Origin of the sequence: Enterococcus sp. AZ101 (assembly GCF_050499005.1) — a bacterium.
Taxonomy (GTDB): Bacteria; Bacillota; Bacilli; order Lactobacillales; family Enterococcaceae; genus Enterococcus_L; species Enterococcus_L ureilyticus.
This window is the reverse complement of the sequence record NZ_JBMHEZ010000002.1, coordinates 692,057-749,727: the sequence shown is the minus strand read 5'-3', so window position 1 is coordinate 749,727 and position 57,671 is coordinate 692,057. Positions and strand designations below refer to the sequence as shown.

49 protein-coding genes, 1 pseudogene, 1 riboswitch and 1 other annotated feature (2 of these 52 running past the window's edge) are annotated in these 57,671 nt (G+C 37.1%); of the genes and pseudogenes, 12 read left to right on the top strand and 38 right to left on the bottom strand.

Annotated elements, in window-relative coordinates:
- The 11 genes from acnA to IGJ50_RS12815 form a co-directional block, all read right to left on the bottom strand.
- On the bottom strand, window positions 1-67 hold the beginning of the coding sequence (gene acnA / locus IGJ50_RS12865; protein WP_429950766.1) for an aconitate hydratase AcnA. The gene continues 2,642 nt to the left of window position 1, outside the view; 67 of the gene's 2,709 nt are visible here — the first part of the coding sequence; the start codon lies at window positions 65-67; its stop codon lies beyond the left edge, outside the window.
- Window positions 68-662: 595 nt separating this feature from the next.
- Entirely contained in the window at window positions 663-2,054 is a 1,392-nt protein-coding gene (locus IGJ50_RS12860) for an oxaloacetate decarboxylase subunit alpha (RefSeq protein WP_429950765.1), read from the bottom strand.
- Between the two features lies 1 nt (window position 2,055).
- Window positions 2,056-2,592 carry a citrate lyase holo-[acyl-carrier protein] synthase gene (citX, locus tag IGJ50_RS12855; RefSeq protein WP_429950763.1) on the bottom strand — a complete coding sequence of 179 codons (537 nt, stop codon included), beginning with the start codon at window positions 2,590-2,592 and terminating at the stop codon, window positions 2,056-2,058.
- Window positions 2,585-4,114 (bottom strand): citrate lyase subunit alpha, encoded by a 1,530-nt coding sequence (gene citF, locus IGJ50_RS12850; protein ID WP_429950761.1) that lies wholly within the window; start codon window positions 4,112-4,114, stop codon window positions 2,585-2,587. The genes citX and citF overlap by 8 nt, the downstream gene beginning before the upstream one ends.
- Window position 4,115: 1 nt before the next feature.
- Window positions 4,116-5,003, bottom strand: coding sequence for a citrate (pro-3S)-lyase subunit beta (gene citE, locus IGJ50_RS12845; RefSeq protein WP_069638692.1), 888 nt, complete (start codon window positions 5,001-5,003; stop codon window positions 4,116-4,118).
- Complete coding sequence (gene citD, locus IGJ50_RS12840) at window positions 4,991-5,299, bottom strand: citrate lyase acyl carrier protein (protein WP_069638693.1); 309 nt, start codon at window positions 5,297-5,299, stop codon at window positions 4,991-4,993. Before citD ends, citE begins: the two co-directional genes overlap by 13 nt.
- 13 nt (window positions 5,300-5,312) lie before the next feature.
- A complete protein-coding gene (gene citC / locus IGJ50_RS12835) occupies window positions 5,313-6,308 on the bottom strand; it encodes a [citrate (pro-3S)-lyase] ligase (protein WP_429950759.1) in 996 nt (331 codons plus the stop codon).
- A 13-nt stretch (window positions 6,309-6,321) separates the two neighbouring features.
- Window positions 6,322-6,447: an OadG-related small transporter subunit gene (locus tag IGJ50_RS12830; RefSeq protein ID WP_429950757.1), complete on the bottom strand. Its 126-nt coding sequence runs from the start codon at window positions 6,445-6,447 to the stop codon at window positions 6,322-6,324.
- 35 nt (window positions 6,448-6,482) lie between these two features.
- The gene (locus IGJ50_RS12825) at window positions 6,483-7,598 is read right to left on the bottom strand and encodes a sodium ion-translocating decarboxylase subunit beta (protein ID WP_010764492.1); all 1,116 of its coding nucleotides are present in this window, start codon (window positions 7,596-7,598) and stop codon (window positions 6,483-6,485) included.
- 43 nt (window positions 7,599-7,641) lie between these two features.
- Window positions 7,642-8,046, bottom strand: coding sequence for an acetyl-CoA carboxylase biotin carboxyl carrier protein subunit (locus IGJ50_RS12820; RefSeq protein WP_429950755.1), 405 nt, complete (start codon window positions 8,044-8,046; stop codon window positions 7,642-7,644).
- A gap of 385 nt (window positions 8,047-8,431) precedes the next feature.
- The gene (locus IGJ50_RS12815) at window positions 8,432-8,761 is read right to left on the bottom strand and encodes a hypothetical protein (protein ID WP_429950753.1); all 330 of its coding nucleotides are present in this window, start codon (window positions 8,759-8,761) and stop codon (window positions 8,432-8,434) included.
- 401 nt (window positions 8,762-9,162) lie between these two features.
- On the opposite strand from IGJ50_RS12815, the gene IGJ50_RS12810 reads away from it, so the two are divergent.
- From IGJ50_RS12810 to citG, 3 genes are all read left to right on the top strand, one after another.
- Window positions 9,163-10,506: a CitMHS family transporter gene (locus IGJ50_RS12810; RefSeq protein ID WP_069638697.1), complete on the top strand. Its 1,344-nt coding sequence runs from the start codon at window positions 9,163-9,165 to the stop codon at window positions 10,504-10,506.
- A gap of 156 nt (window positions 10,507-10,662) precedes the next feature.
- Window positions 10,663-11,367 (top strand): GntR family transcriptional regulator, encoded by a 705-nt coding sequence (locus IGJ50_RS12805; RefSeq protein WP_069638698.1) that lies wholly within the window; start codon window positions 10,663-10,665, stop codon window positions 11,365-11,367.
- Window positions 11,351-12,238, top strand: coding sequence for a triphosphoribosyl-dephospho-CoA synthase CitG (gene citG, locus IGJ50_RS12800; protein ID WP_429950751.1), 888 nt, complete (start codon window positions 11,351-11,353; stop codon window positions 12,236-12,238). The genes IGJ50_RS12805 and citG overlap by 17 nt, the downstream gene beginning before the upstream one ends.
- An 18-nt stretch (window positions 12,239-12,256) precedes the next feature.
- On the opposite strand, the gene IGJ50_RS12795 is transcribed toward citG, so the two are convergent.
- Window positions 12,257-12,985, bottom strand: coding sequence for a response regulator transcription factor (locus tag IGJ50_RS12795; protein WP_069638700.1), 729 nt, complete (start codon window positions 12,983-12,985; stop codon window positions 12,257-12,259).
- A 111-nt stretch (window positions 12,986-13,096) separates the two neighbouring features.
- Between IGJ50_RS12795 and IGJ50_RS12790 the strand changes: the two genes are divergently transcribed.
- Window positions 13,097-14,947, top strand: coding sequence for a sensor histidine kinase (locus IGJ50_RS12790; RefSeq protein ID WP_429950749.1), 1,851 nt, complete (start codon window positions 13,097-13,099; stop codon window positions 14,945-14,947).
- A 151-nt stretch (window positions 14,948-15,098) separates the two neighbouring features.
- Window positions 15,099-16,307, top strand: a complete 1,209-nt coding sequence (locus IGJ50_RS12785) for a YdcF family protein (RefSeq protein WP_429950748.1) — start codon at window positions 15,099-15,101, stop codon at window positions 16,305-16,307.
- A 63-nt stretch (window positions 16,308-16,370) separates the two neighbouring features.
- Here IGJ50_RS12785 and IGJ50_RS12780 read toward each other — a convergent pair whose 3' ends face one another.
- Complete coding sequence (locus tag IGJ50_RS12780) at window positions 16,371-16,712, bottom strand: hypothetical protein (RefSeq protein WP_207120750.1); 342 nt, start codon at window positions 16,710-16,712, stop codon at window positions 16,371-16,373.
- On the bottom strand, window positions 16,709-18,007 hold the full coding sequence (locus IGJ50_RS12775; protein WP_429950746.1) for a Y-family DNA polymerase: 1,299 nt from the start codon (window positions 18,005-18,007) through the stop codon (window positions 16,709-16,711). The genes IGJ50_RS12780 and IGJ50_RS12775 overlap by 4 nt, the downstream gene beginning before the upstream one ends.
- Window positions 18,008-18,203: 196 nt before the next feature.
- Between IGJ50_RS12775 and IGJ50_RS12770 the strand changes: the two genes are divergently transcribed.
- Window positions 18,204-19,250, top strand: a complete 1,047-nt coding sequence (locus tag IGJ50_RS12770; protein WP_069638705.1) for an AI-2E family transporter — start codon at window positions 18,204-18,206, stop codon at window positions 19,248-19,250.
- 272 nt (window positions 19,251-19,522) lie between these two features.
- Here the strand turns inward: IGJ50_RS12770 and IGJ50_RS12765 are convergent, their stop codons facing one another.
- Both IGJ50_RS12765 and IGJ50_RS12760 read right to left on the bottom strand, forming a co-directional pair.
- Window positions 19,523-20,038: a DUF5067 domain-containing protein gene (locus tag IGJ50_RS12765; RefSeq protein ID WP_069638706.1), complete on the bottom strand. Its 516-nt coding sequence runs from the start codon at window positions 20,036-20,038 to the stop codon at window positions 19,523-19,525.
- 150 nt (window positions 20,039-20,188) lie between these two features.
- Window positions 20,189-21,415, bottom strand: a complete 1,227-nt coding sequence (locus IGJ50_RS12760) for a serine/threonine protein kinase (protein ID WP_429950744.1) — start codon at window positions 21,413-21,415, stop codon at window positions 20,189-20,191.
- A gap of 130 nt (window positions 21,416-21,545) precedes the next feature.
- Here IGJ50_RS12760 and IGJ50_RS12755 point away from each other — a divergent pair, with 130 nt between their 5' ends.
- Window positions 21,546-21,974: a helix-turn-helix domain-containing protein gene (locus IGJ50_RS12755; RefSeq protein WP_429950742.1), complete on the top strand. Its 429-nt coding sequence runs from the start codon at window positions 21,546-21,548 to the stop codon at window positions 21,972-21,974.
- A gap of 60 nt (window positions 21,975-22,034) precedes the next feature.
- Here IGJ50_RS12755 and nhaC read toward each other — a convergent pair whose 3' ends face one another.
- The 3 genes from nhaC to tyrP all read right to left on the bottom strand — a co-directional run bounded on the left by nhaC (window position 22,035) and on the right by tyrP (window position 26,870).
- On the bottom strand, window positions 22,035-23,408 hold the full coding sequence (gene nhaC, locus IGJ50_RS12750; protein WP_429950740.1) for a Na+/H+ antiporter NhaC: 1,374 nt from the start codon (window positions 23,406-23,408) through the stop codon (window positions 22,035-22,037).
- A gap of 147 nt (window positions 23,409-23,555) precedes the next feature.
- A complete protein-coding gene (gene tdc, locus IGJ50_RS12745) occupies window positions 23,556-25,412 on the bottom strand; it encodes a tyrosine decarboxylase (RefSeq protein WP_429950737.1) in 1,857 nt (618 codons plus the stop codon).
- A 51-nt stretch (window positions 25,413-25,463) separates the two neighbouring features.
- On the bottom strand, window positions 25,464-26,870 hold the full coding sequence (gene tyrP / locus IGJ50_RS12740) for a tyrosine-tyramine antiporter (RefSeq protein WP_069638711.1): 1,407 nt from the start codon (window positions 26,868-26,870) through the stop codon (window positions 25,464-25,466).
- Between the two features lie 383 nt (window positions 26,871-27,253).
- Window positions 27,254-27,456, top strand: a binding site (T-box leader).
- 52 nt (window positions 27,457-27,508) lie between these two features.
- On the opposite strand from tyrP, the gene tyrS reads away from it, so the two are divergent.
- Window positions 27,509-28,777, top strand: coding sequence for a tyrosine--tRNA ligase (gene tyrS / locus IGJ50_RS12735; protein WP_429950735.1), 1,269 nt, complete (start codon window positions 27,509-27,511; stop codon window positions 28,775-28,777).
- Window positions 28,778-29,323: 546 nt separating this feature from the next.
- A complete protein-coding gene (locus IGJ50_RS12730) occupies window positions 29,324-29,638 on the top strand; it encodes a YerC/YecD family TrpR-related protein (protein ID WP_069638713.1) in 315 nt (104 codons plus the stop codon).
- A gap of 146 nt (window positions 29,639-29,784) precedes the next feature.
- On the opposite strand, the gene lpdA is transcribed toward IGJ50_RS12730, so the two are convergent.
- From lpdA to IGJ50_RS12670, 12 genes and pseudogenes are all read right to left on the bottom strand, one after another.
- Complete coding sequence (lpdA, locus tag IGJ50_RS12725) at window positions 29,785-31,191, bottom strand: dihydrolipoyl dehydrogenase (protein ID WP_010764470.1); 1,407 nt, start codon at window positions 31,189-31,191, stop codon at window positions 29,785-29,787.
- Window positions 31,192-31,198: 7 nt separating this feature from the next.
- Window positions 31,199-32,836, bottom strand: a complete 1,638-nt coding sequence (locus IGJ50_RS12720; protein ID WP_429950732.1) for a dihydrolipoyllysine-residue acetyltransferase — start codon at window positions 32,834-32,836, stop codon at window positions 31,199-31,201.
- A 137-nt stretch (window positions 32,837-32,973) separates the two neighbouring features.
- Window positions 32,974-33,951, bottom strand: coding sequence for an alpha-ketoacid dehydrogenase subunit beta (locus IGJ50_RS12715; RefSeq protein ID WP_010760821.1), 978 nt, complete (start codon window positions 33,949-33,951; stop codon window positions 32,974-32,976).
- A 2-nt stretch (window positions 33,952-33,953) separates the two neighbouring features.
- Entirely contained in the window at window positions 33,954-35,069 is a 1,116-nt protein-coding gene (gene pdhA / locus IGJ50_RS12710) for a pyruvate dehydrogenase (acetyl-transferring) E1 component subunit alpha (RefSeq protein WP_025869280.1), read from the bottom strand.
- Window positions 35,070-35,638: 569 nt separating this feature from the next.
- Window positions 35,639-38,263: pseudogene (gene mgtA, locus IGJ50_RS12705) on the bottom strand (magnesium-translocating P-type ATPase); the annotation flags it as partial.
- 617 nt (window positions 38,264-38,880) lie between these two features.
- Window positions 38,881-39,049, bottom strand: a riboswitch (M-box (ykoK) riboswitch).
- Between the two features lie 461 nt (window positions 39,050-39,510).
- Window positions 39,511-40,434, bottom strand: a complete 924-nt coding sequence (gene trxB / locus IGJ50_RS12700) for a thioredoxin-disulfide reductase (protein ID WP_429950729.1) — start codon at window positions 40,432-40,434, stop codon at window positions 39,511-39,513.
- Between the two features lie 214 nt (window positions 40,435-40,648).
- Window positions 40,649-42,433 carry an ABC transporter ATP-binding protein gene (locus IGJ50_RS12695; RefSeq protein ID WP_429950727.1) on the bottom strand — a complete coding sequence of 595 codons (1,785 nt, stop codon included), beginning with the start codon at window positions 42,431-42,433 and terminating at the stop codon, window positions 40,649-40,651.
- Window positions 42,433-44,184, bottom strand: a complete 1,752-nt coding sequence (locus IGJ50_RS12690; protein WP_069638721.1) for an ABC transporter ATP-binding protein — start codon at window positions 44,182-44,184, stop codon at window positions 42,433-42,435. The genes IGJ50_RS12695 and IGJ50_RS12690 overlap by 1 nt, the downstream gene beginning before the upstream one ends.
- A 163-nt stretch (window positions 44,185-44,347) precedes the next feature.
- Window positions 44,348-44,569, bottom strand: coding sequence for a YneF family protein (locus IGJ50_RS12685; protein WP_010764461.1), 222 nt, complete (start codon window positions 44,567-44,569; stop codon window positions 44,348-44,350).
- Between the two features lie 259 nt (window positions 44,570-44,828).
- Window positions 44,829-45,722 (bottom strand): deoxyribonuclease IV, encoded by an 894-nt coding sequence (locus tag IGJ50_RS12680; protein WP_207120742.1) that lies wholly within the window; start codon window positions 45,720-45,722, stop codon window positions 44,829-44,831.
- Window positions 45,723-46,123: 401 nt separating this feature from the next.
- A complete protein-coding gene (locus IGJ50_RS12675) occupies window positions 46,124-46,576 on the bottom strand; it encodes a DUF1801 domain-containing protein (protein ID WP_429950725.1) in 453 nt (150 codons plus the stop codon).
- A 79-nt stretch (window positions 46,577-46,655) separates the two neighbouring features.
- The gene (locus IGJ50_RS12670; RefSeq protein ID WP_429950980.1) at window positions 46,656-46,817 is read right to left on the bottom strand and encodes a YdeI/OmpD-associated family protein; all 162 of its coding nucleotides are present in this window, start codon (window positions 46,815-46,817) and stop codon (window positions 46,656-46,658) included.
- A gap of 99 nt (window positions 46,818-46,916) precedes the next feature.
- On the opposite strand from IGJ50_RS12670, the gene IGJ50_RS12665 reads away from it, so the two are divergent.
- Window positions 46,917-47,258, top strand: coding sequence for an iron chaperone (locus IGJ50_RS12665; RefSeq protein ID WP_429950724.1), 342 nt, complete (start codon window positions 46,917-46,919; stop codon window positions 47,256-47,258).
- A gap of 136 nt (window positions 47,259-47,394) precedes the next feature.
- On the top strand, window positions 47,395-49,872 hold the full coding sequence (locus tag IGJ50_RS12660) for a transglycosylase domain-containing protein (RefSeq protein WP_429950722.1): 2,478 nt from the start codon (window positions 47,395-47,397) through the stop codon (window positions 49,870-49,872).
- Window positions 49,873-49,968: 96 nt separating this feature from the next.
- Here the strand turns inward: IGJ50_RS12660 and ccpA are convergent, their stop codons facing one another.
- The gene (ccpA, locus tag IGJ50_RS12655; RefSeq protein WP_069638726.1) at window positions 49,969-50,970 is read right to left on the bottom strand and encodes a catabolite control protein A; all 1,002 of its coding nucleotides are present in this window, start codon (window positions 50,968-50,970) and stop codon (window positions 49,969-49,971) included.
- A 212-nt stretch (window positions 50,971-51,182) separates the two neighbouring features.
- On the opposite strand from ccpA, the gene IGJ50_RS12650 reads away from it, so the two are divergent.
- A complete protein-coding gene (locus IGJ50_RS12650) occupies window positions 51,183-52,283 on the top strand; it encodes an aminopeptidase P family protein (RefSeq protein ID WP_069638727.1) in 1,101 nt (366 codons plus the stop codon).
- A gap of 44 nt (window positions 52,284-52,327) precedes the next feature.
- Here the strand turns inward: IGJ50_RS12650 and IGJ50_RS12645 are convergent, their stop codons facing one another.
- The 6 genes from IGJ50_RS12645 to hprK all read right to left on the bottom strand — a co-directional run.
- Entirely contained in the window at window positions 52,328-52,918 is a 591-nt protein-coding gene (locus IGJ50_RS12645; protein WP_207120737.1) for a YtxH domain-containing protein, read from the bottom strand.
- 23 nt (window positions 52,919-52,941) lie between these two features.
- The gene (locus IGJ50_RS12640) at window positions 52,942-53,385 is read right to left on the bottom strand and encodes a DUF948 domain-containing protein (protein ID WP_429950720.1); all 444 of its coding nucleotides are present in this window, start codon (window positions 53,383-53,385) and stop codon (window positions 52,942-52,944) included.
- A 305-nt stretch (window positions 53,386-53,690) separates the two neighbouring features.
- Window positions 53,691-54,587: a UTP--glucose-1-phosphate uridylyltransferase GalU gene (galU, locus tag IGJ50_RS12635; RefSeq protein WP_069638730.1), complete on the bottom strand. Its 897-nt coding sequence runs from the start codon at window positions 54,585-54,587 to the stop codon at window positions 53,691-53,693.
- Window positions 54,588-54,607: 20 nt separating this feature from the next.
- Window positions 54,608-55,624 (bottom strand): NAD(P)H-dependent glycerol-3-phosphate dehydrogenase, encoded by a 1,017-nt coding sequence (locus IGJ50_RS12630; protein WP_429950718.1) that lies wholly within the window; start codon window positions 55,622-55,624, stop codon window positions 54,608-54,610.
- A gap of 409 nt (window positions 55,625-56,033) precedes the next feature.
- Window positions 56,034-56,864, bottom strand: coding sequence for a prolipoprotein diacylglyceryl transferase (lgt, locus tag IGJ50_RS12625; RefSeq protein WP_069638732.1), 831 nt, complete (start codon window positions 56,862-56,864; stop codon window positions 56,034-56,036).
- A 172-nt stretch (window positions 56,865-57,036) separates the two neighbouring features.
- On the bottom strand, window positions 57,037-57,671 hold the 3' portion of the coding sequence (gene hprK / locus IGJ50_RS12620) for an HPr(Ser) kinase/phosphatase (RefSeq protein WP_429950716.1). It continues 304 nt past the right edge of the window; only the last 635 of its 939 coding nucleotides appear in the window; the start codon falls outside the window, past its right edge; its stop codon occupies window positions 57,037-57,039.

Genomic DNA, 57,671 nt, shown 5'->3' with positions numbered 1-57,671 from the left:
AATAATATCGGTACTTTTGATGATTCATTTCAAAAAAATTTTCTGATGATTGCTTAGTTGTAATCAAAAACATCCCTCCTAAATATAAATGCTGAACTAGCCTGTGAAGCTAGCTAATATAAAAGCTATACTGATTCTTCCAGCTCCATTTGAAAAATATATGTGTGATGTTTTTTGACGCGAATATATTTTTCCTTGTAATGTTAAGCATTTCAAATTCATATCAATTGTATACACTTCCAAAAAGAAAAAAATTGATCTCTAGCTTAAATATAAACTTGATTTTAGTCATTATAATCGTATTGTAAATAATTGTAAACCTTTTAAAAAATGAGAAAAGTTATATTAACTAACATAATAGCGTAATATTTGTGTAATGAATGAAATCATTGAATTTAAAGCTTTCAATCGATATTACCTAAGGTTTCTACAAACAAAATTAGCTAAAACACACAATTAACACACTGTTTTCTAATTTTATACACATTTATTTTCAAGCTATTTTATAATTGAACAACTGACATTTTCTAAGTCATATTTCAGCTATTTCAAGTAATTTTTACCGCTTTCATGTCAGCCAAAATTTTTTTATTTTTATGATGAATTCTTTCCAAAGTAAAATAAAAGCGTTACAAAATCAATTGATTTTGTAACGCTTTTACTTAAAGGTCGAACGTAACTTTCACTTCTTGTGTTGGTACATCATAGAAGCGATCTTCTCTTCTGCCTAAGAAATCTTTTCCTTGTTGTGGGAACAATGCATACATCAAAACATCTTCAGTTGATCTTGCATATTGCTTGATTTCTTTTTCGTATTTGGCAAGCTCTGGTGTTAATAGATCAGCCGGTCGAATCGTAATGACTTCTTCCTCTCCAATAATTAATTTCGTCATCTCTTCTGAAATCGCAACTGGCGGTTTTCCATATAGTCCTTTGACGTAATCCTTGATTTCTTTTGGCACCATTTTGTAGCGTTCTCCGCTGATCACATTCATTACAGCTTGTGTGCCGACCATTTGTGATAAAGGGGTGACAAGTGGAGGATAGCCTAGATCAGCACGAACTTTCGGTACTTCTTTTAAAACTTCTTCATATTTACCGGCTAATCCTTGCTCTGTTAATTGACTCAATAAATTCGATAGCATTCCACCAGGTACTTTATAGATCAAGGTCTTTGGTTCGGTATCTTTAACTTTAGGATTCAAGACTCCTGCTTCTCTAAATTTATCCCGAATCGGGTTAAAATAGTCAGCCGCTTCTGCTACTTTTTTCATATTTAGATGAGTATTATAGCCTAAATTTTCTAATGCTAACGCCATTGATTCTGTTGCTGGTTGACTCGTTCCACCTGAGAACGATGAAATCGACGTATCGATAATGTCAGCCCCAGCCTCAACAGCTTTTAAATAAGTCATTTCAGAAATACCACTGGTTGCGTGCGTGTGAACTTCTAAAGGCACTTGAATCTTGTTCTTGATTTCAGAAACTAAACGGTAGGCGTCATCAGGTGTTAAGATCCCTGCCATATCTTTGATGCAAATCGAGTCAGCCCCCATCTTCTCTAGTTCCGTTGTTAAACCGACAAAATAGTCAATTGTATGAAATTCACTTGTTGTATAAGAAATCGCCGGTTGGCAATGACCACCAAATTTTTTCGTTGCTTCAATCGCTGTTTGCAAGTTTCTTGTATCATTTAAGGCATCAAAAATACGAATAATGTCAATGCCGTTTTCAATTGATTTTTGAACGAAGGCTTCAACAACATCATCGGCATAGTTTTTATAGCCAAGTAAATTTTGTCCACGTAAAAGCATTTGTAGTTTTGTCTTGTTGACGACTTTTCGAATCGCTCTTAAACGTTCCCAAGGATCCTCATTCAAAAAACGAATACAAGCATCAAAAGTAGCTCCACCCCACATTTCTAACGCGTGATAGCCTGCCTCATCCAATGTTTGAATAATCGGCAACATATCACTTGTCGGCATTCGTGTAGCAATTTGACTTTGTTGACCGTCACGCAAGACCGTTTCTGTAAAAAGGATTTTTTTTGTCATTTCATCCTTCCTTTCTCATTAGTTGACTGATTGCTTGTTGCATTTCTGTTAGGCTATGCTGTCTTTGTCTTCCACAAACTTTCGCTTCTGCTTCACAAATGAAACAAGTCCTTGGTTTGTGATTTAGTTCGGTACGACTGACAGAACGTAAGATTTTGTCCTTTAGATAAACGACATCTAAATCCATTAAGCGACCATAGACATGCCTTTCTTCAATCTCAATTAGTTTTTTCTTCAACTCTTCAGATGTTTCATCAAGGACTAAATAATATTCTGAACCTGTTTTCAGCTCTCTGTGATTGCGAGCGACTATTTTTTCAGGAGGAAAAAGAGCATTGATCTCTTTAATGACAGTTAAGAAGATATGTCTTAGCCGCTCGTTCGTCTTTATAGGTCCAGGAATATTCATGGTAGCACTTAATAAAACACAAGCAGGATGCTTTTGTAAAAGTTCTCGCTGAATAGTTACTCGCTTATCTCGAGCGTTCAGCATGTCTATCAGTGTAATCGTTTCTCCCTTTAAGTAGGTTTCAGACATTTCTGACCACATCGATAATTGACCCATCACGATATTCGATCAAGGCAACGACTTTATCGCCATATTTGATGGCATCTGGTTTATCTACAATACTATAGGCTTTTTCTTGAAGTTCTTTCATTGTTAATTGTGGAACATCTAGTGCTTTAAAGTGTTCTACTAAGTCTTGTCTTTCTGGATTGATGGCAATCCCAACTTCTGTCACCACCACATCAATACTACTACCTGGCGTTACAACTGTATTTACTTCTTCAACGATTGTCGGAATTCTTCCTCTGATCAATGGTGCAATCACTAAACTCATTTTGCAAGCCGCACTTGTATCTGAATGTCCGCCAGATGCGCCACGAATTATACCATCTGATCCAGTAATCACGTTCACATTAAAATTCGTATCGATTTCTAACGCTGAAAGAATTGCAGTATCTAATTGATTGATGACAGAGCCCTTACTTAATGGTGAAGCATACATATTTGCATCGATTTCGTAGTGATTCTCATTCTTACCTAAAGAAACAGCAGAAGGATGATCAAAATCTTGGACATCGATGATTTTTTCAACGAGTCCTTCTTCTAATAATTCAACCATTGCGTTCGTGATACCACCTAAAGCAAAACTAGCAGTAATCCCATCTTTGATCATGGCTTCTTTCAAAAATCTAGATACAGCTAATGCTGCACCGCCAGTTCCCGTTTGGAAAGAGAAGCCATTTTTATAGTAAGGCGAATGTGTGATAACTTTCGCTGCGTATTCCGCAATCAAGAGTTCTTTTGGATTCTTTGTAAAACGAGTAGCTCCTTTAGCAATCCCATCAGGATCACCGATCGCATCAACTTCTACAACAAAATCCACATCGGTTTGTGGGATACTGATTGGTGTGTTGGGATAGGGCATCAAGCTATCTGTAATGACTACTACTTGATCTGCATACTTCGCATCGATCATTGCATAGCCTAATGAACCACATGTTGCTTTGCCTTTGGTTCCATTTACATTGCCATAGGCATCTGAACTTGGTGCGCCAAGAAAAGCCACATCAATATGGATATCACCCGTAGCAATCGCTCTCGCACGACCACCATGAGATCTGATCACAACAGGGTTTTCCATGATACCTTCAGAAATCGCAGCACCAACTTTATCACGTAACCCACTAGAGGTAATATTTGTTACCACTCCATTTTTGATATGGTCGATCAATGGTTCATGAACATTGGCAATCGAACTTGGCGCAATTGATAGATTTTTGATGCCTATCGCTGCGATTTCCTTTAATACCATGTTCATCACAAAATCGCCTTCTCTGAAATGATGATGGAAAGAAATCGTCATCCCATCTTTTAATCCTGTTTTTTTAATCGCTTCTTTTAAACTTCCTAATAGCTTTGTATCCCTTGGTCTGACAGGATTGATTGTGCGGCTAGATTCTTTGTACTCCTGAATATTCGCTAGTTCACCTTTAAATAAACCGTATTGCTCAGCATAATTATCTGGAATTTCTTTGCCTACATTATTTTTCATTTTAGACTTCCTCCTCAGAAATTAATTTTGCTGCAATGGCTAAAGCAATTACTCGCTCTGCACGTTCAACAATTGGTTTATCGACCATTTTTCCGTTCACTGAAATCACGCCTGAGCCTTTTGCTTCGGCTTCACGAATTCCCCAAATTACTTCTTTTGCATGTTGGATTTCTTTTTCAGTCGGCTCATAGACACTATTTACCAATGGTATTTGACGTGGATTAATGACTGATTTTCCATCAAAGCCTAATTGTTTGATTAATTCAACTTCTGCTAAGAAACCTTCTGTATTCTCTACATTTGAATAAACAGTGTCAATTGCTGCAATTCCGGCAGCTCTAGCTGAATGTAAAATAAAACTACGGGCAAAAAATAATTCTTGTCCATCTGGATAACGATGTGTTTTCATATTTGTTACATAATCCTCGGCTCCAAGCGCAATACCGATCAAGCGATCACTTGCCTGAGCAATCTCTCGAGCATTTAAAACACCCTCTGCTGACTCGATTGCCGCCATCATTTTCGTGGTGCCAACAGCGATTCCATATTTTGTTTCCATTTCAGTGATAACTGTCTCTACATCCACAATATCTTGAGCAGTTTCTGTTTTAGGTAAACGAATCACATCAACACCTGCTAAAACCATCGCTTCAACGTCTTGTCTCCCTACTGTATCTAATCCGTTGATTCGAACAACAGTTTCTACAGAAGAATAATCAAATGTTCTCAAGGCATGATAGACAAGTAAACGGGCGCTATCTTTTTCTTTTAATGAAACCGCATCTTCAAGGTCAAACATCAACGAATCAGCGCCATATAAAGTGGCGTCTCTTAACATTGAAGCATTCGCTCCAGGTACAAACATCATCGTTCTTCTTAAACGTTCCATGTATTTAACACCTGCCAGTCTACATTTTCTTCACCAGTAGCGCGATAAACAGCTGCCACCGTTCGAGCTTGAATTGTACAATCCAATGCTCCCTTATCAATTGCCTGAACCTTCGCATCCGTAACTGACAAATTAGTTAAAGTTTCTTGTATTTTTTCACGAATTTGACGACCAAATTGCTTTTCAACACTACTGTCTAATTCAATTAGAATTCCTTGTCCGCTGTTTTTTCCAATTGTAATCATGATATCACTTGATTCAGTTGTACCAGCAGATGCGTTTTGTTTGATTTCCAAAATATACACCTCATTACTTATTTTTTTGTTTGATTATTTCTTCAAAAGTTTTAGGCGGAACAAGGGGCTTGATCGCTGTATAAAGTTCCTGTTCCATCAAAGCTCGCACTCTAGTAGCACTGATAACTTCTTCACCAATTCGTTTTCTTGGTAAAATAACTAGCTTCAGCTGAGAACCAAAAGTCTTTTTCATTGCCTGATTATAAATCTCTGTTACCTCTGAAAATGGCTCTTCTCCAACAAATCTAGTTGTAATCGATAAAGCAGAAGCAATCTTTTCTTTAAATAAAGTAGCATCCAAAACAGCTTGAACTTGCGCAATATTAGCTTTCGCTTGATCTTTCAAAAAATAAGATGGAAAAGTTGCACTGGATACCATGTATTCTCTTGTTGGTAAAACAACAACGTTTGATAAATGACTGACTCCTTCTTTTACCAGTTCAAAACGAGTCTTTGCATCAAACAGAGAGCGCTCCTCAGACAAAACAAAGAGATAAACCGTCTCAGCACGTTTAGCGGCCTCTGTAACTAAGTATAAATGACCCTTTGTAAATGGATTGGCATTCATTACAATTGCTGCATTGTACTTTGTCATTCGCTGATGCTTTTTAAGTTCCGCTAAATAGTCTTCAAAGTCAGGAAAGCCTTGCTCCATAAAAACCAGTTCAGCTGTTGCCGCAATTTCAGCAAAGCCTAAAGATTGAAACAACTGACTGTTTTTTGGTTTGGTATACAAAAAATAATGCTGATACCCCATTTCCTGCAACCGTTCTCGTAATACTTGAACAATTTTAGAAAGTAAATTTTCATTTTGATAAGAGAAGTCGATTGCAATGCATTTCAAAATATTTTGAAAAATCGAGCCTGTTCCAATAAGCTTCTCCTGATCATAGATACCGATCGTATAGTCTAGATGATCATCAGGTATTAGATCAGCCCTAGTTAGAAAATCTGACCACTGCTGCCTTCCCCTCTGATCTCGATCAAGCCAAATTCTTCTGATATTCATTCCGTATCACTTCCTATTTATTCGGTGGAAATACTTTACTTAACACAAGCGACGCAAAGTAAATCACAAAAATGACAACAAACACGCCACCCCACCCAAAAACCAACAGTTCAAATGATTTTAGTAAATCAGCTGACATAAGCCAAGCTCCTTTCTTCCTATGCTATCAAAATCCTACGCAAGTAATGCCAATAATAAACCGCCCGCAATAACGGATGCGATTTGTCCAGATACATTAGCACCTGCTGCATGCATTAAAATAAAGTTCTGCGGGTCTTCGTCCGTTGCCATTTTTTGAATCACTCGGCTGGACATTGGAAACGCTGAAATTCCTGCTGCACCAATCATCGGATTGATTTTTTCTTTTCTAAACAGATTTAATAATTTCGCAAATAAGACACCGCCAACAGAATCCATTACAAAAGCAACTAACCCAAGTCCAATGACCATCAAGGTATCAACTTGTAAGAATTCTTCGTACTGCATTTTTACTGAAATTGCTAACCCTAACACAATACTGATGATGTTTACTAGCTCATTTTGAGCTGTCACAGATAAACGATCTAAGACGCCACATTCACGCAGCAAGTTCCCAAACATTAAGAAGCCAACTAGCGGAAGCGAAACTGGTGCCACCAATCCAGCAACAACCGTAATTACGATTGGAAATAAAATTTTCGCTGTTTGTGATACTTCACCCGCACGATACGTCATACGGATTTGGCGTTCCTTTTTCGTTGTAACGGCCTTAATTGCCACTGGTTGAATAATAGGAACCAAGGCCATATAAGAATAAGCTGCCACCATAATTGCGCCCATATATTTCGAATTCAATGTATTTGCAACGAAGATAGATGTTGGACCATCTGCTGCTCCAATAATTCCAATAGAAGCTGCGTCATTTAAATCGAAGCCCAATAATACTGCTGCAATAATCGTAAAGAAAATCCCGAATTGCGCAGCTGCACCAAACAATAATAAAAATGGATTTTGTAATAATGGTCCAAAATCGATCATAGCGCCAATTCCGATAAATAGTAATAGTGGAAATAACTCCGTCGAAATTCCCATGTCAAACAACACCTGAAAGGGACCGGCTTCTCCGCCAGCACTTAGTACACCGGAATTAGGAAAATTGACTAAAATCGTTCCTAATCCCATAGGCACAAGTAAAGTCGGTTCGTACTCTTTTTTGATACCTAAGTACATCAAGATCCCACCAATCACCATCATTACAATACGACCAGGCTCCTGTCCCATTCCCACTACGCCTTCAATTAATGTCTCCACAAACGTCACTTCCTCTTTTAAAATTAAATTACTTTTTTCTTATTTAATTGATTGTAATAAGCGGTTCTCCTGGATTGACCATATCACCTTGTTGCACATGAATTCCCGTAACTGTTCCAGCTTTGCCAGCTACGATTTCATTCTCCATTTTCATCGCTTCAAGAATCATTAATGGTTGATTTTCTTGAACCGTATCACCAATATTTACCAAAATTTTTAAGATTGTTCCAGGCATCGGTGATGGCATTGCATCACTTCCGGCTGGTGTGCTTACTGTAGGTGCTGCTTGCTCGCCCGGCGCAGGTGCTGGTGTTGTTGGTACTGCTTCTACCACAGGTGCTGCTGGTGCCGTTGGCGTTGCAACTGGCGCTTGTGGTACACCGCCAATTTCTTCCATCTCTACTAAATACTCTTTTCCATCAATTGCGATTTTAAACTTACGTAACATTTTTTCTCCTCCTAAAATTAAAAGTGTAGCAGGCTCGTCCAGGCTCGACTGAAAAATAGAAAAATATGTTTGTGACGCTTTTTGTCACAGGCAGATTTTATCTTTTTTCCGAGAGACTAGCCCATGAAACTAGATAACATAAAAGTGTAGCAGGCTCGTCCAGGCTCGACTGAAAAATAGAAAAATATGTTTGTGACGCTTTTTGTCACAGGCAGATTTTATCTTTTTTCCGAGAGACTAGCCCGTGAAACTAGATAACATAAAAGTGTAGTAGGCTCATTCTGCTCTGACTGAAAAATAGCTAAAATTGACGGTGATGCTTTTTATCACATTCAATTTTTATTTTTTCCAAAAAACTAGTCAAAACCGTCAAGTCATCCAAACTCTACTTCATTTTGTTTTCCTTGATTGATCGAATGACAAACTGACTCTGTGCGTGATCAGCTGCTGCAATACTGGTAGCGATCACAGAAACCAGTTGTGCTTCTGGATTTCTTTTTGAAATGCGTTTAATAACAAATTTACTTTCAGGCTGTTCTCCAGCCGCAATTGCTGTTGCAATTATCGAAACTAATTGATACTCTCCTCCTTCTATTGGAATGTAGCCAGCAACTTCCTGCCATTCATTCTGTTCTTCTATAGTAGGAAAAAGTGGTACTTCATCTTTTTTTATTTCCGTCTTTTCTTTATTAAACAGCCGTTCAAATAGACCCATGAACTCACATCCTTTCTGTTTATGAATTCATTATAGGTAAAAACGATTACAATAAAATGAATTCTTCAACCAGAAATTGTTCTTTCGCTGTTCCTTCTCCTCTCTATCCATTTAAAACATACAAAAACGTTGATATAACAACGTTTATAAGCATTTAAGGATTTATTAACATCTTATTAACATCTCTTTAAGAAACCGCTCTCATTTGTGTTTTTTTGGTGTTCTTTTTCCCCTCTTCATCTATTTATCTAAACTTTCTTCGCTTAAACTAAACATTGTTAAACGAAACAAGAAAGGGCTTTCTAGCATTACCTTATTGTTATTTTTCTATTGATCCAACACATCCAAAGAGACGCCCGATTGTTTTGGAAAACGAATTTAGTGTTGAAGGAGAGAAAAAAATGTTATTAACTGTTTTATCTTATGTGATGATCATCGTCTTTATGTTCGTCATCATGAAAAAGAAAATGTCACCGTTTACAGCTTTGGTTTTGATTCCACTGATTTTTGCTCTGATTGCAATGTTTGCTGGTGTTTCTAATAAAGGATCTATCGGAGACTTTGTTATGGAAGGAATCAAAACAACATCCACCACGGGTATTATGTTATTGTTTGCCATTCTTTATTTTTCAATTATGTTGGATGCGGGGTTATTTGACCCAATCACTAAGAAGATGATCCACATTGCAAAAGGCGATCCGATGAAAGTATTGATCGCGACGGCTGTTGTTGCAGCAGCTGTTTCTCTTAATGGCGATGGCACAACTACAACCTTGATTTGCTGTTCTGCTTTTATTCCTATCTATAAAAAGTTAGATATGAAATTGATGAATTTAGGTGTTTTGGTTATTTTACAAAATACGATCATGAACTTGCTTCCTTGGGGTGGACCAACTGCTCGTGCAATGAGTGTGTTGAATGTTGGTGCTGAAATTTTAGCTTACTTAATTCCTGGAATGATCCTTGCTCTACTTTATGTGATTTTCATCGTAGCACCTTCTATGGGTAGAAAAGAACGAGCTCGTCTTGGGATCAAACAGCTAACTGATGCAGAAATCGATGCCATGACAACTGTAACGGACGAAGAAACATTGGCGATTCGCCGTCCTAAAATTTGGCTATTCAATGCTATTCTAACGATTTCATTGATTGCGTTGTTGGTCACTGATTCATTCGTCGGTCTTGGCTTACCCCCGTTGTTCTTATTCTTAACCGGGACAGTTGTTGCTTTGATGGTCAATTACCCAGTCTTAAAAGATCAGTCTAAACGGATCGGCGCAAATGGCGGCGACGCTGTTCAAGTTGTTATTCTAGTTTTCGCAGCAGGGGTCTTTATGGGCCTTTTCCAAGGAACTGGTATGGCAGATGCATTAGCTCAAAGTTTCACAAAAATCATTCCAAATCAATTGGCGGGCTTCTGGGGCTTAGTCATCGCATTGATTTCAGCTCCTGGTACCTTCTTTATTTCAAATGATGGGTTCTACTTTGGGGTCTTACCTGTTTTAGCAGAAGCTGGACGTGCTTATGGATTCACCGATATGCAGATGGCATTGGCTTCATTGATGGGGCAAGCATTCCACTTGTTAAGTCCTTTAGTTGCCTTCATCTACCTATTACTTCGTTTAACAGGTTTAGATATGGGGCAATGGCAAAAAGAATCTGCAAAATGGGCATTGGGGATTTTCATTATCTTTGTTGTAACAATTGTGCTAACTGGCCATATGCCACTTTATATTCCGCAATAACATGTGACCTTTGAAAATCGCACAATCCTTAAAATGGCTTGTGCGATTTTCTGTTTAAGTAGAAGTTTTTCTTATATTTTTTAGCTGATTCTTAGCAATACAGAATGAAAAGATTCATTTATCTTTTCTATTATCAACGTGCAAAGGAGTGATCCAATGAGTACTATATCAGAAGCTGTTGGAAAAAATTTAGATTTAAGTCTGAATGAACCTTTAAAAGAACTCGTGTACAAAGCCTTTAGAAAAACGATCATTCTAGGAGAAATTCCTGCTGGACAACGAATCAACGAAAAAGAATTTTCCGAAGTGATGAATATCAGTCGTACGCCGATTCGTTACGCCTTACAAAAACTTGTTGAAGAAGGATTAGTTGATCATGTTCGAGGGGTAGGGATTATTGTTCGTGGCATCTCACTGAATGATGCAACCGAAATTTATGCAATCAGAAAGTCTCTAGATGTTTTAGCCACCATCACTGCAATGAAAGAGATGTCTCCAGAAGATTTTGATGAATTGAAAGCACTGCTGGAAGAAACAGAGCGTTTAAATGAAGCAAATGAAATCGACCAAGTACTGCAAAAATTTTCTGATTTTAATGAGCTGATCTATGAAAAAAGCAAAATGTTGCGATTAAAATCGATTGTTATGAAGTTGCGAGAGTACCTTGTCTATTTCCGAGATATTTCCATTCGCTCAAAAGATCGAAGAGATAAGGCGCTAAATGAACATTGGTTGATTTATCAATGCATGATGAACCAAGAAGAAGAACAACTAAAGCAATTGATTACTGAGCATCTAGACTATTCTCAAACATTCATTATTAAAGAAATGGAAAAACACTTACATGAAACAGCTAACTAAAAAAACAAATCCACAGCTGATCGGTGAATTTGCTTTACAAGCATTGTTGTATGAAGCCACTCTATCTCCAAAACCAGGTTTAGTCGATCCGGTAAGCTGTGGTGCACATAAAGATATGAATTATTTAACCTTTATCGATAGCAGCATCGCTCTTGCACCTTTTTTTACTGAATACGTCCAACTGGGCTTCACTCATGAAGGAACGCCTGTTGACTTATTTGAAAAGGTCCGAATGCTAGGACAACAAGCTGAAAAAATGATGCTGATCAAAACCAAAGGAATCAACACTCATAAAGGAGCAAATTTTTCTTTTGCACTGCTTTTAAGTGCCACTGGAAAAATGATGCAAGAACACCAATTAACGGTTCCCTTTTCTGAGCAAAACACTACGGACATTTTAGCGTATGTAAAGCATATGACAACCGGCTTACTTGCCAAAGATTTTGCTGACTTAACAAACAAAAAGCAGTTGAGTTATGGAGAAAAACTTTATTTAGACTATGGGATCACTGGCATTAGAGGAGAAGCCGAAGCTGGATACCCTTCACTCAAAACGATTGCTCTGCCATTTCTAAGACAATGCCAAAGACACTCAACAAGAGTAATGTTCTTGTTATTACTACTGCATTTAATGGCTACCACCGAAGACTCTAACGTGATCAACCGAGGTGGCATTTCAGCTTGGCAAAACGTCAAAAAACAAGCTGCGGATCTCCTCAACTTGTTTGCTGCCGATAATTCTGTGGAAGAACTAGAAAAATTACTGATTTTCTTTGATCAAAAATTAATACAAGACAACCTAAGTCCTGGCGGAGCTGCTGACTTACTAGCCTTAAGTTTCTTTTTTGCCCGCTTAGAAGGTTTAGTTTAAGCTTTACATACTTAAAAACTAGACACTACTTCCAGCTTCTTTTCCTTGTGGATTGAATAGATAGCCGATCCCCCACACTGTCTGTAAATATTGGGGCTTTTTAGGATCGTCTTCGATTTTATTTCTTAGATAATTAATATAAACAGTGATGAGATTTTTATCCATATCCCCATCACTCCAAACACTTGCATAAATCTGTTCTTTACTAAATACTTGATACGGATTTTCCATAAAGAACAAAATCATCATGATTTCTTTAGACGTCATATTCACTATTTCACTATTTTTACAAAATTGATATTGATGTTTATCAAATGAAAAGATGCCTTCTTTCAACATCGTTTCATCACGATGTTGACTTAGTGTCAATAGCTGTTCTGTTCGGTTCAAGGTACTGATAACTTGGGCGCGTAAAACATCTGGGGCAAAAGGTTTAGAAAGATACACATCTCCTCCTGATTCTAGACCACTGATAATATCCTGCTCGCTTTTTTTCCCGCTAACAAATATAATCGGTGTCAAAGGTTGCCGTTCCCTAATCAATTGAGCTAAATGATATCCATCATTTTCATGTTCTAAGCTGACATCCAAAAGAAACAATTGAAATTCCACTCGATCCATGATGTCTAATGTTTTTTCAATCGTATCACTTTGATACACCAATAATCCCGTTGACTGAAGCGACTTCCAAATCAAACGGCGAATTGCAGCATCATCGTCTACCACTAAAATTTTTTCGTTTCGCAACGTCTACACCTCTTTATTCTTTTGCCATTATCTATACAATAGCCGAATTATCTTTAAATTTCAACATGAACTTGTTATGATATGAACAGACTTTTAAAAGGAGCTATACCAATGAAACGAACGAATAGAATTGTAAACATCATGATTTCAGCAATGATTGTCTTTATTGTTGTATCCGTTTTCTTTGCAATTCGTGGTTTTTCCGTTATCCGCAAAACAACCACGGAAAGCGGACAGGACTTTTTACTGCAATCAACGGAATATGTTGGAAAAGTGATCCAACTTTCTATGAAAAATCGGCATCAAGCACTTAATTACTTAGCAATCGATGGCAATTTAAAAAATAGTGATGATCCCGCGACCTATTTACAAAATAGCCGCTCTTCTTTAAATACATTCTTTGACTCGCTAAATAATGAAGCGAATGTTCTTTTTTATATGGAAGCGGACGGTACACCCTTGTATGCTTTTCATTGGGATACTGAAAAAAAGCAGGTCGACATTGCAGATATCGAAACGATTCGGCCATTCATTCGTCATGACTTGTCTTTGAAACAGTTACTCGATAAACCAACTGCGCAAAACGGGGACTCTTATTTTATCAATAAAAAAGCCTATGTCAATTTTTACCAAGAAATCAAAACAACGACTGGTCAAATCGATGGTTATTTGATTTTACCGTTGAATTTGGAAGCCTTTTATAAAAATTTCCTTCAAGATTTTGAACTAGATTATAAAGGGTATCCTATGATTAAAGATCGATCAATGACCGTTGTAATGCATCCTGTAGCCCAACAAGTTGGGTTAGACATCATCAACGGGCGAGAAAAACTTTACCCCGATTTTGATTATTCTGATTTAAAACGTTTAGAAAAATATCAACTAAACCATTCTTCGGGAAAATTGACCTATAAATCTTATTGGTGGGATGAAGATACTCCTACAGAAGTTTTAAAAATCAGTGCCTTTGAATGGATCGATGTTGGTTTAGCCCATTGGGTGGTTGCCATCAATGCTGATTATAATGAACGAAATGATGATATTATAAATTTCGTGATCGTTCTATCCTTTCTTTTGGTTTTATTATTATTATTAATTATTATTTGCTCACTATTCATTCATAATTTCCGAAGAAAAGAAACGATTGAAGCAGAAAATCGGAAGCTGATCGAAAAACAGAAGCAACAAAAAATGCAGCATCAGCTTGAACTTGAACTCTATCAACGAAATAAAATGGAAACGGTCGGTTTACTGACGACGTCAATCGTTCATGATATGAATAATTTCTTAACACCGATTATTGGGAACACTCAATTATTGTTGGAAGAACATCAGGATGATCCTATATTAGAAGCAGATTTAGAAGAGATCTTACATTCAGCTCAAAAAGGAAAGCAATTATCTTCAAATGTGCTGCGGTTTTCAAAGCCGCAAAAAAGCGTACAAGAATGGATCGATATTTCCGCTGCAATCGGTGTCGCTACTCATCTAATAGGAGAAATCATTCCTAAAAACGTTAGACTTTCTCTCTCTATTCAAGAAAATCTAGGCACGACTAAATTGGAAGAAACGGATCTACAAAATTTGATTTATAACTTGATCACTAACGCCTATCAAGCAACAAAAGAGAATTCAGAAAAGGCGCAAAAAATTGCGATCAATGTGTCTCCTGCTTCAGAAGAATTAACTAAGACACTAAAAAAAGACAGTCATCGAACCAATCATATCGATCAGTTTGTGACACTGGAAATCTCTGATAATGGTCCAGGGATTCCGGCAGATTTAAAAGAAAAAATATTTGAACCCTTCTTCACCACAAAGTCAGCTGATGAAGGGACTGGCCTAGGCTTATTTGCGGTTACTTCGATTGTAGCAAAATATGAATGGCACCTTTCATTAGTTTCGGAAAGAGGAGAAGGGACCCACTTCTTCATAACAATTCCCGTTCGATCTTGTAAATAAATAAAAAGAAACATTCTTCTATTTTATTAATATGGAGAATGTTTCTTTTTAAACTAACCTCCCTAAATATGATCAAATACGCATCATAGTATTTTTTTTGTTCATTTTTCGTTATACTAGTAGTGAAATCATTTATTGAAGGAGTTCTATTATGGGGAATTATTTTAGTATTATTATTGGTGTTATGTATTTGATTGGTGTCTTCTTGATTCCAAAATGGCGTCGAAAAAAATTGAAACCAAACTGGAAATTTTATGAATTACTTTGGTTTTCACTTTGCTTTATCTTTTATGTTATCTATTTAGAAGTTCAACTTCAGACCTATTATTTTTTGATTCCATCAACCTTTTTATTCCTTTTTCTTTTTTGCTATTTTAAAGAAAAACGCCGATTAGTAAACGGCTTATTATTCAATCTATTTTTGGTTGTTGGGATGACTTATTTAGGCTCTTTGTTAGTTCGAACAGTTAATCCATTGTTAATACTTTTAGCGGGCATTACTGGTATTGTCTTGATCTTGCTTTTATTGATTGGTCTTTATGGTTTAGTGGTTTTCTTATATTGGAATGCTATTGTTGTCATGAAAAAAGAAGGCCATTCCTTAGCAAATCTATTAACACTACTTTTAGCGATTGGGTTGACCGTCTTTCTGGTTTTCAGCTACTTCTCCTCACGAATCTTGCCTTCATGGGCCTCATTATTATTTGGTATTTTGCCTTTCTCTATGTTTTACTTTTTCATTGTGTTCTATAACTTTTTAACCATTTCGATTATTTATCAGTTTAATCAGCCTAATTATGAACAAGATTTTATTATTGTGTTAGGATCAGGCTTGATCGATGGAAAAACAGTTCCCCCACTTTTAGGAAAACGGATCGAAAAAGCCATTCAATTTTACAAAGCGCAAGATCGTGCTACTTTAAACCCGCCAAAAATTCTTATGTCTGGTGGTAAAGGCGATGATGAACACATTGCAGAAAGTCTCGCAATGAAAAATTATGCTCTTGAAAAAGGAATTCCAGAAAAAGATATTTTAGTTGAAACAAATTCTAAAAATACTTTGGAAAACATGAAATTTTCTAAAGAAATCATGGAAGCAAGCTTTGGTGGAACAAACTTTAAAGCAATCTTCACTACTAATAATTTCCATCTATTCCGAGCAGGCCTTTTTGCAAAAATGGCGCATTTAAAAGCAGATGGAATCGGGGCAAAAACTGCCTTTTACTTCCTCCCAAATGCTTTTTTAAGAGAGTTTATTGCAATCATAATGATGCATAAACGCCGCCACTTGATTATTTGTGGGCTTATTTCTTTGATGATGTTTCTATTAGCACTAGTCGATTTGTTTTTTGTTTCTTGATAGAAATAGGCTGAGTCCAAATGGGTTAGGATAGAACACCTAGAATTCTATCCTAGCTATTTTTTAACTAAGCTGCACATGACGAATCTCATCATACCCAATCTTTTGCCCATCTACATAAAGCCCTAACTCATCATGACCTTGAATCCTTCCTTTGATATCTGCCCCGTAATTTCCTTCGCTGTCCAATTCTTCTTTTTGAATTGTAATCTCGATCTGATTCTGAAATGCTTGAGCTAATACTTCGTCGATTTCAGACCAAGTCATTTGAGTTTTCTTTTTAACTGGCTTCTTTTTTTGCTCTTGTTCGATCATTGCAGTATGCTCAGATAAATAAAACCCAGCCCACTTTTTCATTTTTCGATCTTGGTACTGTTCAAAATAATAATCCCGCTCCTTACTCATTGCAAGCCCTCCATTCCCCCTGCATGTCCACCAACTAACGATGCTCTTGAAATTGCTGTACCACCAGATGAGACTGAGCTTGCGTGGACCAAAGAAACATAGCCAAAACGCTGCCGGATATCATCGATTAACTTGTCTAATTTCAGTTCTTTCATCTGCTCATCTGGTTCATGAAATAAATCTAACTGTACATAAGTATTGTAATTCAGTTTGGAATACGTAATTCCAATATGTCGTACCTCTTCTCCATGCCAATGCTGCCTAAAAATGGTTAAACAGTATTCGATTAATAGCTTGCTGCTATTTGTTAAAGGCACCTTCATTTGTCTTGAAAACCCTGTTCCACCTGATGAACCTGCTTTTGAAAAGCCCACAGATAAATGAACACATTCTGTCTGGCAATGGGCTTTTCTCAGTCGTGCTGCCACTTGTTCCGCCATCTCTCTGATCACAACTTCGATCTCATCTTGTCTCATATAATCCCGCATCAAAATCTGAGAATTGTTATAGGAACGTTCTTCTGGTATGTATTTTTCAGATAAACGACTACGATCGATACCATGCGCATGGGCATATAACTGTTCGCCAATGATTCCTAAATTCCTTTTGAGACTATTTACATCAGCATGAGCTAAATCATACACAGAACGAATACCTAAATTGTTTAAACGTTTGGCTAATCGATGGCCGATTCCCCACATATCCGTCATTGATTCGATAGTCCAGACTTTTTCAGGAACATCTTCATAATGCCACTCAGCTAACCGTTCTTTATTATGTTTCGCTTCAATATCCATCGCTAGTTTGGCTAATAAAGGATTATCACCGATTCCAACTGTGATGGCTAATCCTGTCTCTTTTTTGATTCTTTGTTGGATGATTTCAGCTACAGCTTTTGGCGTTTGACCAAACAACTTCCAACTAGCACTTACATCTAAAAAAGATTCATCGATCGAATAAATATGTAAATCTTCTTTTGAAACATACTCTTTGTAGAGCTCATTGATTTTCATATTTTCTTTGATATATTCATTCATTCGTGGCGGTACGATCATTAATTCTGGATGATTGGGTACATCGTATTTTCTTGTTACATTGGTGATCCCTAGCACTTCTTTTGCTTTTGGAGAAGAGGCCAGAACAAGACCGCCGGTGTTTTCAGCATGACTCATCACAACTAACATTTTTTCAAGTGGGTCATAGCCTCTAGCCACACATTCGACTGAGGCATAAAAGGATTTTACATCAATACAAAAAAGCACTCTTTTAGGTTCTTTTTCATAATCAAAAATCATCGCTATCCTCTCCTTATTCTACTTCACAACCAATTATACGAACATAAGTTCTTTTTGTAAAGGGGAACAATTTTTTAAGTTTTTGAATTAAAAATAATTTTTTTAGAATTATAGATAAAACTGCTATCTTAAATTATGAAAAAGCATTATAGTTATCTTACAAGATAATAAGTAAAGTATTAAAGGAGCGAAGCCTGTGTCTATTTATGAAAAGTTTATCCAAAATGAACGGTTACGACGTTTTTTTGTTTTGGCTGTTATTATTTTTATTTTATTTTTAGCTAGAAGTATGATCACGATGATTCTATTAACGTTTATTTTTACGTTTTTGGCCCTTCATTTTGTGAAATTTGTGCAGCAATATTTAAAGATTCCCTCTATCATAATCGTTTTAGCTACTTATTTTTTGATTGTTTTTTTAGTTTATCTAGCTATCACAAAATACGTTCCCGTTTTGATTCATCAATCGGTTCAAATGTACAATTCCGTCATCCATTTTTATCAAACACCAACGGATGACCATAATCAATTTTTAGTGATTATCGATAACTATCTAGAAAAATCGAATCTAATGTCTCAAATCCAAAATGGTGCGAGTATTCTTTTGCGTTATGTTCAAGATGTTGGATCAATCGGTCTTTCCTTTGTCCTTTCGTTTATCCTCAGTTTCTTTTTTATGATCGAGAAAAAACAAATGGCTGAGTTTTCTAAGTTGTTTCTAAAAAGTGACTTCGACTGGTTTTTCAAAGATATTTACTTTTTTGCTGATAAGTTCGTCAATACATTTGGTGTCGTGATGGAAGCCCAATTTTTTATTGCACTTGTCAATACTGGAATTACCACTATTTGTTTGGCCTTGATCGGCTTTCATCAATTACCAAGTTTAGCGATCATGATTTTTATTTTAAGTCTGATTCCCGTTGCAGGTGTGATCATTTCTTGTATTCCACTCAGTTTCATTGCATACTCTGAAGGTGGCATCAATGATGTGATTTATATTTTGATTGTGATCATTGTTGTGCACTTATTCGAGTCTTATGTATTGAATCCTAAATTTATGTCTAGCAAAACTGATCTACCGATTTTTTATACATTTGTTATTTTACTGATCAGTGAACGCTTATTTGGAGTTTGGGGACTGATTGTTGGGATTCCAATTTTTACCTTCTTTTTGGATATTTTAAAGGTCAAACCGATTCATTCGGTTACTGAAAAACATCCTGATTCACTAACAGAAGAATAAAAAAAGTGAACGTTTGGATTTACTCCAAGCGTTCACTTTTTGTGGTTTTGGCTGTTTTCGTATTTGGCAAATCAGTCAGGCAGCAAAGACTAATTGATTTCGGACCAAATAACTACATCTTAACAGCAACTGATCCAATCAACCTAATACACGGCCATATATAAGGAATAGTACTCAATTCCTTTGCTCCCTTTGAAGCTAAAAACTAATACTTTTCTACTTAAAGAAAAGCTAGCTGAACCACCTTTTTCAACCCTTTTTACTCTTTTCATTTATTCCAAGATAAACTCTTTTGTCACCTTCACTTTATCACTAAATAGTTTCGTTGCTTCAACAGCTATTGGTGTTGTCATGTCAGCTAATTTGTAAGGTACTTTTAAATTCAATGTTGCTCCTGGCTGGATTTCAGTCATCGAATCGACATAGCCTGATTCTGACATAATTGCTAATTGTAACGCTATCCCATTTTGAAAAGCTTTCGTTGTGATCGATGTTAAAAACATCGCATTTTTATCACTGTTGTTCGTAAATTCATACTCGATCACACCTACATCTTCCCCATTATAATCTTTTGCAAACGACAGCTCTTTGATGGCAATGTGATAATCCCCCAGATCACCAGCATCCGTTTGAGCAGGTGCTTCTGATTCTTGTTTTTTTACAACTGTACTTGTTGTTGTTTCTTTTTTAGACGTTGTTTCTTCTTTAGAATCAGATCCCATATTTACTAGAACACCACCTACTACTAAAATACCGACTCCGATCAAAACAATTTTCTTCACGTTCATTTTTTTGTCTCCTTTGTTATTTAGTCCGTTGGTACACCTTGATAATACCCAATCAGCACAGAATAATCTTATGCATTTTGCATAGTCAGAGAACAAAAAAACTTATTCTGTCTTTTGACTCATAGAAATCCGTGACAGAATAAGTTTATATTAATTGAAATGTTTGTAGATAAATGAATTAAGCTCTAAACCAACTTTTGTGAGCACAAGCCAAAATAAAAAGATCAAACCATAACCGATATAACGGTAAACTCGATTACCAGATGAAAATAGAGGCAGTTTTCTTTGATAATCTAAAAAATTGGTGAACAAGATAATCGGTAAGATAAACATAAAAAGATAGTCCACAAATAATTGGATTCGCAAACCTGTTGTCGGTTGCTCCAATACATTCCCTATCGTCCCAATAATTAAAAATACATACCAAACTATTGCAATTACACGCTTCCACATGACTTCTGTTCGAAAGCCTGGAATATATTTTCTAAAAAAACTTGCGATAACTTCATACCAACGACTAATGATACTGATAACCTGTTTCACATAGTTGTTCGTATCCCATTTGTTTGTATTGGGTTTAGTATTGGTGTACGTTCTTATTGGGCCTTTTTCTAAAGTAGCAGCACGAGACTTTGCTCGTTTAGCGGCAGCTATTTGCCGCAAGCGTTGTTGTCTAAGTGCCTGATGCATTTCTAAAGCTGACTGATAACGTTCCGCTGGTTCTAGTTTTGTTGCTTTACGAATGACTCCTCTTAACATAGGATCTTGCGTCAGCTGTTTTTTAGGATACTCCTTTACAGAGCAAATATTCATCACAATCCCTAGTGAATACAGGTCACTCCGTTCATCTGACTCGGCAAAACCAAATTGTTCTGGTGCGGCAAATCCCATAGTTCCTAATTGGACCGTGTCACTTTCTTTTTCACCATCAACAGCCCGAACAGCATCAAAATCGATTAGTTTAATAGTTCCTTCACTGGTCATCATAATATTCCCAGGTTTTACATCTCGATGAACTAAGCCTTTATTGTGCAAGGCGCCTAAAGCTTCTAAAACAGCCATCGTTATCGTTAAAATCTGTTCTGTTTCTATTGTTTTAGAGGACTGGATTACATCGGTCAAGGTTTTTCCCTGGACAAATTCTTCATAAAGCCAAAGCTTTCCGTCTTGAACCACAACTTCTTGAATTTTAGGTAAATGACGATGTTCGATTTTTTGAAGTGCATCTAAATGCTCTTCTAAATATAACGGATAACATTTTTTTACAAAAAATTCGTTGGTATCATTTTTCCGAACAAGAACTGGTCCATTTAATTTATCCGTTAGAGGTTCGATTTCTCTATAACGAAGAGCTAACTCATTATTGCTATTTTCCATGATTACACTCCATTGCTTCAATTTACTTTTTAATTATAGCAAAAAATTCATTGTAATAGGATCGATCTTTGTTAAAATCGATGTATAATGAATATAACACAATTTAGTTTGACTTTAGGGGATTAAAAATATGCACGAGAAAGATACAGATAAACTAGTACACTCACTGAAAAAAGCCGAAGATTTTCATACTATTTTTTCTGAAACACGTCAATATACCATTGATCAAACACTGAAAACCTATCTAGCGTATTGGTTGAGTGAGAAGCACGTTTCAAAAAGTACTGTACTTAAAAAAGCAGGTATTGCAGAAGCAACTGGCTATCAATACTTTGATGGCAAACGAAATCCTTCTAGAGAAAAAGTCATTGCTTTAATGATTGGTCTTGGCTTAACCTTGGAAGAGTCCAATGAATTAATGAAAAAAACTGGCTATGCTCAACTCTACCCTAAACATCCTTGGGATGCTGTAGTGATTTATGGTATCACTCACAGTTTGACTATTTCAGAGATTGATGATTACTTATATAGTGAAGGACTGAAAACATTCGGTGAGTAGTTTACACCTAGAATCAAAAAAATACAACAGGATTCCCGCAAAAGAATCCTGTTGTATTTTTTAGCTTCTTTTTGATTTTTTTTTGCTACTCAACGTCACTAAAAATGACAGCACCGGGAGAATATAGCAAAAAACTGCATAAGGTAGATAATTGATTGTGGTGATCCCTAAAGTTCCTGAAATAAATACTCCGCTCACTCCCCACGGAATCAACGGATTTACAACAGAGCCTGCATCATTCAAGCCTCTAGATAACTGAGTCAATGGAACTTGTTTTTCTTTGAATTTATTGATAAAAGATTTCCCAGGTAAAATGATTGAAAGATACTGTTCTCCAATCAGTCCATTGATGCCAATTGAACTCAACATCGTCATAAAAATCAACTTATGACGAGAATCAATCACTGCTTCAAATCGTTGAAGCAAACAGTCGATAATTTCCATTTCCACTAATAATCCACCTAAGGCTAACGCCAAAATGATCAACGATACCGACCACATCATACTTTGAATCCCACCTCTAGAAAGAAGCTCATCTACTTGCATATTGCCGGTATGAGAAACAAAACCATTTTGAATCATATCAGCTGTTTCTACAAATGAAAAGTGTGTACTTGTGAAGAACATCAAAATGAGTGATACGCAAATACTTAAGAGTAATGTAGGTATTGCAGGAATTTTTTTCCATGCACAAACGAACAAGATCGCCAAAGGAATCATCTCGACAAAGGAAATCGTAAAATTATTATTTAATGTATTTATAATGCCATGAATACTTGTACTATCTAAAGTACCCTCATAGCGTAATCCCATAATTAGAAAATAACCGAACGAAAGTACAGCAGCTGGAATTGCTGTTTTATATGTATTTTTCAAATGTTCAAATAAATCGACTTCTGAAATGGCTGCTGCTAAATTTACTGTATCAGAAAGCGGTGAAATTGAATTGCCTAAAAAAGCTCCTGAAACAATTGCACCTGTTGTCAATGCAGGATCGATTCCAATTAAACTACCCATTCCTAAAAAGGCAATCCCAATCGTTGAGATTGTGGTAAAAGAACTACCAACAGCACCACCGACAATACCACAAACAATAAAAACTGTTGGAATAAAAAATTTGACTGATAAGAAAGAAAAACCTAAAACCATGATCGTGGGAATCGTTCCTACTGCGATCCAAACACTGATCAACGCACCAATCAAAATAAAAATCAGCATTGGAATAATGCCTGAAGTAACACCTTCAATCAACGCATTATGGATGAAATCCCAAGAAAATTTTTTATACACCGCAAATAACAATAAATAGCCAATTGCAAGCAATATAGCGACATGAGCAGGAATACTAAAACCAATAATACTTATGCCAATCATCAATAATAATGTTATTAATAAGAAAACTGCTTCGTTTAAATTCACCTTATATTTTTTCATATAGCTTCCTCACATTTTTATAGAGAGTTGGCTCAAGAGACTTCTCCCTCACTATTTCACCATTCCCTCTTATTTATTTTTTTATTGAAAAGCTGCAGCTGCGGTAAAGCTGTATTATCGCCTTACCGCACCTACAGTTATTCAACGCTATTGCTCAGCGTAGATTGCTTCTAATTTTTCTTGAATTGCTTCTTTGATTTTTTCAGCATAGTCATCAAAGACTTCTTTGTCGTTCATATACGGAGACATTCCAGCAGCACGTAAAATCGTTACTTTGTCTGCGCGTTCCCATTCAGCACGTGAAAAACCTAAACTGGTTACAAATTCAAACGGACTGTGACCATATTCTTCAATTGCAAAATCGGTATGTGATGTAATGAATTCGTTGTTATATAATCCACCTTTTGCATAAGATGCATAGTCATAAAAATCATGATTCAATTTGTTCATTTTCACAAGATCTGTATTTCCTTTTTCATTAAATACATAATCCACCATGTTAAAGTCTGGTTTTGTCAATGCATGGATCTCGATCGTTTTATCGCCCACTTTAAACTCTAAACCATCAATAAAATGATAGAAATGATAAGCCCCTTCAATACTTGCACCCATCAATTTACCGTAACCTGTTACGTTTAATGGTAAGACTTTGTGAGCTGTCCAAACAGCCGCTGCTGTTGCTCCTGCTTTAGATCCTTCAAGAATATAAGCACCTAATAATGCTGGAATATCCGCCCCTTTTTCAAAAACATAGGTCGCAAAGTAAGAAATCACGTCACGCATGCGGATATCTTTGATTACAACACCACCAGCTGAATAAGGAATATAGCCCATTTTGTGTGGATCGATCGTTACAGATTCAGCTTGTTCGATTGCTTTAAAAGAATCATAAACTTCTCTTGTTAGCCAATCATTTTTTTCTTGGAAGATGTTATGTTTAGCATAAACGTCCTCGATTTTGTCCCATTCAATAAATTGATCCTTTTCATCTAAGAAGATTGAACGACCATACCCACCATACGCTGCATCGACGTGTACATAGAAGTAAATCCCTTCTTTGGCTAATTTATCACGCAAAGCAATGATTTGGTCGATACGGTCAACTTGTCCTTCTTCAGTTGAACCAACCACGCCTACAACACCAAGCGTTGGAATACCTTGAGCTGCTAAATCACGAATTTGGGCTTCTAGTTTGTCAATATCCATGCGGTATTCACTATTTACTTCACCGGCAATCACTTGATCTAAACCAATACCGATAATGTCAGCGGCTTTTAACCATGAATAGTGTTTCGTTTGTGGTACGATCCATTTACCTAATTTATCCAAGTTTTTACCACTACGAGCTGATTGTGCTTTGATTTCGTCAAAGTTATCTTGTACCTGATCTAAAATATCTAAGACTTCCGTTGTTGACATGTTCAATAATTCCCAGTCTGTTTTACCTGCAATCATTTCTGGCACAACGGCTTTGATGGCGAATGGTAAAGATTTCATATTGCGGGCGTACCATAAACCTTCTAAGTTAGCGATTGAACCATCTGCTGCAATATGACCCCAACCATCTTCATAGCCCATCAATGTTGCAAATTCCATTCCAACTTCTTCTTCCATTTGTGAAGTTGCAGGCGATGACTCATAAGCCACGTTATTGCCATTCCACAGCATTGCAGTTGTATAGGCGACAATTGATGGCATTAATGTTTCAGCGTTCATATGACCCCAAAAACGACCTGCTGAGTGCCATGGAAGTGATTCTGTACGTAAACGTGAAGATAATACATTGAAGACATTTCTCATATTGTCCGCTGTTTCTTGGAAACTTTTAGAACTTCTATCTTGTGGTGAAATAACTGGTAAATCTTGTGGCATGTAGTTTTGTCTCCAGCCAACATGTTCATCGATCATTTTATTTAGCAGTTCTTTGAATAAATCAACGTTTTCACCTTTATCACCTATAAATAATGCTTTTAAATTTGTATCATCTGTGTTGAAATTTTTCATGATATTTTCCTCCGATAGTTTCATAATTGATCATGCTGAAAATGTTGTTTCTTATTTATCTATTTTCTTCCATTCTGGTTTCTTTCTCTTATAAATGATCAAGGCAATACCGATCATAATGACCGTCGCTGCAACTTGATAAATAACATAAGCAACATGTCCACTTTGCGGAACAGAGGTTGGCGGAATCAAGCTGACTAGAATCGTCACAACCACACTAACAATTGCTAAAGTAGAGACAAACCACATCAAACCATTGCCTTTACTTCCTAATCTAAATGGACGTTTCACAGTCGGCATGCTGTAACGTAATTTAATCGCTGAAAGTGAAATCAATAGATAGACCACGCAATAAAGAATTGTGGTTGTGATTGTGATAATCAAAAATGCGGCACTAATATCTGGAACTACAACATATAAGAATGACACAAGTGAAATAACAATCGCTTGGATCATGACAAAAACAATTGGAATTCCTTTTGCATTCCGTTTTTGGAAGAATGGTGGTAAGTTTCCTTCTTCTGCAACTTTGATCATTGATTTACTTGGACCTAGGACCCAAGCGCTTAATTGAACTAAAACACCGATTAAAATCATCAAGGAAATAATATTATTGAAAATCGCAGGAATCCCAAGATCTTGTGTCATGATCACAAATGGTTGCGTGATGTTAGCAAGTTCCATTTTTCCAGCTGGTACACTATCTGCTACACTTAAACCAGCAGCTAAGTTAAACACAACTAATAGTAAAACAGATGCAATAACTGCGATTGGATAATTTCGTTTTGGATTATCAATGTTATTTGCGTGAACAGATGAAATTTCTACCCCAGCAAAAATGAAGATGATCCCTGTCAACGTTGGCAAGCTTCCTAAATCACTAAAATCTGGTAATAATTTACTTGCTTCAAAATGACCTAAGTAGCTTTCTTGGTTGATTCCGTGTTTTGCCATATACATCATCCCTAAAACGACTAAAGCAACAAAAGGTATATAGACACCGATCACAGCGCCCCAGTCACCAGCAATTTTTACCATGTCAAATTTCAAATTAAGTAACGTAATGCCCCAATAAGAAATCAATATCATAATAAAAATAAATAAATTATTATGCCCTAAATCTGGACGGTCGATCACGTAACCTAGTAATACACCTACAGTTGAAGCAACCATGACCATTCCGAAAAACATTTGTACCCATAATAACCATGACGTAACAAAACCCCATTTTTCACCAAAAGCATTACGTACCCAAACTTGTGGACCGCCTTCTTCCGGCCAACCAGTTGATAATTCGGCTGAAATCAAAGCAATTGGTAAAGCAAAGCAACATGCTGCAATTAGCATATAAAAAATTTGTGCCCACCCGGTAGATGCTAAGGTTGGAACACTACGAACCGTTCCGAAAAAGGCCATGGTAATTCCAATTAGTCCAAATAATGATAATTTCTTATTCATGTTTAAATTTGACCTCCTGATTTAATTTAATTTTTGTTTCTCACATGTGAAATCACTCCCAAAGTATAGGTACGTTTTACACCCAAGTCAAAAAGAGTAGAATTAAAAAAATAACCCGTTATTTAACATTTCCCTACTCTATATAGCACGTCAATGCTCCACTGTAGTAAAGCGTTTGTGTGAAAAAAATAACATAAAACAGCTAATTGTAAAAAGCTCGTTCATAATTGTTAGAAATTATACTAGTCTTTTTCTGCTTTCAAAAAACCTAGATTAAAGAGGAAACTATTTATATGAGAATTCCCACATTTAAAAATAATAAAAGAAAAAAAGAAGTATTTGACAAGTTGGCTTATTTGTCGTAGAATTGCTACAAAATCACATATCAAACTTTAATAAAGCACAGTAGCAAGAATGTCCCTATTTCAGAGAGTCAACATTTAGTGAGAGTTGGCATATACATTTTTTGTGAATTACACTTTTAGTTTCCTACCGTAAGTAGGCGTCTATCTACGATACAGATTTGAGAGGTATATGATGTTTCATATACAATTTGGGTGGTAACACGGCGAAGTTCGTCCCATAGGCTATTAGCCTATGGGACGTTTTTTATTTTATTTAGGGAAGGAAGAAGAAACATGACAAACATTATTGATGAATTAGAATGGCGTGGCGCCATCAACCAACAAACAGATAGCGAAGGTCTACGTGAATACGTTGAAACCGAGAGCATTTCACTATATTGCGGTGTTGATCCTACAGGAGATAGTATGCATATTGGGCATTTGATTCCTTTTATGATGCTAAAAAGATTCCAAGCGTTTGGACACCAGCCGTTTATTTTGATCGGTGGCGCAACTGGAACGATCGGAGATCCAAGTGGGCGAACAACCGAACGTCAATTGCAAACAATGGAGACTGTTCAACACAATGTTGATTCTTTAACCAGACAAATGGAAAAATTATTTGCGGTGGATACAGATAACACATTAACTTTGGTCAACAACTACGATTGGACGCACAACCTGACTTTATTGGATTTCTTGAGAGATTACGGTAAATTCTTCAATATCAATACCATGCTTGCCAAAGATATTGTAGCAAGTCGTTTAGAAACAGGGATTTCATTTACAGAGTTTACGTACCAAATTCTTCAATCAATGGACTTTTTACACTTATTCCAACACAATAACGTTCGTATGCAAATCGGTGGAGCCGATCAATGGGGCAATATTACCGCAGGCCTAGATTTGATTCGTAAAAAAGAAGGCGCAGATGCAAAAGCCTTTGGATTAACCATTCCATTGATGCTAAAAGCAGATGGAACAAAATTCGGTAAAACAGCTGGTGGTGCTGTTTGGTTGGATCCAGAAAAAACAACCCCTTACGAATTCTACCAATTCTGGGTAAACCAAGATGACCGTGACGTAATCAAGTACTTGAAGTTCTTTACCTTCTTAACAAAAGACGAGATCGATGCATTAGAAGTTAAAGTAGAAACCGAACCACATTTACGTGAAGCACAACGTGTGTTAGCCGCAGAAATGACAAAATTTGTGCATAGTGAAGCTGATCTAAATGATGCATTAGCAATTTCAGAAGCCCTATTTTCTGGTAACGTAAAAAATCTAACCTCAAAACAAATTGAAGAAGGCTTTAAAAACATGCCTACTATTGAAACAGAAATACTTGGTCAAACTCTTGTCGATTGGTTGATTGAACTTGGCATTGAACCTTCTAAACGCCAAGCGAGAGAAGATATCACAAATGGTGCAATTTCAATCAATGGTGACCGTATTAAAGAGTTGGACTTTGTCGTTACAGCAGAGCACAGCTTTGATGGCAAATTCATTATTGTTCGTAAAGGTAAAAAACAATACACTTTAGTGAAATTGATTTCTAAGTAAAAACTAAATAGGCTATTTTAAAAGGGAAGCAAACTAAAATTAGTATGCTTCCCTTTTGTTTCATTTTTTGCATTAATTCACTCAATTCACTGGACAAAATAAAAAAAAGTTTTATAATAAAAAATGCTTACTGAAAAGTTTACAGTGTATTTTGACGTATCGGTAGAATAAGTTATCTAGCTTTACGGGCTAACTCTTCGGAAAAAGATAAAATAGGATTGTGGCAAAAAGTATCACCCTCTTATTTTCCTATTTTTCTGTTAGAACTGGATCATCTGCCGCACTTTGTTTTATCTAGCTTCACGAGCTAGCCTCTCGAGAAAAAGATAAAAACTGAATGAGACAAAAAGCGTCTCAGTCAGTTTTTCCTATTTTCCAGTCGAGGCTGGACAAGCTCGCTCAGCTTTTAAAACTATCTAGCTTCACGAGCTAGCCTCTCGAGAAAAAGATAAAAACTGAATGAGACAAAAAGTGTCTCAGTCAGTTTTTCCTATTTTCCAGTCGAGGCTGGACAAGCTCGCTCAGCTTTTAAATTAGGAGGGACTTATGAAAATCGACAAGATACAAGACGGCCACGGTGATGAGTTTTTCCGTTCTCTATTGGCTTTAGAAACCTTGGAGGATTGCTACAATTATTTCGATGACTTAATGACATTAAAAGAGCTAGATTCTATGATTCAGCGCTTTGAAGTCGCAAAGTTACTGTTACTAAATAAAACGTATAGTGATATCGCTGAAGCCACTGGCAGCAGCACTACAACGATTTCTAGAGTGAAAAGAATCATAGATGAGGGAAACGGTGGATTGCTTGAAATGGTCCATAGAATCGATGAGCAAGATGATAGAGAGCTTCATCGCTGAAACATAGGCTTAGTGATACCGAATAACAAAAAAGACGGTTAAAAGTTATTAAATCTTACTAAGTTTTAACAGTCTTTTCAATTAAAACTAAAACAAAAGACCGAGCCTGGCCAGCTCGGTCTTTCTTTGTGTGACAAATATGCTATTTAAATATGAATTGGCAAACCTAAAGCCAATTCAGAAGCATCCATAGTAATTTCCCCTAAAGATGGGTGTGGATGGATCGTTAATGCAATATCTTCAGCATTCATGCCAGATTCAACCGCTAATGATAATTCAGAAATCATATCACTTGCGCCAACTCCACCGATTTGTGCTCCGATAATGACATTGTCTTCGTTTGTTGTTACCAAACGTACGAATCCTTCAGTTTTACCTAAAGAAATAGCACGGCCGTTACCAGCGAATGGGAATTTGTAAGCTGTTGCTTCTAATCCTGCTTCTTTGGCTTCAGCGATTGTCATACCAACACTTGCTAATTCAGGATCAGTAAAGGCTACAGCAGGCATTGCTTTGTAGTCTACTTCTACTTTTTTACCAGAAATTGCTTCAGCGGCAATTTTTGCTTCGTAGCTTGCTTTATGAGCAAGAGCAGCGCCTGGTACGATATCCCCAATAGCGAAGATGTTTGATACGTTTGTTCTACCTTGTTTGTCCACTTGAACTAAACCACGTTCGCCAACTTCAACACCAGCTTGTTCTAAACCAAGATCATCTGTGTTTGGACGACGTCCAACTGTTACCATTACGTAGTCAGCAGTTACTGATTCTTCTTTGCCGTCTACTTCATATTTAACTGTTACGCTGTCGCCGTTGTCGATTGCTTCTTTAGCCATCGCTTTGGTTACAACTGTTACATTTTTCTTCTTGAAATCATCTGTAACTAATTTAACCATATCTTTTTCATATGTTGGTAAAATTGAAGGACTACCTTCTAAAATCGTTACTTCAGAACCAAGGTTCGCATATGCGCCACCTAATTCTGCACCGATAACACCGCCACCGATGATCACAAATTTCTTAGGCACTTCTTTCAAGTTCAAACCACCTGTAGAATCTAAGACACGGCCGCCAAATTTAAATCCTGGGATTTCGATTGGGCGAGAACCTGTCGCTACGATTGCATTATTGAATGAGTATGTTTGCGCTGAATCTGGATGAATCACACGTAGTGTGTTTTCATCAACGAAGAACGCTTCTCCTTCAATAATTTCGATTTTATGTTTTTTAAGAAGGAAACCAACACCGCTTGTCAACGTATTAACAACTTTGTTGTCTTTCCATTCTTGTGTTTTTGTAAAGTCTAGCTCAACATCTTTGGCTGTTACACCAAACATAGTTGAATCTAGTGATTCTTGATAGTGATGTCCAGCTGCGATCAATGCTTTAGAAGGAATACATCCAACGTTTAAACATACACCGCCGATAAACTCACGTTCAATGATCGCAACTTTTTGACCCATTTCAGCAGCACGAATCGCTGCAACGTATCCTCCAGGGCCTGAACCAATTACGACTGTATCTAATTCAATGGCGAAATCTCCTACTACCATGTGATAATCATCCTTCCATTAATAATAATTCTGGATCAGCTAATAAACGCTTGATGTTGTTCATTGCTTTTTGAGCAGTTGCGCCATCAACGATACGGTGGTCAAAACTCATTGAAAGTTTCATGACACGTCCAACGACGATTTCACCATCTGCATTTACAACTGGTTGAGTAGCGATTGTACCAACACCTAAAATCGCAACTTCAGGGTAGTTGATAACTGGTGTGAACCAGCCGCCACCAACTGAACCGATATTACTGATTGTGATAGAACCATCACGCATATCCGCACCAGTTAATTTGCCTTCGATTGCAAGAGCTGCTTTTTCGTTGATTTCATCAGCGATCGCAAACATGCTCTTAGTATTCGCATTTTTAACGTTTGGTACATATAAACCATGATCAGTATCTGTTGCAATACCAATGTTATAGTAGTTTTTATAAACAATTTCTTGTGCTGCGTCATCAATTGATGCATTCAAGATTGGGAATTTTTGAACCGTTGCTGTCAATGCTTTCACAACGTAAGGTAAGAATGTTAATTTCGTACCGTTTGCTGCTGCAACATCTTTAAATTTCTTACGGTGATCCCATAATTTAGACACTTCAACTTCATCATGTAACGTAACATGTGGAGCAGTATGTTTACTGTTCACCATTGCTTTCGCAATTGCTTTACGAGTTGGTGTCATTTTTTCGCGTGTTTCAGCTTCACCTAAGTCAGAAACGAATGGTTTAGCTGGTGCTTTTGGTGCTGCTTCAGTTGTAGTTGTTGCTTGTGGTGCTGCTGTAGTTTGTTCAGCTGGCGCTGCTGCTTGTCCGCCACCTGAAATAAAGCTTTCGATATCCGCTTTTGTCACACGTCCGCCTTTTCCAGTTGGTGCAACTTGTGTGATATCTACATCTTTTTCACGAGCAAATTGACGTACTGATGGCATCGCCAACACACGTTTGTTTGGATCAGCCGCTGCTACAACACCTGTTGATGCTGCTGGAGCTGGTGCTGCTTGTTCAGTTTGAGCAGGCGCACTTGCTGCTGGCGCTGCTGAACTTGATGCAGAATTATGTCCTGGTGCATCGATTTCGATCAATACATCCCCAACATTTGCTACCGTACCTTCTGGTACTACGATGTTTTTAACTGTTCCTGTAACGGGTGAAGGAATTTCTTCAACAGATTTGTCATTTTGAACTTCCAATAAAGTATCATCTTCGTTGATTGTATCGCCAGATTTAACGAACCATTTTACGATTTCGCCTTCTGCAATACCCTCACCGATATCTGGTAATTTAAATTGGAACACACCGCCACTGCTGTCCGCTGCTGGTGCTTCTGGAACAGCTGCTGGTTGTGCAGGTGTTTGTTCTTGAGCTGGAGCTGCTGGTGCAGCATCATTTTCAGGATGTCCAGGTGCATCGATTTCAATCAATACATCTCCAACATTTGCTACAGTACCTTCTGGTACTACGATAGATTTAACTGTTCCTGTAACGGGAGATGGAATCTCTTCTACAGATTTATCATTTTGAACTTCTAATAATGTATCATCTTCATTGATGGTGTCTCCTGCTTTAACGAACCATTTTACGATTTCGCCTTCTGCAATCCCTTCACCAATATCTGGTAATTTAAATTGATAAGCCATTTTTTAAGCCTTCCCTTCCTTTATCGTATCTGTCTAACTAGTCATTTACTGAAAATAACAGCGCTAAATTTCCACGTGATAAGCTATCACGTGAAAATCAAGGCATATTTTTAAAATAAATTTTATTGAGTTTCTAATTAAAATTCTGCGATTTCTCTAGCTTTCGCTTCGATATCTTTAGCATTTGGCAACCAAATGTTTTCTGCTTGTCCAAATGGGAAGATTGTATCTGGAGCAGATACACGGCCAATTGGCGCTTCTAGTGATAAAACCGCACGTTCAGAAATTTCAGAAACAACCATAGCGCCAACGCCAGCTTGTTTTTGTGCTTCTTGAACTACGACTACACGACCAGTTTTTTCAACTGATTTGATGATTGTTTCAACATCTAAAGGAGCGACAGTACGTAAGTCAATGATTTCAACAGAAATATTGTCTTTTGCTAAGTTGTCAGCGGCTTTGATTGCTTCACGAACCATTGCACCGTAAGTAATGATAGAAATATCAGTACCCTCACGAGTCACAGCTGCTTTATCTAATGGCACTTCATATGCTTCATCCGGCACTTCCTCACGGAATGAACGGTATAATTTCATATGCTCTAAGTAAACAACAGGGTCATTGCTTCTGATTGCAGAAATCAATAGTCCTTTTGCATCATATGGATTTGATGGAATAACCACACGGATACCAGGAGATTGAGCAATCAATCCTTCTAAATTATCTGAGTGAAGTTCTGGTGTATGCACACCACCACCAAATGGCGCACGAACAGTAATAGGCATGTTACGTGTTCCACCCATACGGTAACGAGTACGAGCCATTTGACCAACGATTTCGTCAAATACTTCAAATACGAATCCAAAGAATTGGATTTCAGGAACTGGACGGTATCCTTCTAATGCTAAACCAAAAGCTAAACCACCGATTCCAGATTCTGCTAAAGGAGTATCGAAGACACGGTCTTCACCAAATTTTTCTTGTAACCCTTCAGTTGCACGGAAAACTCCGCCGTTTTTACCAACGTCTTCACCAAAGACCAAGACGTTTTCGTCTTTCTCTATTTCAAGAGCTAAGGCATCTGTAATTGCTTGGATCATTGTTTTTTGTGCCATGATTATTTCGACTCCTTCGCTTCGTAGAATGCAATTTGTTCTTTAATGTTTTGTGGTTGAACTTCAAACATATTTTTCAAGAAATCAGATACTTTTTGTTTTGGAACTTTATCTGCTTCTGCAATTGCTACTTTGATTTCTTCTTTAGTTTTTTCAATTACTTCGTTTTCTTTTTCTTCAGACCATAAGCCTTTGTCTTCTAGATATTTGCGGAAACGAACTAGTGGATCTTTTTGTACCCATTCGTCATCCATATCTTTCGAACGGTAACGAGTTGGATCATCACCGGATAATGTATGTGGACCATAACGGTAAGTTAGCGTTTCGATTAAAACAGGACCATTGCCATTTGCAGACCATTCACGTGCTTCTTTTGCGATTGCATAAACTGCTAATGGATCCATTCCGTCAACGACGATCCCTGGAATTCCTGCGGCTACTGCCTTTTGAGCTAATGTTTTAGCTGCTGTTTGTTTTTCACGAGGTGTTGAAATCGCAAAACCATTGTTTTGGATGATGAACACGCCGTTTGCATGATATGCTCCTGCAAAGTTGATTGCTTCATAGAAATCACCTTGTGAAGAACCGCCATCACCTGTATAAGTGAAGACAACGTTTTTCTTGCCGCGTTTTTTCATTCCTAAAGCAACTCCTGCTGCTTGGATGTATTGCGCACCAATGATGATTTGTGGTGGTAGAGCATTTAATTCTGGCGCATAGTGGTTACCTGCTACATGTCCACGAGACCATAAAAATGCTTCTGTTAAAGGTAAGCCGTGTTGAACTAATTGAGGTACATCACGGTAACCTGGTAATAGGTAATCTTCTTTTTCCATCGCAAATTGACTTGCTAGCTGACTTGCTTCTTGCCCAGCAGTTGGGGCGAAGAATCCTAGACGACCTTGACGGTTCAACGCAGTTGAGCGTTGGTCTAATACACGTGACCAAACCATACGAGTCATTAATTCTACTAATTCGTCATCTGATAAATCCGGTACAGCATCTTCGTTTACGATTTTCCCATCTTTATCTAAAATTTGAAATGTTGGGAAATCAGCGTCGACTTTTTCCATAAGTGCCTTAAAGTCAATAGGTTTTTGTTTCTTTGCCTTTGCCATTTTGTCACACAATCCTCTCTGTTACGTTTCTTTTTTTCGTAAAAAGTAAAACAGCGTTAAAAACTGTATTACTTTTTATCGACTACACTTACAAATTATCACTAAACAGGTAAAAGAGCAAGTAAAAAGTGAGCATTTCTTTAAATTTGATTAAAATACTTGAAACCTTTCGTATCAAAGGTTAGTGATTAAAATCACAAACAAGAAACCGTTTTACAAATCACCTTCCTAATCATATCCTTTGACAACAGGCTGTTATAGTCATCTTGTCCGTTGTTATGCTACAGCAAATTTACAAGTTAGAAATTATTTGCTGAAAAATGAACAAACATTTCCAAAACAAAAAAAATAGAACAAAGACAAAAATTTAGTTATTTTGTCTTTGTTCTATAAAAAACGAATATTAGTAATTAAAAAATAATTTTTCTTCATTCATTACGAATGACAGCTTCGATCGCAGAGAAATTTTTCGGTATTTCTAGATAAGCATTTTGCTTTAAATGAACGAATCAAAATCTTGATTTCATCAAAATCACTCATAAAAAAAACGAAATCTATTTTTTTCTAAATCAAATCCACTCTTTTGTAAGATGGATATATATCCGTTTGGCAACTTCGACTGTGATCAAATATAGTACAATGATCAAAATGAACCAGCCCCAATAATTAGCTGGAAGTTTCACAAAGTCGAAAACTTCCCGAATTGGTGTCAAGACAATCAATAAGCCTAACCCTACCGCTCCTATACTGGAAAGAATCACAGCAGGTGAAGCAATACTTTGAATAAATGGTAATTTTCTTGTCCGAACCATTTGAACAACCAATGTTTGACTAACTAATCCGACCACAAACCAACCTGTTTGGAACAAATGTTGGCTACCAATCGTATTCGCACTGAAAACAAACCACATCACAAGATAGGTCATAATATCAAAAATACTACTTACAGGTCCAATGCATAAGGTAAATTTCATCAAGCCGTTTGTTTCCCAGCGGACAGGTTTTAATAAATCTTCTTCATCAACATTATCCCAAGGAATGGCCAATTGCGCGATATCATAAATCAAATTTTGAATCAACAATTGAATGGAAAGCATTGGTAGAAATGGTAAAAAAGCACTTGCAATCAATATCGAGAAAACATTCCCAAAGTTAGAACTGATTGTAATTTTAATATATTTCATCATATTACTAAAAACTTTACGTCCCTCAATCACACCGTCTTCTAAAACATTCAAACTTTTTTCCAACAGAATAATTGAACTAGCATCTTTCGTAATATCAGCTGCTGTATCAACTGAGATTCCTACATCTGCTTTACGAAGTGCTGGTGCATCATTAATTCCATCTCCCATGAAACCGACTGTGTGACCATTTCCTTGCAGTGTTTCAATAATTCGAGACTTTTGCATCGGGTTTAATTTAGCAAATAAATTAGTTTTTTCGACTTCGTCTTTCATTTGTTCATCCGACATATTATCAATATCAGAACCAAGTACGACATGAGACACTTCGATTCCTACATCGCTACAAACTTTCTTAGCAACGATATCATTATCGCCTGTTAAAACTTTTACATTCACACCATGCTCGTGTAAGGACTTGATTGCCGTGATCGCTGATTTTTTCGCTGGGTCCAAAAAGCCCATAAAACCGATCAGCGTCATTCCTTGCTCATCTTCCACACTATAAATGGCTTCACTATGCACGTCTTTTTTCACCGCTACGGCTAAAGCGCGCATACCTTGTTCATTCATACGAATATTGACTTCACGCATTCTTTTTTGTAATTCAGGTGTTAACGGTACGATCTCCCCGTTGATTTCAGCATGTGTACAAACAGCTTCCATCTCTTCTACCGCACCTTTAGTGATCATAAATTGATGACCATCTGCATTGACCACCACCGTTAAACGACGACGAGAAAAGTCAAACGGAATTTCATCTAGTTTTGTCACGGAATGATACGGACTTTGATTCTTATTTTCCTCATAAAAGTTGATTACAGCGATGTCCATCAAGTTTTTCCAACCCGTTTGATAATGAGAATTTAGAAAAGCCATATCTAGAACTTGATCATTAAGTTGTCCTAGCGGATCTAAATGTTGAACCAAAACAACTTTGTCTTCTGTAATCGTTCCGGTTTTGTCCGTACAAAGAATATCCATACTCCCTAGATTTTGAATAGAAGGCAACTCTTTCACAATGACTTTATGTTTGGATAAACTTAATGCCCCTTTTGCTAGGTTACTCGTTACGATCATTGGCAACATTTCAGGTGTTAATCCAACAGCGACTGCAATTGCGAAGAAAAACGCTTCGCCCCATTCACCTTTTGTAATGCCATTGATCAAAAAGACGATTGGAAACAGAATCATCACCATTCTTAGTAAAAATTTACTAACTTTTGTCAAGCCAATATCAAATGATGTTTTTCCACGTTGTGTTGTCGCATTTTTAGCAATATCACCGAAGAATGTATTTTGTCCAGTCTTCAAAATGATTGCTTTACCTTGTCCACTCAATACATCCGTTCCCATAAAAATCAAATCCTGCATATCTAAAGCAGAAACTGATTCTGAATTCTTATCAATACCTGCATCCACAAATTTTTCGACTGGCATTGATTCACCAGTCAAAGAAGATTGATTGATAAAGAGATCCTTTGTCCATATTAGTACGGCATCCGCTGGAATCATATCACCTGTCGCAAGTGTTACAATGTCTCCAGGTACAACTTCGTCCATCGGAATTTCTTTTGTTTGACCCGCACGCGTTACAGCTGTTGTATTTTCGATGAGTTCTTTTAGATTCAGACTTGCTTTTTGGGAACGATACTCTTGAATAAAGGCAATAATAACACTAGCTAAAATCATGATTCCCATCACAAGTGCTGCTTCAAAATCTTTGGTTACAGCTGAAACGACCATTAATAAAGCTAAGACATAAACAAATGGGTCTTTGAATGCTTCTAAAAACATAATAATTGCGGGTGTTGGTTTTTGTGCGGACACTTCATTTGGTCCATATTCTTCTAAACGATTTTTGGCATCTTCTTCTGATAACCCTTTTTCTGATGTACGAAGTTCCATCATCAATTCACGTTCAGAAAGCATTGCTAATTTTCTTAATTCTTGGTCTTTTGTTGTTTTCTTCATTTCGGTCATTTTTTTATTCATCATTTTCTTTTCCTCCTTTGCTTCATCTTATCGAGGAGAGAAAAAAATCATTTCATTTCCATCGTTTCTAAGATGAAGGCTACATTTCGTTTGTTTTTGGTCTGACTGGGGTCTTCCATGAGTCTCTTCCTCTCTTTTGGTTTATTTTGGAACGATAGATTTTTTGTTAGGTGGGAATCTTGTTCTCTTGAGTTCTGCTCTTGGTACTGTTTAACATCTGTCTTCTTTCAATCTGCTTGTTTCTTTTTGCGGAACTTCGCTCCCTTTGGTCGCCAAGTACTGTTCATCATCAACTCTGGCAGAGCCAGTACGTTTTCCTGTTCTTAGACTTTTTGCTTACTAGTTTCTGTTTTCCTTCTGCCTGCTTGTTTCTTTTTGCGGAACTTCGCTCCCTTTGGTCGCCAAGTACTGTTCATCATCAGCTCTGGCGAAGCCAGTACGTTTTCCTGTTCTTAGACTTTTTGCTTACTAGTTTCTGTTTTCCTTCTGCCTGCTTGTTTCTTTTTGCGGAACTTCGCTCCCTTTGGTCGCCAAGTACTGTTCATCATCAGCTCTGGCGAAGCCAGTCGCTGTGATTCACAGCAAAAACGCACACTCAACAATAGAGTGTGCGTAAAATAGCAACTTAAATAAAAGTTTCTCTATCGTTGAGCTTTAGCACTAAAGGGCGTAGATAATTTCTTATCAGCTACGTTATGAATAACCTTCACGATCATTCCTGTTCAACCAACTAAGAGTCTCTCGATTCTTTCGCGGCAGCAGCATGTGTCCAAATAGGAGCCTCACCTAACAATTATTCAGTTCTGAATCCTTATCTATCATAGTTTATCTTGTTACAATTGTCAAAAGAAAAAGACATAAAATAAAAAGACATCACTTTTACTAACTAGCCAATCTCTCCTCTTCCTTGAGAGATTTCTATTCTTGAGAAATTTGCTAATTTTAATTCTTCATCGGATAGATTTTCAACAAGATCATAAACCCGTTACCAAGCTCAAGAAACTGAGCATCTGCCATCTGTTTGGACTCTGAAAATAATATATTCTCAGCTTCATTCACTTTTAATGTCAAAATCAGCTCTGATAGATAGCTTTATATCGGTACCGAGTAGTTTTCTCCAGTTCCTTCATCTGTCACTACAAGAATTGGCATGACTTGAACGTCTGACACTTTTTTTAAAGGGGTAAACACTACAGCTTTGACCTAGATCCTAGTCAGTAAAAATTAGAATAAAGTAGCAATCAAATGATAGTTGTTTTCGATTATTCAACTTCTGTCATATCTTCAATATATTTATATACTTGTTGGCCAGCGATCCCGCCTTCACCAACAGCTGTTGTGATTTGACGTAATGTTTTTTCACGAACATCTCCAATAGCAAAAACACCAGGCATACTTGTCTTCATATCTTGATCTGTTTCGATCCAGCCTTCGGCATTTGTCAAACCAGATTTTTTAAATGGTTCAGTCAACGGATCTAGACCAACATAGATAAAGACGCCATCTGCTGGAATTTCTTTGACTTCATCCGTCAAGACATTTCTTAATTTGCCACCCGTTACAACCATGTCATTTCCAACAATTTCTTCTAATACGGTATTCCATTCAAAAGAAATTTTTTCATTGGCAAAGGCACGATCTTGAATGATTTTTTGAGCACGTAGTTCATCACGACGATGTACGATCACAACTTCTGAAGCAAACTGTGTTAAATAAATCGCCTCTTCAACTGCTGAATCACCGCCACCGATCACTAATAAGCGTCTATTACGGAAAAATGCGCCATCACAAACGGCACAATACGATACACCACGACCAGCAAATTCTTCTTCTCCCTTAACACCTAACTTACGATGCTCACAACCTGTCGCGATAATCACTGTTTTTGCTTGATAGGTTTTATCATCACAAATCACTTCTTTATAAGAGCCTTGATCTTTAATATCCATCACAATGCCATACGCATTTTCAGTACCGAATTTTTCAACATTTTCATACATCTTATAAGCTAGCTCTGGTCCCATGATCGAGTCAAAGCCTGGATAGTTTTCAACCTCAGCAGTATTATTCATTTGCCCACCTGGAGCACCGCGTTCAATCATTAAGACTGAAAGATTAGAACGTGACGCATATAATGCTGCGGTCATACCAGCAGGTCCGGCTCCAATTATAATTACATCATACATCAATTTTCCCTCCGAATTTTTCAAGTACATTTACTTTACATCTTAAATAGTTACTTGTCTATATTTCTGCCCAATCAATATCAATGACTATTTTACAGTTATTTATTATAGCATGCTTTTTCCACTATCGCATCACCTTTAAGCTTACTTTTTATTAGTAAAATAAAAAAGCAAGAACTTTCCATAGTCCCTGCTTTTACAATTCTTTTAGACTCTACCCTTCGCTATTTTGTAGTTGATACATGTCTGCATATAGACCATTTTGAGCTAATAAATGGTCATGGTCACCGCGTTCCACAATTCTACCTTTATCCAACACTAAAATAAGATCCGCATCGCGAATGGTCGACAAACGATGAGCGATTGCAATCGTTGTTCTTCCTTGGCGCATATTTGCCAACCCTTCCTGGATCAATCCTTCTGTCTCAGTATCGATATTCGCTGTTGCTTCATCCAATACAAGAATTTTAGGATTTGTTACGATTGTTCGAGCAAATGAAATCAATTGCCGTTGACCGCTTGAATAACTTGCCCCACGTTCGATTACTTTTGCATGATATTTTTTGGGTAACGTTTCGATAAACTTATCAGCTTGAACAAATTCGGCCGCTTCTTTGATTTGTTCATCCGTGATTTCTGGATTTAGCATACGAATATTGCCTGCAATATCTCCATAAAACATAAACGTATCTTGTAAAACTAACCCCAATTTCATTCTCAACTCAGGTAAAGGATAATCGCGAATATCACGATCATCAATCAAAATTTCTCCCTCATAAAACTCATAAAAACGCATCAATACATTGATGATCGAACTTTTACCACTCCCAGTATGTCCAATCAGTGCAACAGTTTCACCAGGATTTGCAATAAAGCTGATATTAGTTAGCACGTTATTTTTCCCATCATAAGAAAAGCTCACATTACGAAATTCAATTTTCCCACGAATAATTTCTGCATTTGCCCCGACATTTTGTTGTGGTGTCAATTCTTCATTATCAAAAATCTTCAAAATACGACTGCCCGCAACCAGCCCATCCGTAAAAACACTTAAAAAATCCATCATTTGTGTCATCGGATTAAAGAAAGCTTGAACATAGGTCACAAAAGCATAAATCAAGCCGACTTCTACTGGAGAATGTAATGCATCATAACCAAATAAGGTTAGGGTCAAGGCAATTGCTAAGGTATAAAGAAAGTTAATAATCGGACCTAACAATAATGAATTGGTTTTGATCATTGAATAACGTGTTCGCAAATAATCGTTATTTGTTTCCTCAAATTCTTTTTCCAAACGCTGCTCTTGACGAAATTGTTGAATGATTTGCATCCCAGAAATATATTCATTAAGCTTTGTATTCAACTGACTTAATTTTTCCCGCATACTTCGATAAATTCTAGAACTGAATTTTTGGTAATACCAAATCACAACCAATAAAATCGGTAAGAAAATTAAATTGTACAGCGCAATTTTGCCATTAATTTGGAACATCGCAATAAACGAAGAACTTACCGCAAAAATCCCTGTTAAAACCATTAAAAAGACATACCAAAATTCAAATAACGTCTCCGTATCATTCGTCACACGAGAAACAATCGAACCAGCTGGTGTTTGGTCAAAATAACGCATTCCTAACGTTTGTAGCTTTTCAAATAACTTTACACGAATATATTGATAGGTTTTCAGTGAAGCCGTTGAATATAAGAACCACTGGAAAAACCAGACAATACTTTTAACAATCACACCAAATAAATACAGACAGGCAAAAAAGAGAATGACTTGATTGGTAGCCGTTTTTGGTGTTAAATAATCATCCATGAAGGTTTGAATGATTCGCGGCAAAATAATATTGATAATCGAAAGAATCAAGGCAAACAAAATTGCCGTAAAAAAAGTCCGACGAAACGGTCGAGCAAATTTAAGCAAGCGTTTAACGATTGAAACTTGTTCTTTTAATGGTACTGATTTCGTCCATTCAGATTCATATTGTTCTTCCATTATGCTTCACTCCCTTCAATTTTTGCTTCTAATTGTTGTTTATCCCACATCCGCTTATACCAACCAGCCAATCTTAATAACTCTTGGTGCGTACCGCGTTCAACAATTCTCCCCTCATCTAATACGATGATCTCTTTAGCATGCATCACACTACTTAATCGGTGTGCCGCAATAATCGTTGTTTTTTCTTTCCTTGCTTCTTTTAGGTTTGAAAGAATTGCTTCTTCTGTTTTGGCATCAACAGCTGATAAAGCATCGTCTAAAATCAATAATTCTGGCTCTACAATTAAAGCCCTAGCAATTGAAATCCGTTGCTTTTGACCACCCGATAGTGACACGCCACGTTCGCCGACCAAGGTATCATAGCCTTTAGGGAACGCTTTGATTTCATTATTGATAAAGGCCATTTCGGCTGCTTCTTCGACTTTTTCTTCGGTAAAATCAGGATCAGCAAACCGAATGTTGTCTCTGACTGTCATTGAAAACAGAAAATGGTCTTGAGGAACATAACCTATTGAATTCATTAGCGCATCTAATGAATAATCTTTAATATCCCGTTCTCCAAACGTCACACGACCTTGATAATGATCATATTCACGCATCAATAATTTTAAGATAGTCGTTTTTCCAGCACCAGTCTTTCCAACGATTCCTAGCGTTTCTCCGGCGCCTAGCGTGAATTTGATTTGCTCTAATGTTGCTTGTTCATCATTTGGATAGGTGAACTCAGCAACTTCTATTGATAACCGTCCTTTAGCTGGTGTGCTCAGTGCGTCTTTCTTTTCAATGATATGGGTATTCTCATGTAATAACTCATTGACACGATCATAACTCGCATTTCCCCGCTCCAGTACATTAAACAAGCGACCAATGGCAAACATCGGCCACACGAGCATTCCAATATAGCTGATAAATGAAATCAACTGACCGATCGTGATCGTTCCTTCCATAATAAATCGTCCACCCATGATGATTGTTAAAACATAAGAAATTCCGATGATCAAGGTAATAAATGGATCAAATAAAGCATCTAGAAAGTTTACACGTTTATTTTTAACGATAGCATCTTCGATTTTTTCCGTAAAATCTTGGATGTCTTCTTTTTCTTGACCAAACGTCTTAATGACTTTCATCCCTGTAATACTTTCTTGTGTTTTATCATTGATCGTCGAAAATGCTGCCTGTGAATCACGAAAAGCATCATGTAATTTCGATCCTAATACTCTTGATGTTACGGCTAATAATGGCAATGGAATCAAAGCAATCAAGGTTAAACGCCAATCAACAAATAAAACCATGGCAATGATCGTAGCCCCTCCTGTGATCATTGAATCAGCAAACGTTAAGATGCCTGCACCAGCAACGTTTTGAATCGCATTTAAATCATTCGTTGCATGCGCCATCAAGTCACCTGTTCGATATTTCTGATAAAAAACATTGTCCATTTTCGTAAAATGCTGAAATAATTGCCTTCTTAAATCCTTTTCAAGTCGTGCTGCACTCCCCCAAATATGTATCCGCCATATATAACGAAAAATATACTGAGCAACAGCCGCTGCGAGTAAAATACCGATCCAAAATAAAATCGGTTTGATCGTCAGATTTTTTGCAGCAATTTCATCGACAACGATCCCAATCACTTTCGGTGGAACTAATTGTACAAGTGCAACCATCACCAATGAAAAAATCCCAATCATATAACTTTTTTTCTCTTTTTTAAAAAACCACCCTAATTTCTTAAATATAGACATGTACATTCTCCTTTTTTAAACTAACTACTGTGCACTCACATCATTCATTTGTTGTTTTCTCATTTCATTCCAACTCCTTTCATTTGTTTAAAAATAAATACAAAAAAACGGACTGAAAAAATCAGCCCGTTGTGTCCTTGAATTCTGAATCGCTTTAAAGAACCTATTTGTCTCCTTGGTTCTTCATTTGCTGCATCATCTGACGAATCTTCTTCTCAGAAGGTTTTTGTCCCATAGACATCATCATCATTCGTAACATATCCTCATTAACGGGAGGATTCTTTTTGAAATAGTCTTGCATATATTTGCGCGCAAGGAAAAATCCACCTGCTGCACCTGCTAATAAAGCGATAATCGCGATCAATACTACTAAACCTGTTGACATATAAATCTCTCCTTTCTGCTAGAAATGCTAAGTAAGAACTTCTGCTGATTCTATTATGCAGTCATTACTCTTACAAAGCGGATCTTTCTAAATTTTAACGGGATTTCTATCCCTATTTTGAATAAATTGCTCTCAAGAACCCATTTTACTAGAAAGAGGTCGAAAAGAAAAGCTCTTTTGTCATATTCCTCACAAGAAATTTACGACAGAGCAATTCTTCTTAATCTATTTCTTTATATCAAGCTATCTAGATGAACGATTACTTTTGTCCTTCGATTTTTTCCAATAGTTCTGGGTCGAATTTTTGAGCTTTTAACATGGCAATCTCATACCCATAAGGCGCTTTACTTGTTTTTTTATCCGCGCCCACATAAGGTGTTTCTAAAATTTTAGGTAGTTTTTGTAATTTTTCATGGTGAACTACTTTATTCAGTGCATCAAAGCCAATTGTGCCAAAACCGATATTAGCATGACGATCTTTATGTGAACCCATTGGATTTTTAGAATCGTTGACATGCACAACTTTCAAGCGATCCAACCCAATGATTTTATCGAATTCTTCCAAAACACCATCGAAGTCATCTTTTACATTATAGCCTGCATCATTGATATGACAAGTGTCCATCGTTACAGACAGCTTCTCATTCAATTTGACCCCTTCAATGATCGTTGCCAGCTCTTCAAAAGTCCGACCTAGTTCCGTACCCTTACCTGCCATCGTTTCCAAAGCAATTTGCGGCACTTGCTCTTTCCATAACACTTCGTCAAGTCCTTTGATGATTTGTTTCAGCCCAGCATCAACGCCTGCTCCAACGTGAGCTCCTGGATGTAACGTGATTTGCGTTGCACCTAAGGCATGAGCGCGCTCAATTTCTTGACGTAAAAAAGCGGTAGCAAAACCGAAGTTTTCTAATTTGATCGTATTTCCTAGATTAATAATATACGGTGCATGCACAACGATATTACTCAAATTGTGTGCCGCCATATACTCATGACCTGATTCAATATTCATCTCTTCTACCGGTTTGCGACGAGTATTCTGCGGCGCACCAGTGTAGATCATAAATGTTGTTGCCTCATAACTAGCTGCCTCTTCAGCAGAACCTAATAACATTTTTTTCCCACTCATACTAACATGTGAACCTAATAACATAATAAACCTCCTAATTTTAAAAGCTGAACGAGCTCATTTGGCCTCGACTGAAAAATAGGAAAAGATGACTGAGATGATTTCTGTCTCATTCTTTTTTATCTTTTTTCCGAGAGGCTAGCTCGTGAAGCTAGACATGATTAAAAGCTGAACGAGCTCATTTGGCCTCGATTGAAAAACAGGAAAAAATGACTGAGATGATTTCTGTCTCATTCTTTTTTTATCTTTTTTCCGAACCTTTCAATCTTTAGAGCTTTAGCTCCTGAGAAATTGATGTAATCAAAGAATCACTATACCGCTTCCCAACTAATTTGCCTCTAAACATTCTGAATTCTGCATCCTTTAAAAGAGTACGTGAAACAAACTGAAAAAACAATCTTTTTGCTTCTTTAACTACTCAGCTTCTACTTGCTATTTTTTTCTGTAAAATGAGTATAACTGGCAATCCAATCATCCATCGAAATTTTACGAACCAATTCTCCAATCAACTCATATGGAATATATTTCGGATTACTAAATCGAATACAACTTTTCCCCATATTCAGCTTTGTTGGAACAACTTTTTGATATTCCGCTTGAAACCATGACAATAACTCTTTATCACCCATGATTCCCATATGATACAATGATAAATGCCTCTTCTGAGCAGCTAGACTAATAAACGGCAATGGTTCGTTTTTTCGACCTAGATAACCAGCTGGAAAAACACTCAAGGGAACGACATAGGTCGGCATTCCATACTGCATCTGTAAGATAAACCCTTCAGGTATATTTTCAGCAATAACTTTAGCTAAAGATTGATAGGCTTCTTGCCATTTTGTTTCGATCGTTACGCTATATTCTTCTACATTATCCATCGCCACTTCTCCTTTATTTTGCCAAATATTGACGATACAATTCTTTTGATTTAAAGCCTTTTTCAAGGATATCGATCATTTATTTTTTTCTTTTTTCTTGTGTTGCTACTTGCTTGGCCCTATAAATATATCTTACCCACTCTTTGTTATAGTCTGGTGTGAGTTTCTTAAATAGTGCGTTTGCCTCTTCATCTTCATTCAGCCTCTCACCATGTTCTACAGCGCACTGATAGTGTACCATATAACCTTTTGAACTTTCACTGTCTATCTTCTTTTGACGCAAAAAAAACAACACATGGTATACTGAAAGTATCATTTAATCTGAAAGTAGGGATTGAGCATGAGCATCATTGAAGAATATATTTTAACCACACCAGCAGATCGACAGGAAAAATTGACCCAACTCTATACTCTGATCAAAAATCTTGCACCCAAAGCAACAGAAAAAATGGCCTATGGCATGCCAACCTTTTATTTAAAGAGTAATTTAGTCCATTTTGCCAATATGAAAAATGATATTGGGTTTTATCCTGCTCCTGCTGCTATTGATACTTTCAAAGAAGAATTAGCTGGATTTAAAACCAGTAAAGGAGCGATCCAATTCCCTTTAGATAAAGAACTACCTATAGAATTGATCCAAAAAATCGTATTATTCAGACTAGCAGAGAATGCCAGCGAATAAGCATAGACGGAGATAATAAAAAAGGGCGTCCTATTTTCTATTTTTCCCGTAGTTAATATTAAGTTTTTTTGATTAAGTTCTTATAAATACCTGAACAACTGTTCATTATAGTTTTTTTTTGCTATAATATCACGGAATGTATCATTTTATTGAGGTGAAGCTTTTGGAAAATCAGGATAATTCCCGTAAGACGGAACAACATTCTAATAAAGGACCAGAAAAGAAAAAGATTTTTTTGATTATAAATGTAGTGATTCGTGTGCTGCAGTCGTTATTTGTCTTTGCAGTCGTTATGCTACTTTTAGGCGGTGCTTTAGGCATGGGAATCGGTATGGGGTATTTTGCTTTTCTAGTCGAAGATACTCAGCCACCGACAAAAGAGGAACTTCAAACTGAAATCAGTGATATTACTGAAGTTTCTCATATGACCTATGCTGATGGTACAACTATCGCTACCATCAAATCTGACCTTGTCAGAACACGAGTTGATGGAGAACATATCTCTCCACTACTCAAAAAAGCGATTATTTCTACTGAGGACGAATACTTTGAAGAACATAAAGGCGTTGTTCCAAAAGCCGTGATTCGTGCTTTAGTTTCAGATGCAACGGGTATGGGCGGTTCATCCGGTGGCTCAACGCTGACACAACAATTAGTCAAACAACAAATCTTAACAGATGAAACGACGTTTAAACGGAAAGCTAATGAAATACTTCTCGCTTATCGTATCGAAAAATATTTTTCAAAAGATGAGATTGTTACGACTTATTTAAATGTTTCTCCCTTTGGTCGGAATAATAAAGGTGAAAATATCGCAGGCGTTGAAGAAGCAGCAAAAGGACTTTTTGGTAAAAATGCAAATGACTTAACTCTTCCTCAAGCCGCCTTCATTGCAGGACTCCCCCAAAGTCCTATCATTTACACACCTTATAGCAACACAGGTGCGTTGAAGGATGATGAAAACCTAGCTTATGGGATGAAGCGAAAAGATTTTGTCTTGTTCAGTATGTATCGAGAAAAAGCAATTACCAAAGAAGAGTATGAAGCAGCGAAAAGCTATGACTTAAAACAAGATTTCCAACCCCAACAAGCGGCCAATCAAGATACCGAAGATTATCTATACCACGCTGTCTTGAATCAGGCTGTAAAAGTTGTAATGGATATCAATATAGAAAAAGCTGGAGTCAAAAAAGATACACTAGATGCTTTAGCGCTTGATCAGTATGAAGATCAAGCAAGAAAAGAAATTCAAAGCCGTGGCTATACCATTCAATCAACGATTGACCAACAAGTTTATGACACGATGCAAAATGCAGTCGCAAATTTTGGCTATATGCTAGACGATGGTTATGGTGCGGGTCTTGTCGAAACGGGTAATGTCTTAATGGATAATAAAACAGGTCGCATAATTGGTTTTGTTGCCGGTCGTGATTATAATGTCAGTCAAAGTAATCATGCCCTAGATACAGTTCGTCAAGTTGGTTCTACGATCAAACCTATCTCTGTTTATGGACCTGCGATCGATCAAGGTATGATTGGTTCAGAAAGTCGCCTAGCGAACTATCCTACTACTTATAATCTTGGTGGTGAATTGACGAATGCAACAAATTCTGGTACCAATACCTTTGATACCGTTCGCCATTCATTAGAGTGGTCATATAATATTCCTGTATACCATCTAAATGAAGCGATGAAAAAACAAATGGGTGACGATAATTTCTCTTATAATAATTATTTAAGTAAAATGAACTATCCTGCTAGTGAGGCTTGGGCTTATGAATCAGCGCCTTTGGGTTCTGTAGAAGCAACGGTTTTAACACAAACAAATGGCTTTCAAGCTCTAGCTAATAAAGGACAATATCAACAAGGCTATATGATCGACAAAATCACGGACACGAATGGGAACGTGATTTATGAACACAAAGAGGCACCTGTCCAAGTATATTCACAAGCAACAGCTTCTATCATGAACGATATGATGCGTTCTGTTTTAGATTCAAAAATAACAACACCTTTCAAAAATTTAGTCAGCGGCTTAAATCCTGCTTTAGGAAGCCTTGACTGGATCGGTAAAACCGGGACCACAGATTCTTATGTAGATGCTTGGTTAGTGGTTTCTACACCAACAATCACGCTAGGCTCATGGACAGGCTACGATAATCCAACCGCTATGAGTCCTAATAGCGGAGATCAAAATAGTACCTATCTTGCTAACTTGGCGAATGCAGTCTATTCTGTCAGACCAGATTTATTTGGTAATGGGGAAAAATTCACACTTTCAAATGATGTGATCAAATCAACTGTTTCTAATTTCACAGGAGAAAAACCTGGAACATTTACTTATAATGGCGGTACTTATACTGCACCGGGACCAAATGTTGTGTCATTGTATGCAAAAGATGGCGCACCTAAAAGTAAATATAAATTTGGCTTTGGCGGGTCAGATGCAAATTATAGCGCCTATTGGGGCCGTTATGCAACATCAAGCCCATCCTCTTCAAATAATAACTCAGGTTCAACAACACCCTCTTCTTCTGAGAAAAAAGAAGAGACCAAAAAAGAGGATGAGAAAAAAGAAAATACTACGCCCAGCTCTAGTGGAAGTAGTAACTAATAAAAAAACAGACAACTAATTTCAAGTTGTCTGTTTTTTTATGGAGTAGTAAAGGAACCTCACGCAAAACAATTTGCGTGAGGTTCCTATTATTTCTTATTTTGTTGATCCTTTTTGATCCAAACCATATGGTAAGATTACTGTCTTGTCTTCAATTTCCTCTTTATTCATTAATTTTGTCAATAAACGCATTGAAACCGCACCAATATCATATAATGGTTGAGTCACGCTTGAAAGACGTGGACGAGCAACTTCTGTTAATAACGAATTATTACTTGTAATAATTTCAAATTCTTCCGGCACTTTCACACCAGCATCGATCATGCCATCCAATAAACCAATTGCTAGTTCATCATCCGTTACATAGGCTGCTGTTGCGCCACTATTACGGATACGTTCTGCTAATGAGATACCCGCCTTAAACTTATACTCAGACTCAAAAATCAAGCCTTCATTATAAGATAAACCATTATCAGCTAAAGCTGCTTTGTATCCTTTGATACGATTTTGGCCATTGATTGGATCGATCAGCGCACCACTGACAAAAGCGATTTTTTTATTGCCATTTTTAGCTAATATATTGGTCGCATCTTTCGTAGCTTCAGTATAATCAATATTCACACTGCCAACTTGTTGGTCAGGATCGATCGAACCAGCTAAAACAACAGGTGTTTTAGAACGAGAAAATTCACCACGAATTTCATCGGTGATATGATGTCCCATAAAAATGATCCCATCAACTTGTTTAGCTAAAAGATTATTTAATACATTCACTTCTTTTTGATCGTTGCTGTCAGAATTTGCTAGAATAATATTGTATTTATACATTGTAGCGACATCATCGATTCCTCGAGCTAAAGAGGCAAAAAAGATATTGCTGACATCGGGGATGATCACACCCACAGTTGTCGTTTTTTTACTTGCTAAGCCACGCGCTACAGCATTGGGGCGATAATCTAAGCGATCAATTACTTCTAACACTTTTTTCCGAGTAGCAGGCTTTACGTTTGGATTGCCATTCACTACACGAGAGACTGTCGCCATGGATACATTTGCTTCACGAGCAACATCATAAATCGTAATTGTTTGTTTTTCCATGTTAATTCTCCTAAATATTTATAGTTTTTTTCATTTTCTGAAAACGCTGTTTACATTTCTCACTAAGAATAGCAGAGTTTTTTTATTTTTGCAACCGTTTTATCCCATTTTCATGAAAATTTACTACATATTTCAAAAAGCGCTTTAGGCCTTTTCGTGGTATGATAAAGATAAGTTTTACAACGAATCGTTCAAAAGAAAGAAGGATATTTATGAATCACGAAAAAATCAATGATCTAAAAAAATGGATGGCCAGCGAGAATATCGACCTCACTTATATTAGTGATCCTGGACATATTGCTTATTTTTCTGGCTATAAAAGTGATCCACACGAACGGGTTTTAGCTTTATTTATCTCATTAAATCATGACCCTTTTTTATTTACACCAGCTTTGGAAGTTGAAGATGCTGAAAAAAGTTCATGGAGCTACCCTGTTCATGGTTATCTTGATAGCGAAAATCCGTGGGAAAAAATTGCTCAACTCATTAAAAATAATGAAACCCCAACAAAAATTGCGACTGAAAAAGAAGCGTTGACTGTTGCTCGTTTTGATATTTTGACTCATTATTTTCCTACTAGTGATTTTACAGTAAGTGTCACACCTGTCATCGAAAAACTGCAACTACTCAAAACATCAGACGAAGTTGCTAAACTGATGGAAGCTGGTAATTGGGCGGATGTTGCCTTGGAAATTGGGTTTAAAGCGATCAAAGAGGGCGCTAAAGAACAAGAAATATTAGCTGAAATCGAATATCAATTAAAACGTCAGGGGATTCGTTCGATGAGTTTTGATACATTAGTTCTTGCTGGTAAAAATGCGGCCAGCCCTCATGGCAATCCAGGAAATACAGCAGTTACGAAACAAGATCTCGTTTTATTTGATTTAGGTGTTGTATACAATGGCTATTGTAGTGACGTTACTCGAACAGTTGCTTATAAAGAACCTACAGATTTTCAAAAAGAAATTTATGCAATTGTGTTAGAAGCGCAATTGAAAGCTATGGATGCAGTCAAACCTGGTGTTACTGCAGGAGAATTGGATGAAGTGGCGCGTGGTGTCATCAGTAGTTATGGTTATGGAGATTATTTCAATCATCGATTAGGACATGGTATTGGGACAACTGTTCATGAATATCCTTCACTAGTTACTGGCAACGATTTGATCATTGAAGAAGGTATGTGTTTTTCAATCGAACCAGGTATCTATATTCCTGAAAAAGTTGGTGTCCGCATTGAAGATTGCTTGCACGTAACTAAAACTGGATGCGAAGCTTTCACGAAAACACCAAAAGAACTAATCATTCTTAACTGATAAAAAGAAAGCTTGCACTCTGTTTAGAATGCAAGCCCTCTTTTTTATTTGCCTTTAAGCTCGTCTACTGCTTCTTTAGCAGCATTTTTAGTCTCTGCCTTTGCTTCTTCTGCTTTTTCTGGTACATCTTTCGTTGCTACTTTTGCTTCAGCTACACCTTCAGAAACAGTTTCTTTGGCTTTTTTAGCAGAGTGTTTCACATCAATAAAAATATCGTCTGATGCCTCTTCAGCAATATCACCTAATTCATCCACTTGATCATTAACATCTTTAGCTGTTTTCTTGAAACGATCCGATAAATCACCTGTTTGTTTTTTGAATGATTCTAGCACTGTATCTGAGACGCCTTGTGCTTTATCTAAAGAATCTTTCGTCTTGTCTTTCACATTACCTGCCAAATCCCCAGCTTGTTCACCTAATACACTTGCTTTGTCTTTTGCAATCGATGATAACTCAGAACCTTTTTGCACCGCGTAGTCCGTATAATCTGTTGCTTTGTCCTTAAAGTCATCAGCTTGGTTTGCTAAATCTTCACGTAATTCTTTCCCTGATTTAGGTGCTAATAAAAGAGCTGCTACAGCTGCTGCTGTTCCACCAATAATTGCTCCTAAGAAAAATCCGCCTTTTTTCGCCATGTTAATTCCTCCATTATCTGTTATTATTTTATTGTTTCACTAACTTTTGATGATTTTTTGGGACGAAATGCTCTAAATGCTGCGCCACCGACTTTACTAACCACACCAGCTTTTGCTGTTGTCTTACCAACTGCTCCAACTTTTCCAAGTAGATTTTTACTTGAATAATTCAGTTCGGAAACACTCTCACTTAACTCAGCTACTGCTTCAAATAATGGATCGATCGTCGCTACTTTTTTATTCACATCATCTAGCAACACATTACTTTTTACTAAAAGTCCTTCTACTTGTCTAGATAAGATATCTACATCTTTTGTAACAACCTCGATTGTTTTATTTGCTTCATCAACTGTAGTCGTCACTCGTTCTACCGTTTTCCCGATTTTCATCAAGACTAAAACAATAAATACTACTAATACAGCAAACGCTACTGCAGCGATAATCGCTGCAACCTCTCCACCTGTCATATCCTTGCTCCTTTCATCAATTATTTCATGTTCTTAGAATAACACCAACTGGTCTTTTTCACAAATTATTCAATTAAATTTGTTCCCCTAATTATAACAATTCATCGCATAACTCTCCACCAAATATAGCAATAAACTTGATGATTTTTTGGGTAAAAAAATACGTGATTGGAACATAACTCTTTGAGTCATATCCCAATCACATGGAATCCATATAAACGGTGGGAGTAGAAGCAATCTCTTCGGAAATAAACACTCCTGTTCCAACCTCATCTCTAAAAGAAAAATAATACTACAGTTCATTTCTATTTCTTTTCATGTGTGTCTTTTTTAGCAAGTTGTGCCCCTAATTCAATAATGTAATCACGTAAATTGTCTTTAACTTCTGGGTGGACTAATCCATATTCAATACTAGTTTTCATAAAACCAAATTTATCCCCAACATCATAACGTTTACCAGTAAATTCTCTAGCAAATACACGTTGTGTTTTGTTCAAGGTATCAATAGCATCCGTTAATTGAATCTCACCACCTGCACCTGGCTCTTGTGATTCTAATACATGGAAAATTTCAGGTGTCAATAAATAACGACCAATAATCGCTAGATCACTTGGGGCTTCCTCAGGTGTTGGCTTTTCTACAAAACTATTCACATTGAACAATCCTTTAGAAACCTCAGCCTCTGGATTAATGATGCCATATTTCGATGTTTCTTCATGTGGTACTTTCATTACTGCAATCGTTGAGGCATGTGTTTCATCATAATCATTCATCAGTTGTTTAGACAACGGAATCTTATCTTCCATAATATCATCACCTAGCATTACGACAAACGGTTCATTGCCTACAAAGGCTTTCGCTTGTAGCACAGCATGACCCAAGCCTTTAGGATGTGATTGACGAATAAAATGAAGATTGACATCTGTCGTTTCTTCGACCAATTTTAATAAATCAGTTTTATTTTTCTCTCGAAGATTGCTTTCCAATTCAAAATTTGCATCGAAATGATCTTCGATCGGACGTTTTGCTTTCCCTGTAACAATCAAAATATCTTCGATTCCAGAAGCCAGTGCTTCTTCAACAATAAATTGAATCGTTGGTTTATCTACGATCGGCAACATTTCCTTTGCCATCGCTTTTGTCGCTGGTAAAAATCTTGTTCCCAGACCAGCCGCTGGAATAACCGCTTTTTTTACTTTCATGCCAATAGGCCTCCTAAAAATTATATAGAAAATTCATTTTCCGTTTTACCATCACGCAACATGATTTCTTTCGCTGCTAGTTTTACATCTTTGCCCTCATACAATACCTTATAAATTGCTGCTGTGATCGGCATATCCACATTCAACTGTTGAGATAACTCATAGGCTGCTTTCGTTGTTGAAACGCCTTCAACGATCATGCCCATATTCTCAAGGACTTCATCTAAGCTATGACCTTTTCCAAGTAGATTACCAGCTCGCCAATTCCGTGAATGAACACTTGTACACGTAACGATCAAATCACCAACTCCACTTAACCCGATGAAAGTCAGAGGATTTGCGCCCATTGCTACCCCTAAACGGCTGATTTCAGCTAAACCACGTGTCATGATTGCAGCTTTTGCATCGTCTCCAAAACCTAAGCCATGAATTGCCCCAGCCCCTAAAGCGATGATATTTTTCAAAGCCGCGCCGGTTTCAACACCGATCACATCATCATTCGTATAAATTCTAAAATAATCATTCATAAATAATGATTGAACATATTTGGCCGCTGCTATTTTCTCACTTGCCGCTGTAATCGTTGTAATATCATGAACAGCCACTTCCTCAGCATGACTCGGTCCAGATAAAACAACTACGCCTCTTCTTTTTTCTGTAGGAATCTCTTCCATCAAAACTTCAGATATTCGTTTATGACTGCCTTGTTCCAAGCCCTTACTCGCATGAATAATCAACGGCTGATTTTTACATTTCTCTGTGAACTCTTGTGCCACCGTTCGAATTGCTTTGGTGGGTACAACAAATAAGACAGCATCTGCCTCTTCGATACATTCTTCGAGCGATACCTTCCCTTGAATTGATTCTGGAATGACCAAATCAGGAAGATAATGATGATTCGTATGCTGAGTATTGATTTCATCAATTTGTGCCTTATTATGTCCCCAAATGCGAACCTCATGACCATTTTCTGCTAAAACCTGAGCCAATGCAGTTCCCCAAGAACCGGGACCTAAAACAGCAACTTTTTGTTTCATTGGTGAAAAACTCCTTTCAAAATAGAAAAGCTGAACGAATCGTTTAGCTCTGACAGAAAAATAGGAATAACTAACTGAGTCGCTCTTTGACTCATTTAGTTTTTATCTTTTTTCCGAAGAGCTGATTCAGTGATGCTAGATCATTGAAAAGCTGAACGAATCGTTTAGCTCTGACAGAAAAATAGGCAGCTGATTTAAGAATATTTTTTTATTCTATAAGCAGATTGTCTATTCTCCAAAATACTGATTCGGTAAAACTGAATGAATCAAATAACTCAAATAGTCTTTAACAGGAATACTTTATGTTTTCCCGTTGCTAGTTCTTTTAAATAAATAAAACCAAATTACTCATTTTATAATTTCCATACCCATCTAACATTTTAACATAGGTGGGTCAGAATAGGCAGTTCTAAACAGCCTTTTTTACAGTTCCTTTTTCACGATTATAAAATGGGACCGCGCCTTTTTTCCGACGTATAATCAACACTACGATCGCCCCAAAAAATAATATTAAAGAAAACACTTGAGAGACGCGAATGCTACCAAAGGCATAAAGACTATCCGTCCGCATTCCTTCAATAAAGAATCGACCAAAAGAATACCAAATAACGTAACCTAAAACAACTTCTCCTTCTTTTAAGAAATCTTTCTTTTTCCTCAAAATGACCAATACAATAAAACCTAGCACATTCCAAATTGATTCATATAAAAAAGTCGGCTGATGATAAGTTCCATCAATATTCATATTATCAATAATAAACTTGGGCAAATGCAAGCCTTCTAAAAATGCTCGAGTGGTTGCTGGACCATATGCTTCGTGGTTCATAAAATTACCCCAACGTCCGATCCCTTGCGCCAAAATCACGCTAGGCGCAGCGATATCTAAAAAGGTCCACGTTGAAATAAATCGATGTCTTGTAAAGAAAAATAATGCAAGACCGCCACCGATCAAGCCGCCATAAATTGCTAGACCACCATTTCTAGTCAAAATAATTTCAATAGGGTTATCTACATAATCCTGCCATTGAAAAATTACATAATACAAACGTGCGCCAATAATGGCACTTGGCAGTCCCCACAACATAAAATCAATCACATCATCTTCTTTTAATCCCACACGAACTGCTTCACGACTGCTCAGCCAAACCGCTAGTACGATTCCTGAAACAATAATAATTGCATACCAGTACACAGATATCCCAAAAAGATTAAATGCTACTGGATTTACTTGTCCTAACATTTGGCTTCCTCCTAATTTAAAAGCGAAGCGGACTCATTTAACTCTGACAGAAAATAGGAAAATCTAAAAATGACGCTCTTTGTCATATTTAGAGTTTATCTTTTTTCCAAGATGTTGCTTCATGAAGCTAGATAAAACATCCGTAAAAACGGTCCACTTCGTTTTAGTTATACTATTCTACACCAGAATTTTCTTCAATCAATCTTGTTAAACGTTCTTCAAATGACTTAGTCGCATCATAGCCCATCGTTTTTGCACGGAAATTCATAGCAGCAACTTCAATAATGATTGCTACATTCCGACCAGTTTTCACAGGAATGCGAATTTGTGGCACATCAACACAGGCAATTTCTACCATTGCATCATCAGAACCTAAGCGGTCATATTTCTTATCTTTTTCCCAAGCTTCTAAATAAACAACAAGTTGAACCTGCATGAACCCTCGAACTGCACTTGCACCGAATAAGTTCATGACATCAATGATTCCAATCCCACGAATTTCGATCAAATGTTGCAAAATCTTCGGTGGCTCACCAACAACAGTCAATTCATCTTGCTGATAAACATCTACTCGGTCATCTGCAATCAATCGATGCCCACGTTTAATCAATTCTAAAGCAGTTTCACTTTTCCCAATTCCACTGTCCCCTTGGATCAGGACACCTAAACCATAAACATCGACTAAAACACCATGAACGCTGGTTCTTGCGGCTAAACGACTATCCAGATAACTTGATAACTCTCCTAGTAATCTCGAGGTTGAAATAGGGGAGCGCAACACAGCTAGCCCTTTTTCTTTAGCGGCCT

Bases quoted from the DNA above. Each gene is read 5' to 3' on its own strand.
- IGJ50_RS12860 (WP_429950765.1), bottom strand. From the start codon at position 2,054: ATGACAAAAAAAATCCTTTTTACAGAAACGGTCTTGCGTGACGGTCAA.
- citX (WP_429950763.1), bottom strand. From the start codon at position 2,592: ATGTCTGAAACCTACTTAAAGGGAGAAACGATTACACTGATAGACATG.
- citF (WP_429950761.1), bottom strand. From the start codon at position 4,114: ATGAAAAATAATGTAGGCAAAGAAATTCCAGATAATTATGCTGAGCAA.
- citE (WP_069638692.1), bottom strand. From the start codon at position 5,003: ATGGAACGTTTAAGAAGAACGATGATGTTTGTACCTGGAGCGAATGCT.
- citC (WP_429950759.1), bottom strand. From the start codon at position 6,308: ATGAATATCAGAAGAATTTGGCTTGATCGAGATCAGAGGGGAAGGCAG.
- IGJ50_RS12830 (WP_429950757.1), bottom strand. From the start codon at position 6,447: ATGTCAGCTGATTTACTAAAATCATTTGAACTGTTGGTTTTTGGGTGG.
- IGJ50_RS12820 (WP_429950755.1), bottom strand. From the start codon at position 8,046: ATGTTACGTAAGTTTAAAATCGCAATTGATGGAAAAGAGTATTTAGTA.
- IGJ50_RS12815 (WP_429950753.1), bottom strand. From the start codon at position 8,761: ATGGGTCTATTTGAACGGCTGTTTAATAAAGAAAAGACGGAAATAAAA.
- IGJ50_RS12810 (WP_069638697.1), top strand. From the start codon at position 9,163: ATGTTATTAACTGTTTTATCTTATGTGATGATCATCGTCTTTATGTTC.
- IGJ50_RS12805 (WP_069638698.1), top strand. From the start codon at position 10,663: ATGAGTACTATATCAGAAGCTGTTGGAAAAAATTTAGATTTAAGTCTG.
- citG (WP_429950751.1), top strand. From the start codon at position 11,351: ATGAAACAGCTAACTAAAAAAACAAATCCACAGCTGATCGGTGAATTT.
- IGJ50_RS12790 (WP_429950749.1), top strand. From the start codon at position 13,097: ATGAAACGAACGAATAGAATTGTAAACATCATGATTTCAGCAATGATT.
- IGJ50_RS12785 (WP_429950748.1), top strand. From the start codon at position 15,099: ATGGGGAATTATTTTAGTATTATTATTGGTGTTATGTATTTGATTGGT.
- IGJ50_RS12780 (WP_207120750.1), bottom strand. From the start codon at position 16,712: ATGAGTAAGGAGCGGGATTATTATTTTGAACAGTACCAAGATCGAAAA.
- IGJ50_RS12775 (WP_429950746.1), bottom strand. From the start codon at position 18,007: ATGATTTTTGATTATGAAAAAGAACCTAAAAGAGTGCTTTTTTGTATT.
- IGJ50_RS12765 (WP_069638706.1), bottom strand. From the start codon at position 20,038: ATGAACGTGAAGAAAATTGTTTTGATCGGAGTCGGTATTTTAGTAGTA.
- IGJ50_RS12760 (WP_429950744.1), bottom strand. From the start codon at position 21,415: ATGGAAAATAGCAATAATGAGTTAGCTCTTCGTTATAGAGAAATCGAA.
- IGJ50_RS12755 (WP_429950742.1), top strand. From the start codon at position 21,546: ATGCACGAGAAAGATACAGATAAACTAGTACACTCACTGAAAAAAGCC.
- nhaC (WP_429950740.1), bottom strand. From the start codon at position 23,408: ATGAAAAAATATAAGGTGAATTTAAACGAAGCAGTTTTCTTATTAATA.
- tdc (WP_429950737.1), bottom strand. From the start codon at position 25,412: ATGAAAAATTTCAACACAGATGATACAAATTTAAAAGCATTATTTATA.
- tyrP (WP_069638711.1), bottom strand. From the start codon at position 26,870: ATGAATAAGAAATTATCATTATTTGGACTAATTGGAATTACCATGGCC.
- tyrS (WP_429950735.1), top strand. From the start codon at position 27,509: ATGACAAACATTATTGATGAATTAGAATGGCGTGGCGCCATCAACCAA.
- IGJ50_RS12730 (WP_069638713.1), top strand. From the start codon at position 29,324: ATGAAAATCGACAAGATACAAGACGGCCACGGTGATGAGTTTTTCCGT.
- lpdA (WP_010764470.1), bottom strand. From the start codon at position 31,191: ATGGTAGTAGGAGATTTCGCCATTGAATTAGATACAGTCGTAATTGGT.
- IGJ50_RS12720 (WP_429950732.1), bottom strand. From the start codon at position 32,836: ATGGCTTATCAATTTAAATTACCAGATATTGGTGAAGGGATTGCAGAA.
- IGJ50_RS12715 (WP_010760821.1), bottom strand. From the start codon at position 33,951: ATGGCACAAAAAACAATGATCCAAGCAATTACAGATGCCTTAGCTCTT.
- pdhA (WP_025869280.1), bottom strand. From the start codon at position 35,069: ATGGCAAAGGCAAAGAAACAAAAACCTATTGACTTTAAGGCACTTATG.
- trxB (WP_429950729.1), bottom strand. From the start codon at position 40,434: ATGTATGATGTAATTATAATTGGAGCCGGACCTGCTGGTATGACCGCA.
- IGJ50_RS12695 (WP_429950727.1), bottom strand. From the start codon at position 42,433: ATGGAAGAACAATATGAATCTGAATGGACGAAATCAGTACCATTAAAA.
- IGJ50_RS12690 (WP_069638721.1), bottom strand. From the start codon at position 44,184: ATGTCTATATTTAAGAAATTAGGGTGGTTTTTTAAAAAAGAGAAAAAA.
- IGJ50_RS12685 (WP_010764461.1), bottom strand. From the start codon at position 44,569: ATGTCAACAGGTTTAGTAGTATTGATCGCGATTATCGCTTTATTAGCA.
- IGJ50_RS12680 (WP_207120742.1), bottom strand. From the start codon at position 45,722: ATGTTATTAGGTTCACATGTTAGTATGAGTGGGAAAAAAATGTTATTA.
- IGJ50_RS12675 (WP_429950725.1), bottom strand. From the start codon at position 46,576: ATGGATAATGTAGAAGAATATAGCGTAACGATCGAAACAAAATGGCAA.
- IGJ50_RS12670 (WP_429950980.1), bottom strand. From the start codon at position 46,817: ATGGTACACTATCAGTGCGCTGTAGAACATGGTGAGAGGCTGAATGAA.
- IGJ50_RS12665 (WP_429950724.1), top strand. From the start codon at position 46,917: ATGAGCATCATTGAAGAATATATTTTAACCACACCAGCAGATCGACAG.
- IGJ50_RS12660 (WP_429950722.1), top strand. From the start codon at position 47,395: ATGTATCATTTTATTGAGGTGAAGCTTTTGGAAAATCAGGATAATTCC.
- ccpA (WP_069638726.1), bottom strand. From the start codon at position 50,970: ATGGAAAAACAAACAATTACGATTTATGATGTTGCTCGTGAAGCAAAT.
- IGJ50_RS12650 (WP_069638727.1), top strand. From the start codon at position 51,183: ATGAATCACGAAAAAATCAATGATCTAAAAAAATGGATGGCCAGCGAG.
- IGJ50_RS12645 (WP_207120737.1), bottom strand. From the start codon at position 52,918: ATGGCGAAAAAAGGCGGATTTTTCTTAGGAGCAATTATTGGTGGAACA.
- IGJ50_RS12640 (WP_429950720.1), bottom strand. From the start codon at position 53,385: ATGACAGGTGGAGAGGTTGCAGCGATTATCGCTGCAGTAGCGTTTGCT.
- galU (WP_069638730.1), bottom strand. From the start codon at position 54,587: ATGAAAGTAAAAAAAGCGGTTATTCCAGCGGCTGGTCTGGGAACAAGA.
- IGJ50_RS12630 (WP_429950718.1), bottom strand. From the start codon at position 55,624: ATGAAACAAAAAGTTGCTGTTTTAGGTCCCGGTTCTTGGGGAACTGCA.
- lgt (WP_069638732.1), bottom strand. From the start codon at position 56,864: ATGTTAGGACAAGTAAATCCAGTAGCATTTAATCTTTTTGGGATATCT.